General features: G+C 59.8%; 49 protein-coding genes and 1 pseudogene (2 of these 50 only partly in view). 27 read left to right on the plus strand and 23 right to left on the minus strand.

The window, feature by feature from the left end:
• The 10 genes from IE038_RS02695 to tssA form a co-directional block, all read right to left on the minus strand.
• Positions 1-762, minus strand: the 5' portion of a protein-coding gene (locus tag IE038_RS02695; RefSeq protein WP_189395078.1) for a type VI secretion system Vgr family protein. The gene continues 1,314 nt to the left of window position 1, outside the view; only the first 762 of its 2,076 coding nucleotides appear in the window; its start codon is at positions 760-762; its stop codon lies off the left edge, out of view.
• Between the two features lie 13 nt (positions 763-775).
• Positions 776-1,147 carry a DUF4280 domain-containing protein gene (locus tag IE038_RS02700; RefSeq protein ID WP_163933052.1) on the minus strand — a complete coding sequence of 124 codons (372 nt, stop codon included), beginning with the start codon at positions 1,145-1,147 and terminating at the stop codon, positions 776-778.
• 352 nt (positions 1,148-1,499) lie between these two features.
• Entirely contained in the window at positions 1,500-4,127 is a 2,628-nt protein-coding gene (gene tssH / locus IE038_RS02705) for a type VI secretion system ATPase TssH (RefSeq protein WP_189395079.1), read from the minus strand.
• Entirely contained in the window at positions 4,120-5,109 is a 990-nt protein-coding gene (gene tssG, locus IE038_RS02710; RefSeq protein ID WP_163932991.1) for a type VI secretion system baseplate subunit TssG, read from the minus strand. The genes tssH and tssG overlap by 8 nt, the downstream gene beginning before the upstream one ends.
• Positions 5,094-6,974: a type VI secretion system baseplate subunit TssF gene (tssF, locus tag IE038_RS02715; RefSeq protein WP_163933007.1), complete on the minus strand. Its 1,881-nt coding sequence runs from the start codon at positions 6,972-6,974 to the stop codon at positions 5,094-5,096. Before tssF ends, tssG begins: the two co-directional genes overlap by 16 nt.
• The gene (locus IE038_RS02720; RefSeq protein WP_229775592.1) at positions 6,967-7,455 is read right to left on the minus strand and encodes a type VI secretion system baseplate subunit TssE; all 489 of its coding nucleotides are present in this window, start codon (positions 7,453-7,455) and stop codon (positions 6,967-6,969) included. The genes tssF and IE038_RS02720 overlap by 8 nt, the downstream gene beginning before the upstream one ends.
• Before the next feature lie 79 nt (positions 7,456-7,534).
• On the minus strand, positions 7,535-8,017 hold the full coding sequence (locus tag IE038_RS02725) for an Hcp family type VI secretion system effector (protein WP_163933009.1): 483 nt from the start codon (positions 8,015-8,017) through the stop codon (positions 7,535-7,537).
• A gap of 38 nt (positions 8,018-8,055) precedes the next feature.
• Positions 8,056-9,546: a type VI secretion system contractile sheath large subunit gene (gene tssC, locus IE038_RS02730; protein WP_189395080.1), complete on the minus strand. Its 1,491-nt coding sequence runs from the start codon at positions 9,544-9,546 to the stop codon at positions 8,056-8,058.
• A gap of 12 nt (positions 9,547-9,558) precedes the next feature.
• Positions 9,559-10,071 carry a type VI secretion system contractile sheath small subunit gene (tssB, locus tag IE038_RS02735; protein WP_163933024.1) on the minus strand — a complete coding sequence of 171 codons (513 nt, stop codon included), beginning with the start codon at positions 10,069-10,071 and terminating at the stop codon, positions 9,559-9,561.
• Between the two features lie 30 nt (positions 10,072-10,101).
• The gene (gene tssA, locus IE038_RS02740; protein WP_163933027.1) at positions 10,102-11,109 is read right to left on the minus strand and encodes a type VI secretion system protein TssA; all 1,008 of its coding nucleotides are present in this window, start codon (positions 11,107-11,109) and stop codon (positions 10,102-10,104) included.
• Between the two features lie 337 nt (positions 11,110-11,446).
• Between tssA and IE038_RS02745 the strand changes: the two genes are divergently transcribed.
• The 4 genes from IE038_RS02745 to IE038_RS02760 all read left to right on the plus strand — a co-directional run bounded on the left by IE038_RS02745 (position 11,447) and on the right by IE038_RS02760 (position 17,565).
• Positions 11,447-11,827 (plus strand): RidA family protein, encoded by a 381-nt coding sequence (locus tag IE038_RS02745; RefSeq protein WP_163933030.1) that lies wholly within the window; start codon positions 11,447-11,449, stop codon positions 11,825-11,827.
• 123 nt (positions 11,828-11,950) lie between these two features.
• Complete coding sequence (locus IE038_RS02750) at positions 11,951-13,951, plus strand: peptidase U32 family protein (RefSeq protein ID WP_163933033.1); 2,001 nt, start codon at positions 11,951-11,953, stop codon at positions 13,949-13,951.
• Positions 13,952-14,170: 219 nt separating this feature from the next.
• Positions 14,171-16,303 carry a TonB-dependent siderophore receptor gene (locus tag IE038_RS02755; RefSeq protein ID WP_189395081.1) on the plus strand — a complete coding sequence of 711 codons (2,133 nt, stop codon included), beginning with the start codon at positions 14,171-14,173 and terminating at the stop codon, positions 16,301-16,303.
• Positions 16,304-16,443: 140 nt separating this feature from the next.
• Positions 16,444-17,565 carry an AI-2E family transporter gene (locus IE038_RS02760; RefSeq protein WP_163933036.1) on the plus strand — a complete coding sequence of 374 codons (1,122 nt, stop codon included), beginning with the start codon at positions 16,444-16,446 and terminating at the stop codon, positions 17,563-17,565.
• Between the two features lie 8 nt (positions 17,566-17,573).
• On the opposite strand, the gene IE038_RS02765 is transcribed toward IE038_RS02760, so the two are convergent.
• Positions 17,574-18,470: a LysR family transcriptional regulator gene (locus IE038_RS02765; RefSeq protein ID WP_163933039.1), complete on the minus strand. Its 897-nt coding sequence runs from the start codon at positions 18,468-18,470 to the stop codon at positions 17,574-17,576.
• Positions 18,471-18,595: 125 nt separating this feature from the next.
• Here IE038_RS02765 and IE038_RS02770 point away from each other — a divergent pair, with 125 nt between their 5' ends.
• Positions 18,596-19,777: an acetyl-CoA C-acetyltransferase gene (locus tag IE038_RS02770; protein ID WP_189395082.1), complete on the plus strand. Its 1,182-nt coding sequence runs from the start codon at positions 18,596-18,598 to the stop codon at positions 19,775-19,777.
• Between the two features lie 69 nt (positions 19,778-19,846).
• Here IE038_RS02770 and IE038_RS02775 read toward each other — a convergent pair whose 3' ends face one another.
• Positions 19,847-20,599 (minus strand): carbonic anhydrase, encoded by a 753-nt coding sequence (locus IE038_RS02775; protein ID WP_163933042.1) that lies wholly within the window; start codon positions 20,597-20,599, stop codon positions 19,847-19,849.
• Between the two features lie 313 nt (positions 20,600-20,912).
• Here IE038_RS02775 and IE038_RS02780 point away from each other — a divergent pair, with 313 nt between their 5' ends.
• Both IE038_RS02780 and IE038_RS02785 read left to right on the plus strand, forming a co-directional pair.
• On the plus strand, positions 20,913-21,815 hold the full coding sequence (locus tag IE038_RS02780; protein WP_189395083.1) for a universal stress protein: 903 nt from the start codon (positions 20,913-20,915) through the stop codon (positions 21,813-21,815).
• Between the two features lie 10 nt (positions 21,816-21,825).
• Positions 21,826-22,194, plus strand: a complete 369-nt coding sequence (locus IE038_RS02785; protein WP_189395084.1) for a DUF5064 family protein — start codon at positions 21,826-21,828, stop codon at positions 22,192-22,194.
• A 43-nt stretch (positions 22,195-22,237) separates the two neighbouring features.
• On the opposite strand, the gene IE038_RS02790 is transcribed toward IE038_RS02785, so the two are convergent.
• Positions 22,238-23,857 (minus strand): mechanosensitive ion channel family protein, encoded by a 1,620-nt coding sequence (locus tag IE038_RS02790; RefSeq protein WP_163933045.1) that lies wholly within the window; start codon positions 23,855-23,857, stop codon positions 22,238-22,240.
• A 245-nt stretch (positions 23,858-24,102) separates the two neighbouring features.
• Between IE038_RS02790 and IE038_RS02795 the strand changes: the two genes are divergently transcribed.
• Entirely contained in the window at positions 24,103-24,603 is a 501-nt protein-coding gene (locus IE038_RS02795) for an Hcp family type VI secretion system effector (RefSeq protein ID WP_163933048.1), read from the plus strand.
• On the plus strand, positions 24,596-25,306 hold the full coding sequence (locus tag IE038_RS02800) for a DUF4225 domain-containing protein (protein ID WP_189395085.1): 711 nt from the start codon (positions 24,596-24,598) through the stop codon (positions 25,304-25,306). The genes IE038_RS02795 and IE038_RS02800 overlap by 8 nt, the downstream gene beginning before the upstream one ends.
• Positions 25,307-25,314: 8 nt before the next feature.
• Here the strand turns inward: IE038_RS02800 and IE038_RS02805 are convergent, their stop codons facing one another.
• Positions 25,315-25,518, minus strand: coding sequence for a hypothetical protein (locus tag IE038_RS02805; protein ID WP_189395086.1), 204 nt, complete (start codon positions 25,516-25,518; stop codon positions 25,315-25,317).
• Between the two features lie 432 nt (positions 25,519-25,950).
• Between IE038_RS02805 and IE038_RS02810 the strand changes: the two genes are divergently transcribed.
• Positions 25,951-26,958, plus strand: a complete 1,008-nt coding sequence (locus IE038_RS02810) for an aldo/keto reductase (RefSeq protein WP_189395087.1) — start codon at positions 25,951-25,953, stop codon at positions 26,956-26,958.
• On the opposite strand, the gene nahK is transcribed toward IE038_RS02810, so the two are convergent.
• From nahK to IE038_RS02825, 3 genes and pseudogenes are all read right to left on the minus strand, one after another.
• Positions 26,936-29,569, minus strand: coding sequence for a hybrid sensor histidine kinase/response regulator NahK/ErcS' (gene nahK / locus IE038_RS02815; RefSeq protein WP_189395088.1), 2,634 nt, complete (start codon positions 29,567-29,569; stop codon positions 26,936-26,938). The two genes, IE038_RS02810 and nahK, sit on opposite strands and share 23 nt — an antisense overlap.
• A pseudogene (gene nosP, locus IE038_RS02820) lies at positions 29,517-30,662 on the minus strand (nitric oxide-sensing protein NosP); the annotation flags it as partial. The pseudogene nosP and the gene nahK, both read right to left, overlap by 53 nt.
• Positions 30,663-30,775: 113 nt before the next feature.
• On the minus strand, positions 30,776-31,957 hold the full coding sequence (locus IE038_RS02825; protein ID WP_163938469.1) for a porin: 1,182 nt from the start codon (positions 31,955-31,957) through the stop codon (positions 30,776-30,778).
• A 340-nt stretch (positions 31,958-32,297) separates the two neighbouring features.
• Between IE038_RS02825 and IE038_RS02830 the strand changes: the two genes are divergently transcribed.
• Both IE038_RS02830 and IE038_RS02835 read left to right on the plus strand, forming a co-directional pair.
• Positions 32,298-33,377, plus strand: a complete 1,080-nt coding sequence (locus IE038_RS02830) for an enoyl-CoA hydratase/isomerase family protein (RefSeq protein WP_163938472.1) — start codon at positions 32,298-32,300, stop codon at positions 33,375-33,377.
• Between the two features lie 16 nt (positions 33,378-33,393).
• Positions 33,394-34,545: an acyl-CoA dehydrogenase family protein gene (locus IE038_RS02835; protein ID WP_065758349.1), complete on the plus strand. Its 1,152-nt coding sequence runs from the start codon at positions 33,394-33,396 to the stop codon at positions 34,543-34,545.
• 80 nt (positions 34,546-34,625) lie between these two features.
• Here IE038_RS02835 and IE038_RS02840 read toward each other — a convergent pair whose 3' ends face one another.
• From IE038_RS02840 to pedF, 3 genes are read right to left on the minus strand one after another with little or no spacing between them, the layout of a single operon-like run.
• Complete coding sequence (locus IE038_RS02840) at positions 34,626-35,552, minus strand: quinoprotein relay system zinc metallohydrolase 1 (protein WP_189395089.1); 927 nt, start codon at positions 35,550-35,552, stop codon at positions 34,626-34,628.
• A 9-nt stretch (positions 35,553-35,561) separates the two neighbouring features.
• Positions 35,562-36,317: a quinoprotein dehydrogenase-associated SoxYZ-like carrier gene (locus tag IE038_RS02845; protein WP_163938475.1), complete on the minus strand. Its 756-nt coding sequence runs from the start codon at positions 36,315-36,317 to the stop codon at positions 35,562-35,564.
• A gap of 3 nt (positions 36,318-36,320) precedes the next feature.
• A complete protein-coding gene (gene pedF, locus IE038_RS02850; protein WP_099774919.1) occupies positions 36,321-36,758 on the minus strand; it encodes a cytochrome c-550 PedF in 438 nt (145 codons plus the stop codon).
• Between the two features lie 266 nt (positions 36,759-37,024).
• Here pedF and exaA point away from each other — a divergent pair, with 266 nt between their 5' ends.
• Together exaA and IE038_RS02860 are read left to right on the plus strand one after the other, a co-directional pair.
• Positions 37,025-38,896 carry a quinoprotein ethanol dehydrogenase gene (gene exaA / locus IE038_RS02855; protein ID WP_189395090.1) on the plus strand — a complete coding sequence of 624 codons (1,872 nt, stop codon included), beginning with the start codon at positions 37,025-37,027 and terminating at the stop codon, positions 38,894-38,896.
• A gap of 115 nt (positions 38,897-39,011) precedes the next feature.
• Positions 39,012-39,665, plus strand: coding sequence for a pentapeptide repeat-containing protein (locus IE038_RS02860; protein WP_163938478.1), 654 nt, complete (start codon positions 39,012-39,014; stop codon positions 39,663-39,665).
• Here IE038_RS02860 and IE038_RS02865 read toward each other — a convergent pair.
• Positions 39,662-40,303 (minus strand): response regulator, encoded by a 642-nt coding sequence (locus IE038_RS02865; RefSeq protein ID WP_163938481.1) that lies wholly within the window; start codon positions 40,301-40,303, stop codon positions 39,662-39,664. The two genes, IE038_RS02860 and IE038_RS02865, sit on opposite strands and share 4 nt — an antisense overlap.
• 166 nt (positions 40,304-40,469) lie before the next feature.
• Here IE038_RS02865 and IE038_RS02870 point away from each other — a divergent pair, with 166 nt between their 5' ends.
• The 13 genes from IE038_RS02870 (at position 40,470) to IE038_RS02930 (ending at position 56,605) form a co-directional block, all read left to right on the plus strand.
• On the plus strand, positions 40,470-41,015 hold the full coding sequence (locus tag IE038_RS02870) for a PQQ-dependent catabolism-associated CXXCW motif protein (protein WP_163938498.1): 546 nt from the start codon (positions 40,470-40,472) through the stop codon (positions 41,013-41,015).
• A gap of 44 nt (positions 41,016-41,059) precedes the next feature.
• The gene (locus IE038_RS02875; RefSeq protein ID WP_163938484.1) at positions 41,060-41,725 is read left to right on the plus strand and encodes a response regulator transcription factor; all 666 of its coding nucleotides are present in this window, start codon (positions 41,060-41,062) and stop codon (positions 41,723-41,725) included.
• Between the two features lie 549 nt (positions 41,726-42,274).
• On the plus strand, positions 42,275-43,381 hold the full coding sequence (locus IE038_RS02880; protein WP_163938487.1) for a 3-deoxy-7-phosphoheptulonate synthase: 1,107 nt from the start codon (positions 42,275-42,277) through the stop codon (positions 43,379-43,381).
• A 33-nt stretch (positions 43,382-43,414) separates the two neighbouring features.
• Complete coding sequence (locus IE038_RS02885) at positions 43,415-43,696, plus strand: peptidylprolyl isomerase (RefSeq protein ID WP_065758339.1); 282 nt, start codon at positions 43,415-43,417, stop codon at positions 43,694-43,696.
• A gap of 145 nt (positions 43,697-43,841) precedes the next feature.
• Positions 43,842-45,698, plus strand: coding sequence for an extracellular solute-binding protein (locus IE038_RS02890; RefSeq protein WP_189395091.1), 1,857 nt, complete (start codon positions 43,842-43,844; stop codon positions 45,696-45,698).
• Positions 45,695-46,753, plus strand: a complete 1,059-nt coding sequence (locus IE038_RS02895; RefSeq protein ID WP_189395092.1) for a microcin C ABC transporter permease YejB — start codon at positions 45,695-45,697, stop codon at positions 46,751-46,753. The genes IE038_RS02890 and IE038_RS02895 overlap by 4 nt, the downstream gene beginning before the upstream one ends.
• Positions 46,753-47,775: an ABC transporter permease gene (locus tag IE038_RS02900; protein ID WP_163938491.1), complete on the plus strand. Its 1,023-nt coding sequence runs from the start codon at positions 46,753-46,755 to the stop codon at positions 47,773-47,775. The genes IE038_RS02895 and IE038_RS02900 overlap by 1 nt, the downstream gene beginning before the upstream one ends.
• 39 nt (positions 47,776-47,814) lie before the next feature.
• A complete protein-coding gene (locus IE038_RS02905; protein ID WP_189395093.1) occupies positions 47,815-49,197 on the plus strand; it encodes a sigma-54 interaction domain-containing protein in 1,383 nt (460 codons plus the stop codon).
• A 267-nt stretch (positions 49,198-49,464) separates the two neighbouring features.
• Complete coding sequence (locus IE038_RS02910) at positions 49,465-50,856, plus strand: GntP family permease (protein ID WP_189395094.1); 1,392 nt, start codon at positions 49,465-49,467, stop codon at positions 50,854-50,856.
• Between the two features lie 10 nt (positions 50,857-50,866).
• On the plus strand, positions 50,867-51,637 hold the full coding sequence (gene hbdH / locus IE038_RS02915) for a 3-hydroxybutyrate dehydrogenase (protein ID WP_163934700.1): 771 nt from the start codon (positions 50,867-50,869) through the stop codon (positions 51,635-51,637).
• Positions 51,638-51,745: 108 nt separating this feature from the next.
• A complete protein-coding gene (locus tag IE038_RS02920; RefSeq protein ID WP_163934703.1) occupies positions 51,746-53,722 on the plus strand; it encodes an acetoacetate--CoA ligase in 1,977 nt (658 codons plus the stop codon).
• Between the two features lie 39 nt (positions 53,723-53,761).
• On the plus strand, positions 53,762-54,037 hold the full coding sequence (locus tag IE038_RS02925; protein ID WP_065758331.1) for a peptidylprolyl isomerase: 276 nt from the start codon (positions 53,762-53,764) through the stop codon (positions 54,035-54,037).
• Between the two features lie 132 nt (positions 54,038-54,169).
• Complete coding sequence (locus tag IE038_RS02930; protein ID WP_189395095.1) at positions 54,170-56,605, plus strand: autotransporter family protein; 2,436 nt, start codon at positions 54,170-54,172, stop codon at positions 56,603-56,605.
• Between the two features lie 6 nt (positions 56,606-56,611).
• Here the strand turns inward: IE038_RS02930 and IE038_RS02935 are convergent, their stop codons facing one another.
• Both IE038_RS02935 and IE038_RS02940 read right to left on the minus strand, forming a co-directional pair.
• Positions 56,612-57,238: a LysE family translocator gene (locus IE038_RS02935; RefSeq protein WP_189395096.1), complete on the minus strand. Its 627-nt coding sequence runs from the start codon at positions 57,236-57,238 to the stop codon at positions 56,612-56,614.
• Positions 57,239-57,256: 18 nt separating this feature from the next.
• A protein-coding gene (locus IE038_RS02940; protein ID WP_163934709.1) for a metallophosphoesterase crosses the window boundary here: on the minus strand, positions 57,257-57,671 show its 3' portion. Its footprint extends 281 nt past the window's final position; 415 of the gene's 696 nt are visible here — the last part of the coding sequence; its start codon lies beyond the right edge, outside the window — the gene reads right to left on this strand; it ends in the stop codon at positions 57,257-57,259.

Here is a 57,671-nt window from a genome sequence, read left to right on the forward strand (position 1 = left end):
GGCGTGATCGTGAGCCATGGCAATGGACGCCTCGGCAGCGAGTACACTCGCTTCACGGCTGTTTGCCTTGGTGAAGTCAAAATCAACGGCACTCACCCGACCGCTGCATAGCACGTGCTTCGGCACCCACTCGCAGAAACGATCGAAATCATCAGGTGTTCCCGCACCCAGTTGAAACACCTGATTGCCTTCAAGCGGCTTGTGCTCACTCATGGCGTCAGTGATCACCAGGCGGTGCCCTTCGACGGTGTGCCGGAAAAAATAGTAAAGCCCGGCCTCCTCCATCAGACGACTGACAAACGCGAAATCGGGCTCTGCGAACTGCACGCAGTACTCCAACGCCGGGTAGTTTTCAGTGGCTGCCCATTCCACTTCTCCCGGATACGCCTCCAGCACGTCCTTGAGCACTTCAAGCACTGACTTGTTTTGAAAGATCCGGCAATTGCTGGCGCAGGTCGTAAACCATAGCCAAGGACGCAGGAGAAACTCATAGCACGGCAGTTGGCCCTGGTCCGCGACACGGCGAAAGCCACAGATATGGCCATGCAGAACACGTGCAGGCGTTTCACGTTCATAGGCCAGCGTGACGGCAAGCGGCTGTCCCAACCAATCGTCCGCCTTCAGTTCCCCCCCGGGGCTCAGGGCCTTGACGGCATATTCAAACAATTGGCTCAGGCCCTCGCTGCCATCCAGGCCAGCGAACAACAGCGCACTGGAACCTGGTGGCCCGGCGAAGGAACAAGATGCTGGAGAAGCGTTCATCGCGTAGGGCCCCTCAGGCAATCATGGTCTTGCGGGTACCGGGCTGATCGATCTTGATCACGCCCCCCCAGTTGCACAGGCAGGTGCATTGACCATGCAGTGCTGGCTGCCCGGCGATGTGGGTCTTGGCCGCGCCGGGCGTCCAGGGCGAGGCTGTGGCCGGTATGCAGGGCATTGGCGTGAGTACTCCCATCGCCGCAGAGGTGGCGGCGGAGACCGTTGGATTGGCCATCGATCGGCACACGCCGAAAGGAGCGATATTGGCCATGGGTTTGTGATCCATGATGGTGGCGGCGGGCTGGCCTTCAACGCTGCAGCGGTTTACCGGTAATACGGTCAACTTCGCAGGCGCAGCCCCGAATGAACACCGTAATAGCGCCCCCATTACAACTTGCTCTGGCACAGCAAACCCTCCGCTGAATAATTGGTTACGTTGTGCGGCAACCGATGCCGATGAAAACTTGATGCGGTATTTTGACTAAAACTACGAAGCGTAAAATAGGAAATTTCCGAGAAGTGCTAGGGAAATTCGGACGACCTTATTATCGATCCACACAGTTGATGACAAACCCACTTCAGCTATTCATCGGCCGAACCCAAGGGCTGACACGCAGAACATACAAATGCCTCGCGCCCATGAAGTTTCCTGAGCGCGTTGCGTATTAATAAAGAGACAAATAGGCGCCTAAGGTTTAAACAATCAACCTTTGAACCTAGCCGCCAGATGACATACGGTCTCAGCCCTTGGCGAAGTCGTACACAACCCCGTCTTCGTTAACTGACACACGCACACGCCCCGGCACCGCCTGGTTTTTTTCACCCAGCAAGAATGCACGACTTAGTTGTGGTAAAAGCCCATTCGTCAAAATGGCGTCAACCATGCGCCCACCGCTCTGTACATCGGTGCACTGGCTGACGATGTAATCCACGAGCGCTGCGTCGTAGTGCAGCGGTACTTGATAACGCTGTTGCACGCACTGAACAACGCGTTGAAGTTGCATCTCAACAATACGGGCCAGCATGTTGCCGTTAAGCGGGAAGTAAGGAATAGCGACCAGGCGACCCAGTAGCGCAGGTGGAAACACGCGCAGCAGTTCCGGCTTGAGCAACTGTTCAAGGTCCTGGTCCGTTTCGCCGCCTTGCAAGTTGAACAGCACTTCAGAACCGACATTGGTGGTCATCAGGATCAAGGTATTGCGAAAATCAATGACCCGCCCCTCTCCGTCCTCCATCCAGCCCTTGTCAAACACCTGGAAGAACACTTCGTGGACATCAGGGTGAGCCTTTTCAATCTCGTCGAGCAGGATCACGCAGTGCGGCCGACGCCGCACGGCTTCCGTCAACACCCCCCCTTCACCGTAGCCGACATACCCCGGCGGCGCGCCTTTCAGCGAAGCAACAGTGTGGGGTTCCTGGTACTCACTCATATTGATCGTCACCAGGTTGTGTTCACCGCCATAGAGCAGTTCTGCCAGGGCCAGGGCGGTTTCAGTCTTGCCGACACCCGATGGACCGGCGAGCAGGAACACCCCGACTGGCTTGCCTGGATGGTCAAGCCCTGCACGGGAGGTCTGGATTCGACGGGCAATAGCCTCCATTGCATGGGACTGGCCAATGACCCGCTCACCCAGGTTGTCGGCGAGATCAAGAAGGGTGTCGATTTCATTGCGCTGCAGGGTACCGACCGGAATGCCGGTCCAGCCTTGCAGGACATTGGCCACCGACTGCGCGTCGACATCCGCCAACACCAGCGCGGGCGCCTCGGATTGAGCCGCCTGCAAGCGCTTTTGCAGCGCTTCGGTTCGTTCCAGAAAGGCCCTCTGGAGTTCGGCCTGCTCAGCGGTGGACTCAGGCTGCTCTGTACGCAGACGCTCACGCAATTGCTGGAGCTCGCCCACCCAGGAGGTTTCCGTATGCCACCGTTTTTCCAGCGCGGCGCTGTATTGCTGCTCGTCACGCAATTGCTGCTCAAGACGCTGCACGCGCTCGGGATCGAGCCGCCCAATGGCATTTTCCGTTTGTACCACCAGCTTTTCCGCGCGCAGATTTGCGATGCGCTCGCGGCTGTCGGCCAGCAGTGCCGGAATCGACTGCTGGCTGATGCCCACCCGCGCACAGGCCGTATCCAACAGGCTGATGGCTTTATCCGGAAGTTGACGATCCGGCAAGTAACGGTGTGAGAGGTGAACGGCAGCCCGCACTGCCTCATCAAGGATCTGCACCTGATGGTGGCGCTGCAACGTAGGCAGCACACTGCGCAACATGTTGACCGCAACGTCCGGGCTCGGCTCGTCTACCCGTAGCACCTGAAAACGTCGCTTGAGGGCAGGGTCTTTCTCGATGTGCTTTTTGTACTCGCTCCAGGTGGTGGCTCCGATCGTGCGAAGCTTACCCCGCGCCAGCATCGGCTTGAGCAGGTTGGCCGCATCGCCAGTACCGGCCTGCCCCCCCGCGCCGACCAGGGTGTGCACTTCATCGATGAACAGCAGGGTCGGTTGCGTGGCCGCCTGTACCTCATCGACCACCTGGCGCAGGCGCTGCTCGAACTCGCCCTTGACGCTGGCCCCGGCCTGCAACAAGCCAATATCCAATGCCAGCACCCGCGCCCCAATAAACGCTTCAGGCACGTCGCCCGCAACGATTCGCTGGGCAAAGCCTTCGACCACAGCGGTTTTCCCGACACCCGCTTCACCGGCCAACAACGGGTTGTTCTGGCGTCGGCGCATCAGAATATCAATGAGCTGACGAACCTCTTCATTACGCCCCAGCACAGGGTCGAGCGTGCCAAGCCGCGCCTGCTCGGTGAGGTCACTGGTGTACCGGTGCAGTGCGCTCGATGATCCACTGGACGCCTCAGGTGGTGGCCCGTCGCTGGACGCCACCGGTTGCTCGGGTGAACGCTGGACAATCTCGTTGAACTGTTCGAGCAGCATTTCACGGTTGATCTTCTCGAACTCCCGGGACATCGCGAACAACGTGTGCCGCAAGCTCCCGGTGCCCAGCACACCGAGCAACAAGTGACCGCTGCGGATTTTCCGCGCATCCAACTGCAAAGCGCCGTACAACCAGCCCCGCTCCATGGCTTCATCCAACTGAGCAGAAAGGTCGACCACCGAGGACGCCTGTGCGGGCAGGCGGTCAAGGGCACTGATCAGATCGCGGGAAAGCGTGCCCGCGTCCAGATCAAAGCGCTCATTGATTCGTTGCAAATCGGAGTCTGGCTGTTGCAGCACTTGCTGGAACCAATGCACCAGTTCAACGTATGGGTTGCCTCGAACGCGGCACAAGGTCGTGGCGGACTCCATCGCCTGGTAAGCCAAGGTGTCAAGCTTTCCAAAAAGCTTGGCGCGGCTGATGTCAGTCATTGCGCAGTTCCTGTTGTAGTCGTTGGATACGGGCCGGGGTCAAGACACAGGCACGTGGTTGAGTTGCAGGCCGGTTAGCGGATAACCAAGTGGCCAAGCCAAGGGGAAGAGGGCTTCCAAGGCATAGGTGGGTGTTGGCACAGGGTGCGAGCAGCAGTTGCACATCCCACTCGAAGCCGCACCCCAGGTAGTCGTCGACCAGCCGGGCCAGCTCGCGAAACGCGACGGTACCCGGCAGAAATCGCTTCAGGTCAGTCAGCGAAAGCGGCCCGAGTATCACGCGTACGCTGTGCTGGACATTCCACACCCGGCGCCCGAGCAAGGCTCGCTGGCCCAGACGCGCGGCCTCGGTGCCGGCCCCTAGCTGCAGTTGATCTTCAACCGCCAGCGCGCTGAGGCGCCCATACCACTGACGCAGCGTGATGGGCACTTGCAGGCGGTCGCGCAGCAACGTCAACAGGCCATCGGCGCTGCGTCGTTGGTCCAGGTACTGGCTGGCGTAATAGTGTTCGCTACGCGGAACGAACGCTTGCACATACTCGCGAAACCGGTCCTGCTCGGGGCGGTCTGCGCAGACGACCGGGCGCGTCATCGCCCAGCTGCGATACAGCAGGCTCAACAAGCGGTGATGAAAAATGTCCAGAAAGGCAGACAGTACCCCGTCGTTGTGGTTGATCTGACGGGACAACGCCTCTTCGCAAAAGGGCAGCGGCATCGGGCCATTGACCCCGGTCAGGCCAAAAAATGTCACCTGCAGCCGGGGCGGCATCCCCTCGCGCAGTTGCAGGTTGCGCAACATGGCCGGCTCGAAGGCCAGGGAAACAGCCTGCCCCAGGCGCACCGAATCCTGCCGCAGGTGCTCCGATGTGCCCAGGCGCGGGTGTTGTGGGTGAAGTGCATCCAGGCAGCGCAGCGCACTGAAGAAATCAAAACGCCAGGCCTGATGCTGCAATTGCATCCAAGGGCTCAGAGGGTCATGCATTGGCTACTCCTCACCGGCCAACGCATGATCATGCCCCGCCCCACGGTGTACAACACGGTCTGGGTAAACGCGTTGATCGCCGCGTAGCGAGCGAAAAACACGTCCAGCACGGCACCAAATGCGAAGGCACCGATGCCTTCGCAAGCGGCATCATCAAGGGTCAAATGCAATTGCAAACCCCGCCCAAAGGCCACCGGTCCCTTGCCGGGTAGCCGCTGCGTCAGAACGGTGGTGCGCAACGAGACAATGCCATCCAGTAGCCGCTGCAGAACGGCATCGTCGGCGGCGATGTAGAGCGACAACAGTTCACGCAAGCCTTGCGCGCCGGCGTGTCCGTCGTCATTGGCCAGCGGCAGGTAATTGCGTGACAAATGTTGAATCGCGCGCCAGGGCCCCTCGCCTGAAACCGGTACGGACAGCGGCGTCGACGGCCCGGCCACCCGGCGAATCGCCAGCACCGGAGCACTGGCATCAAGCACAAAATCGGTATTGCCCTTGCCAAAGCCAATGTGCATTGGCACATCGCGGTTCGAGCAGAGCACTTCGGCCGCCAATTGATGCAGGTCGGGCCGATGGGGCGGGTGCTGGGGATCCACCACAGAAATCGACAGGTCGCTGCCTACATAGGGCTGCCTGCCACCCAGCGCAGTAGCTCGCGGGCGACTGGACGCCCGGTGCACTTGAAAAAAGCCGCTGCCAGCAGCGTCAGCCAGTCGCGCTTGCGGCGAGTACAACGGAACAAAGCGCTGGCGCTCGCGGCTGCCACTAAAGTAGCCGTGCACCTCAAGTACCTGATGAACCTCATGGTTCAAGGGATTTGCCTGATCGACCAGTAGCGGAATCTCTGGTTTGTGCTGTAAGAGGTTGATGCGATCGGTACGCTTGCGGAACAGGTTCTCTACCGGCGCACAGAACAAACTGAAGTATGAACGGTCAAGCCCGAGGGGTAAGGGATTGGACAGTGGCGCCAACACAATCAGCAATTCCAGGCCGTCGTGGTCACAACGGCGCACGGCTGGCCCTAACCCGGACAGGTTGATAAAACGCTGACCTTCGGGAAAGGCCAGGAAACGCCTGAGCAACGCAAAGCCGGCGTGCCCACTGGCGCCCCGTACAGGTTCATGCGTGTCGGCTGCGCGCTCAAGATTGGCCTGAGTGATGCACCCAGGCTCGATGAATTCGCTCCAGGTCGGGGTTGCCTCCGACGGCCTCGCCAGAACGCCCACTGCCCGCGAGAGCAACGCTTCATGCACCGCCAATGCCTGCGTCCCCGCCCCGCCCAGGTACAGGCACAACTCCTCCAGGGCGAGCTGCTTGAACGTGACTTTCGTGGTGGTGCGCAACCGCAAACGCAGGGCCGAATACGCCTGGCCGGCAAACTGGCCTGGCAAGTCCGATAGCAGGCTAGCACTGGCCAGGTAGTCGGCAGACTCGATCTGCACCGGCCACAGGGTGACGGGTTGAGTACTGCGCCAATCGCAACGTACGGTACGCCCGTCGAGCTCGGCCATGGCACTCAATGCAGTGCTGGCGGGCAGGCAGAAGCCGTTAAGCAAGCTGCCCTGGTGTTTATCCGGCGTAAACTGCACCACCGCCATGGACGGCAGTGGCATCAACGATTGAGGCTGAACCTGCTCCAGCAGATTACGGGTGAACTGCGGGAACTCAGATTCCATCTGCAGTTGAATGCGAGCAGTCAGAAAGCCCAGCCCCTCAAGCAGACGCTCGACACTGGGGTCATGGCTGTGTTGTGCGTCCAGGCCAATGTGGCTTGCCACCTTTGGGTAGTCCTTGGCAAATTCGGCAGCCCCTTCTCGCAGGAACTGCAATTCGCGCTCGTACAGGCGCAGCAGTCGCTCATCCATGCAGCCCCCTGCCAGGGGCGGTGTCGATATGCACCGCTCCACTTTGGGTATTCCAGACGGAACGAAAGGTGAACGGGTGAGCGACATCGGCATCACGCAGATGCCCTTCAATGACGATCTGTATTTCAAACAGCGGGGTTTCAGTGCGGCTGACCCAGGAAACCTGCAAGCTATGGCGAATGATCCTGGGCTCGTAAGCAAGGATAGCGTGACGAATGTGCTTCACCAGAACCTCCGGAGACAGGCTGGAAAGTGTTTTCCCCGCAATGCTGCCAATCCCGTAGTTCAGTACAGAGCGAGAGACGTAGGGCGTTTTGCCGAGATCCAGCGCACTGGCAAGCCCGCAGGTGTTTAGCAATGCGCTCAGATCTTCGCGCAAACGGGACAGTTGCCCGCCCTTGCTTGCCGTGGCGTTTTGAGAGCCCGCAGCATGGAAGTTGAAACTTAAACGTTCCAGCAAGGTAGGGGTGCGGCTATTCATGGGTAGGCCTGATCGTAAACACTACACGCTCAAGGTGAACCCACAATCGGTGTTCACCTTGGGAGTGCCGAACGCGCTATTACGCGGCGGATGCAGTGTTAGTAATTAAGTTGTACTCTTTACTCACGCTGCCTTTTGAGGTGCCACCGTCAAAATTTGTATAATCGTATTTAATTTTTGAAAAATTCAGTGAGATGTGCTCCGAAGGGCGATTGCCACTTGAGCATTGCGTGGAGAAAGAACTGACAATGGGCTCGGCCACCTCAAACGTCAGCAGATTTTGTGGCTTATCATTCGCGCCTGCAGCTTGCACGACTGCAATAGTCGCTTTCTTGAACGCCTTGCCAATTTTGGCCTGAATGAAAAATTCCGGCGATGTTTTGTCTGCGCCTTTCGTCAACATCAGCTCAGAAACATAAGGATTGCTGATGTCACGATCATCGCCCTGCACCTGAATGTTTCGCGAGGAACTAATTGCGTAAGTTTCAAACTCAACCCAATCCTCATACCCCTTGACTTTAGAGCTACCTTTAATTTCCGGGTCAAATTTCATTAAGATCATAGGTTTCTCCTCGTTTATAAAATATAATCACGAACGCTTTACGCTTTGACAGACGGCAACGTCGACACCAAACGCAATGAAACAGTCAAGCCTTCCAACTGATAGTGTGGGCGCAAGAAAAACTTTGCCCGATAGAACCCTGGGTTTGCCTCATCCTCTTCGACTGTCACTTCGGCAGCCGCGAGTGGTTTACGCGCTTTATCGATGTCCGTGGCGGTTGCCGGGTTCAGGTCGACATAACGGTTGATCCAACTATTCAGCCAGACCTCTATATCCGCACGCTCTTTGAACGAGCCGATCTTGTCGCGCACGATGCACTTCAAGTAGTGGGCAAAGCGGCACGTGGCGAACAGGTAGGGCAAGCGCGCTGCCAGTTGTGCGTTCGAGGTGGCATCGGAATCGTCGTATTGCTGCGGGCTGTGCAGCGACTGCGCACCGATAAACGCCGCCACCGACGTGTGCTTGCAATGAACCAGTGGCATGAACCCGTTGTTCGCCAGTTCCAGTTCACGACGATCACTGATGGCGATTTCCGTTGGGCAGGTCATGTCGACGCCGCCGTCCTCACTCGGGTAGGTGTGCACAGGCAGGCCGCTGATAGCACCACCCGACTCGATACCGCGAATCTGCGAACACCAGCCAAACTGCTTGAACGACTGGTTGATGTTCAGGCCCATGGCATAGGCCGCATTCACCCAGAGGTAATTGCTGGAATCGCCCTGCGTCACTTCTTCAAAGTTGAAATCTTCCACGGGTGCGGTTTTCGCACCGTAAGGAATACGCCCGAGGAAACGTGGCAGTGTCAGGCCCACATAACGGGAGTCTTCTGCGTTGCGAAAGTTACGCCACGCCGCATGCTCAGGGGTCTGGAAGATCTTGCTCAGGTCCCGTGGGTTGGCCAGCTCCTGCCAGGAGTCCATCAGCAGCGCGCCAGGGTCCGCAGCACTGATCAAGGGCGCATGTGCCGCCGCTGCAATCTTGGCCATGGACGACAGCAACTCGACATCCGGCGGGCTGTTGTCAAAGTAGTAGTCGGCAATCAGCGCACCGAAGGGTTCACCACCAAACTGGCCGTACTCATGTTCATAAATCTTTTTGAACAACGGGCTTTGGTCCCAGGCGGCGCCTTTGAACTTTTTCAGCTCACGGGCCAGTTCGACCTTGGAAACGTTGAAGAAGCGTATCTTCAGTTTCTCGTCGGTCTCGGTATTGCTCACCAGGTAGTGCAAGCCACGCCAGGCCGACTCCAGTTGCTGGAAGTCCTGATGATGCAGGATGGCGTTGATCTGGCTCGACAACTTGGCGTCAATCGCGGCGATCAATGCCTCGATGGTACTCAGCGTGTCGTCGGCGATCAGGTGCGTAGCACTCAGCGCCTGCTCGGCCAGGGTCTGCACAGCCGTCTGCAGCGCTTCACTGGCCCTTTCACTGCGCGGCTTGAACTCGCGTTGCAGCAGGCTGCCGAAACTGTCGGTGGCCTCGGTGGTCAACTGGGGCTCAGCGACCTGTATTTGTTCAGTTGCAGCCATGGCTGGCTTACCTCATTCAGGGGTTTGGGCGGGAGACTTCGCTTGGGCGAGCAACGCGCTCATGAGCGCAGGGTCCTGGAGCAACTGCGCGACCAACTGCTCAGCGCCACTTTTGCCATCCATGTACGTCAACAAGTTGGAGAGCTGATTACGCGCCTCCAGCAACTTGCTCAGGGGCTCGACATTGCGCGCAATAGCGCCTGGGCTGAAATCGCCCATGTTCTTGATGTCCAGATTGACCGACAACTGGCCTTCACCGGTCAGTTCATTCTTGACATTGAACTTCAACGACGGCGCAATGGCGTTCATGCGCTCATCAAAGTTATCAATGTCAATTTCAAGAAACTTCCGGTCCGCCACGGATGGCAAACCCGCCGTGTTGGCGCCCGACAAATTCGTCAATACACCGTTAACAAACGGAAGCTCTACTGTTTTTTCTGCGCCGTAGAGTTCGACGTCGTAATCAATCTGGACACGCGGCGCACGGTTACGACCAATAAACTTTTGACCACTGTTACTCGACATGACACCACCTCAACTAAAAAACCTAGACCTTCAATCTTCCTGAGCGCCGGCGAGCGCGCGCATATCGTCGATACTTGACGGCGCAAGTTCAGCGATTATTTCCAGAAAATCTTTACCCGCCAGGCGACGAACTCTGCGAACCAGCATGGGAATCGGACTACTGGGTTCATGAAGGCTGTAATACGCTTCGATCGCTTCAAGTGCGATGACGACCTCCTCTCTGGAGGAAAACGCTTTTGAACCAGCATATTGAGCCACACCAACGTGGTGTACCGGCCGCTCTTCTATCCGCTCAATGACGTTCGCCGATAGCGTGTTACGCAACCGACTGTCAACGACCTGAATCCATTGCTGCAAAAGCTGAACCAGTGTCTGCAACGGCGAAACAGCAGCCAGACCCGTGTGCTCATCCAGGCACTGGCCGATATCAACCAACAACCGCTTGATGCGCTTCAGTACACCCAGGCCGCGCATTAAATCAGCAGAGCATATTGGCTCTATCAAGCCCGTTAAGCGCACCAGGCATTCGTCACGCTCACAGGACTCGTTAGTACTTGCAATCAACGCCAGGTCAGAACAACAGAGGCTGTCCCCATCTACCGTACGCGCAAGCACTTCGCGTCGCAGCCTGGCAACCACGGTCGACGGCACCGCAAGCTCCGCCAATGCATTGATCCTTACCAGCGGGTCAAATTGATCGTCGGCGCTCAGCCGGGGATACACGCCCTCCCAACGCGCTTGAAGTAAAAAAGCCACCAATTGCAAGCCATTGGCAAAGCCAACCAGCCCTTCCCGCTCAAGCCACGCCCGGGCCAGACAAACAGCCACGCGAAGATCGTGTGTACGCTTGAATAAACTGATGCACCGCGCCTCGATGGAAATCCAGTCAATCGGCTCCGGCACATGGACATAGTCGCCATATTGCGACTCTTCCCGTGCCGTAACTTGATTGATCAGCTCCAGAAATTCAGGGTCATATTCAAGATGTTCACCACACCCTTCACGGGCAAGCGCAGCAATGTAATCATCCACATTCATCTAATAGCCTCTCGCACCACACTTCAGCCTCGCAACCTGTCAACCCGGCATACAACGTCACTACCGTGTGTTTAAAGTTGCTTCGTGCATATTCAAACTGTTGGTGTTTGCTGGCGGGGGCTATTGTGCTGATCTGCTGAAGCCATGAAAGTAGGATGGATCCCCGGAAGAATGTAGGACCATTCTTACAGCACACGGAAATCGTTACCCTGTTGACCTCAGGCCGAAAACGCTTATCGATGAATACAAGCCCCTTCACCTGGGCTTAAACTGCATGCTCATGGCGTCGTGCCTCGTCACGACCGCCACCCCCTTACGCCCTCACACAAGAGATCTCATGGCAAACCACGACCTCACCTTCCTTCCCGACCCCGATCCGGAATCCATCTCATCTGACGTCGCCAGTTTCGCTGGCGTGCTGGTCTCCACGCAGATCCCTACCCGCGCTGACGGCAGCCTGGAACTGGGTGGCATCATCGAGCAGAGCGAATGCACCCTGCAGGCACTCAAGGTCGCGCTGGAGCGCGCAGGCAGTTCCATGGACCGTGTCATGCACCTGACCATCTACCTTACCGACATGGCCGACCGTGCCGCATTCAATGAGGTCTACCAGCGCTTTTTCGCCAAGCCCTGGCCGGTGCGCGCGGCTATCGGCGTGGCCGCCCTTGCCGTTGAAGGCATGCGTGTGGAAGTCACTGCGATGGCGGCCAAGGGCTAAGATCGCACCCTCCATCCGGCGGCCGCACTCGACGAGCGGTCGCCACCGGGCAGCAGATGGGTGCCGGTCAAGCGTTGAACGGCTACAATGCGCGCCTTGACCGTGACAAACGACCAGAAAAACATGTCCTTGCCCAAGCATCACCTAGAATTGCTCAGCCCCGCCCGCGATGTCGCCATTGCCCGCGAGGCTATCCTGCATGGCGCCGACGCCGTGTACATTGGCGGCCCGAGCTTCGGCGCCCGCCACAATGCCTGCAACGAGGTCGGTGAAATCGCCCAGTTGGTGGAATTCGCCCGCCGCTACCACGCCCGGGTATTCACCACCCTCAACACGATCCTGCACGACAATGAGCTGGAGCCGGCACGCAAGCTGATCCACCAACTGTACGATGCCGGTGTCGACGCGCTGATTGTCCAGGACCTGGGCGTGATGGAACTGGACATCCCGCCGATTGAACTGCACGCCAGCACCCAGACCGATATCCGCACCCTGGAACGAGCAAAGTTCCTCGACCAGGCTGGGTTCTCACAACTGGTACTGGCCCGCGAGCTGAACCTCAGCGAAATCCGCGCCATCGCCGACGAGACCGACGCCGCGATTGAGTTCTTTATTCACGGCGCGCTGTGTGTGGCGTTTTCTGGCCAATGCAACATTTCCCATGCACAAACCGGCCGCAGCGCCAACCGGGGCGACTGCTCCCAGGCCTGTCGCCTGCCCTACACCCTGAAGGACGATCAGGGGCGTGTGGTCGCCTATGAGAAGCACCTGTTGTCGATGAAGGACAATAACCAGAGCGCCAACATTCGTGCACTGGTGGAGGCCGGCGTACGCTCGTTCAAGATCGAAGGGCGCTACAAGGACATGGGCTACGTGAAGAACATCACCGCCTATTACCGTCAGCGCCTGGACGATGTCCTTGAAGACCGCCCGGACCTGGCCCGCGCCTCCAGCGGCCGTACTGCGCACTTCTTCGTGCCTGATCCAGACAAGACCTTCCACCGCGGCAGTACCGACTACTTCGTCAGCGATCGCAAGATCGATATCGGCGCGTTTGACTCACCCACCTTCACCGGCTTGCCGGTGGGCGTCGTGGAGAAGGTCGGCAAGCGTGACCTGCAGGTGGTTACCCATGAGCCGTTGTCCAACGGCGACGGCCTGAATGTGCTGGTCAAACGCGAGGTGGTGGGCTTTCGCGCCAACATCGCCGAAGCCAAGGGCGAGTTTGAAGACGACGGCGAAAAGCGCTACCGCTACCGCGTCGAACCCAACGAAATGCCCGAGGGGCTGCACCTGTTGCGGCCAGGCCACCCACTCAGCCGCAACCTGGACCACAACTGGCAACAGGCACTGCTCAAGACCTCTGCCGAGCGAAGGGTCGGCCTTGCCTGGCTCGCGCGCCTGCGCGAGGATCGCCTGGAGCTGACCGCCACCAGTGAAGAAGGTATCACTGCCAGCGTCGCGCTGGACGGCCCATTCGGCCTGGCCAACAAGCCGGAACAGGCCCTGGAGCAATTGCACGACCTGCTTGGCCAGTTGGGTACCACCCAGTACCACGCCACGGCGATCAAGCTGGATGCACCCCAGGCGTATTTCATCCCCAACTCGCAGCTCAAGGCGTTACGCCGCGAAGTCATCGATGCGCTGACCGAGGCCCGTATCAACGCCCACCCACGTGGCGGCCGCAAAGCCGAGACCAACCCGCCACCGGTGTACCCGGAGGCGCACCTGTCGTTCCTGGCCAACGTCTACAACCAGAAGGCTCGCGATTTCTATCACCGTCATGGCGTGAAGCTGATCGACGCAGCCTTTGAGGCCCACGAGGAAACCGGCGAGGTGCCGGTGATGATCACCAAGCACTGCCTGCGGTTCTCCTTCAACCTCTGCCCCAAGCAGGCCAAGGGCGTCACCGGTGTGCGCACCAAGGTCGCGCCAATGCAACTGGTGCACGGTGATGAGGTGCTGACGCTGAAGTTCGACTGCAAGCCTTGCGAAATGCACGTCATCGGCAAGATCAAGGGCCACATTCTTGGCCTGCCGCAACCGGGCAGCGTGGTTGAGCAGGTCGTAGGCCATATCAGCCCTGAAGACCTGCTGAAGACCATTCCTCGCGCGCCTCATTGAGTCATGGCCGAGCGCTCTTCATACAGCGCTCAAGGCAAATCGCCAAACGCTTGCACCCCACAACAGGGCCCTTGGTTTTCCAAGGGCCCTGTTGTCATTCATGGACCTTGCCGACGAGAACGCGTGTATCAGGAAAATACACTTTGAATGTTAACGATAATTACTATTATTATCGCGCCTTCAAATTGCTGCCACTCGCCTCCAAGGATCGCGCCTTCCATGCGTCGCACGTTCGTTTCGCTATGCCTGCTCCATGCTGTCACCCCTACCGCCTGGGCTGATCCTGTCAATGAAACCGAGCCGCCGTTGGTCGAGCTGCAAGCCCTGAGTATCAATGCCGACGCCACGGATACCGAACGCGCTGACGGCCCGGTGCAAGGCTATCGTGCAACCCGCTCGGCCAGTGCGACGCGCACCGATACGGCCCTGCATGAAACCCCGCAATCCGTCAGCGTAGTGCCACGCGATGTGCTTGAAGACACCGGCTCGACCCGATTGCAGGATGCCCTGGACTACGCGGGCGGCGTTGGCCGAGCCAACAACTTCGGCGGCCAGGGCTTGACCACCTTTACTGTCCGGGGCTTTACCACCGGCGAGTTCTACCGCAACGGTTTTCCTATCAACCGCGGCTACCCGAACGCCCCCGATGCCAACACTGTCGAGCGGCTGGAGGTGTTACGCGGCCCGGCTACCAGCGTGTATGGTCGTGGCGATCCCGGCGGCACCTTCAACGTGGTCAGCAAACAGCCGCAGGCTGAGCAGAAGGTGACTGTCGGCAGCCAGATCGACGACCAAGGCATGCACCGCGCCACCCTCGATGCTACGGGTGCGCTCAACCAGGAAGGCTCTCTGGCGTACCGTTTGAACGTGCTGGGCGAAGGTGGCGAAAGCTTCCGTGACGATGTCGAGAGTGAGCGTTACAACGTCGCCCCGGTGCTGAGCTGGCAGGTCAACGAGACCACACGGATCGTTTTCGAGGGTGACTTCATGCGCAACAACCATCCGCTCGACCGTGGCCTGACGCGCTACGCCACGCAAAAAGGCAGTGCCTCGCGCGATACCAACATCTGGGAAAAAGGCAGCGACAACCTGCTGCACAATGACAACAACATGGCCCAACTGCGTTTCGACCATGCACTGAATGATGACTGGACTCTGGCCGGTGGCATACAGATGCTTGACGGCAGCCTCGAAGGCAACGCGGTGGAAGCCAACAGCCTGCAGGCGGACGGCCGTACCCTGGGCCGTAACTTCAACTATCGCAAGCTGGAGTGGAGCGACCGGGACGTGCAACTGAACCTGACGGGGCACTTCGATACCGCCGGTTTCGCCCATACCCTGCTGACCGGCGTCGAGTACGAGGATTACGACTACTCGTCGATCATCCGGCGCTCCAAGGGCGGCGAAGGGGACTACCCCATCGATATCTACAACCCCGTGCTCGGCCAACCCCGCCCTGCCCTGACCCGAACCACGACCCATGACAAGGAAAACCTGAAGACCTGGGCGTTCTTTGTCCAGGACCAGGTAGCCCTGACCGAGCGCCTCAAGGCATTGGCCGGGGTGCGCGTCGAGCGTTTCGAGCACGACTACAACAATTACCTGCCCAACAGCAAAGGTTGGGAAGCGGCCGACAACGCCGTCACCCCACGCGTTGGCCTGATGTATGACCTGACCGATACCCTCGCGGTGTATGCAAACACGGCGCGCTCGTTCAAACCCAACAGTGGTGCCAGCCGCCAGGGTGAGGGGTTTGATCCGGAAAAGGGCAAATCCGTCGAACTGGGCATGAAGTGGGAGGCACTTGAACGCCAGCTGAGCGTCGATGCCGCGGTGTATCAAATCGTCAAGGAAAACGTCCTGACCATCGACCCTGTCAATGATGCCTACAAGGTTGCAGCGGGTGAGGTGCGCAGCCGTGGTCTGGACCTCAACATTGCAGGCAACCTCACGCCCGAGTGGCGGGTTATCGGGGGCTATGCCTACGTGGATGCCGAGGTGACCAAGGACAACTCACTGGAGCCTGGAACACGACTGGCCAACATTCCGCGCAACACCTTCAGCCTGCTCAACGTCTATGAATTCCAGGATGGCTTGGCCCAGGGGCTTGGGCTCGGCATGGGGGTCAAATACGTCGATGACCGGGCCGGCCAGACCAGCACACAGACCTACACCATGGACCGCTACAGTGTGGTCGACCTGTTGAGCTTCTACAGGCTCAACGAACATGTACGTCTGAACCTCGACGTGAAGAACGTATTCAATAAAGGCTATGACGAAGGCGCGTTCAACACCTACGTCTATCCCGGTGCGCCGCGCACGGTTCAGGCAGGCATTGCCTACACCTTCTGACGCGTCAACAGCGCACTATTGCCGTTTGCTCAATTGCCACACACTTCTATAGTGAGCTAATGGGTTTGCGGCACCGACCGCATGCTGCCAGGTGGCCGAGAGATCGGTACGTTCCGATCCCGCTCAGGAGGGACATGCGTATGCCTGCAAATCGTTTACCTGGTATCAGCAGCGCTCGGGAATTGCTGGATGTCCTGATCCGTGCCGGGATGATCGTTGTACTGGTGATGTGGTGCTTTCAGATCTTCCAGCCGTTCTTGAACCTGGTGCTATGGGCGGTGATCCTGGCGATTACGCTCTATCCGCTGAATCAGAAACTCGCGGGTCTGTTCGGCAGTCGTCCTGGATGGGCGAGCGTATTGTTGGTGCTGCTGGGGCTCGCGTGCCTGATTGGCCCGCTGAGCCTGCTGGGGAGTTCAGTCGCCAACTCGGTACAAACCGGTATGCAGACGCTGCACAACCAGGCCATTGAAATTCCTCCACCGCCAGAAACGGTGCGCGACTGGCCGCTGATCGGCCAGACGCTGTTTGATGTCTGGAGTCGCGCGTCCAATGACCTGGCCTGGGCCTACTCGCAGCTTGCCCCGCACATCAAGGGCGTCAGCAAAACCCTGCTCGTGCAACTGGCCGGCATTGGCACGGGTGTCCTGGTGTTTGTCGCAGCCCTGATCATCGCCGGCCTGATGATGGCAAAAGGTGAGAGTTTGAAACACAGTGCGATCGCCATCGCCTCGCGTATCTCAGGCCCCGAACGTGGCGCAGAATTGGCAGCACTGTGCACGTCCACCATTCGTGCAGTGGCCCAAGGCGTAGTGGGTATCGCGTTTATCCAGATGCTGCTGGTTGGCATCGGGCTGGTCGCCATGGGAGTACCCGCTGCCGGGTTGCTGTCTCTGGTGGTACTGCTGTTGGGTATTACCCAATTGCCTACGGTGTTGATCCTCCTGCCAATTGTGATCTATGTGTTCGCCCATGATGGCGTGAGCGTCGCAACCATCGTCTTCACCGCCTGGACACTGTTTGCCGGGCTTTCGGACAACATACTCAAGCCCCTGCTGTTGGGGCGTGGCGTGGCCGTGCCAATGCCGGTCGTACTGATCGGGGCCTTGGGTGGCATGTTGAGCAACGGCATCATCGGGCTGTTTATCGGGCCGGTGATTCTGGCTGTGGGGTATCAGCTGTTCATGAACTGGGTGTATCAGACACTACCCGAAGACGGCCTCGCAGCAAGCGACGCGCAGAAAAAGCCACCGGCCGACTGAGCCCAGGACTACCCGGGCATCAGTGCATCGGACTGCTCACTCAGCAGAATATCGAACAGCGCCTGCGCTGCGGCCGAAAGCTCATGGCCAGGCTTGGTCAACACGCCAATAGCCCGCTCCACCGGATCGCGCAAGGTGATGCACCGCGCACCCAACTCCTGCATTTGCCTGGCGCACAATGCGGGCACTGTACTGACACCAAGCCCGCTGGCAACCATCCGGCCAACGGTTGCGAGCTGATGGCTTTCAAACTCCACCGCCAACTTCAACTGCCGCGCTTGAAGGTGATCTTCAAGCATGACCCGCACACTCGAGGGGCGCTGCAAGGTGATAAAGGGCTGCTCAAGCAAGGTTTGCCAGTCGACCTCCTGAAGGTCAGCGAGCGGAGACTCAAGCGGTACCACGGCAACGAATCGATCACGGTAGAGCGTTGTAAACGCCAGTGACGAACTCTGCAGCGGCTCAAAAGCCACGCCCAGTTCCACCTGGCGATCACGCACCATTTCCACAACCTGCTCGTTGATCACATCGTTTACCGTGACACCCACCTTTGGGTAGCGGGTGCGGAAGGTTTTCAGTATCGGCGGCAGCAGGTTGCAGGCAAACGATGGCATCGCCGCCAGGGTGACGCGGCCACGCTGGAGGGTAAACCGCTGCCGGATTTCATCCTCTGCGTTGTCCCAGTCCGCGATCAGGCGACGGGCCAAGGGCAACAAGGACTCGCCTTCCGGGGTTAGGGTGACCGTGCGCGTGGTACGGCTGAACAACCGCCCGCCCAGCCCCTCCTCCAACGACTTGATGGTCAGGCTCAACGCGGATTGCGAGAGGTGTAGCCGCTCGCAGGCCACCGCAAAACTCAGGCTCTGCGCCACCGCCCAAAAGGCCCGTATCTGCTTGACCGTCATGACCACCCCTGCTTCGCCGTTCTTTATTGAGATTTATCGATCAATTCATCTTAAAAATCAATTTAACAAATATATGTATTGGCGCAACACTTCAGCGTAAATGGCCCCGTACACGGAGATAGTCAATGCAAGAAGTCGTCATTGTCGCCGCTACCCGCACCGCGATCGGCAGTTTTCAAGGCTCACTGGCCGCGATCCCTGCGACCGAACTGGGTGCTTCGGTGATACGCAACCTGCTGCAACAGACCGGTCTTGCTGGCAGTGAAGTGGACGAAGTCATCCTCGGCCAGGTACTCACCGCTGGCAGTGGCCAGAACCCGGCACGTCAAGCGGCGATCCTCGCCGGACTGCCCCATGCGGTGCCAGCACTGACCCTGAACAAAGTCTGCGGCTCAGGCCTCAAGGCGCTGCACCTGGGCGCCCAGGCCATTCGTTGTGGCGACGCCGAGGTGATCATCGCTGGCGGCATGGAAAACATGAGCCTGGCACCTTATGTGCTGCCAGCCGCACGCACGGGGTTGCGCATGGGCCATGCCAGCATGATCGACAGTATGATCAGTGACGGCCTGTGGGATGCCTTTAACAACTATCACATGGGCATTACTGCCGAGAACCTCGTAGAGCAGTACGCGATCAGCCGTGAAGCGCAGGATGCATTTGCCGCTGCCTCCCAGCAGAAAGCCTGTGCCGCCATCGAAGCCGGCCGCTTCATTGATGAAATCACCCCGATCCTGATCCCGCAGCGCAAGGGCGAGCCCATTGCCTTCGCCACTGACGAACAGCCACGCGGTGCTACCACCGTCGAATCCCTGGGCAAGCTCAAGCCTGCGTTCAAGAAAGATGGCAGTGTCACCGCTGGCAACGCGTCCAGCCTCAACGATGGTGCGGCAGCCGTCCTGTTGATGAGTGCCGAAAAAGCCAAGGCACTGGGCTTGCCCGTATTGGCACGTATTGCGGCCTACGCCAATGCCGGGGTTGACCCAGCAATCATGGGGATTGGCCCGGTCGACGCAACCCGTCGCTGCCTGGATAAAGCCGGCTGGACCTTGGATCAGCTGGATTTGATCGAAGCCAATGAGGCCTTTGCCGCGCAGGCCCTTTCAGTAGGGAAAGCGCTGGGTTGGGATGCAGACAAGGTCAACGTCAATGGCGGAGCCATCGCGCTGGGACACCCTATCGGTGCATCCGGTTGCCGAGTGCTGGTGACCCTGCTGCATGAAATGATCAAACGGGATGCCCGCAAAGGTTTGGCCACGCTGTGCATTGGTGGCGGTCAGGGTGTGGCCCTGGCACTTGAGCGAGACTGACGCACCAAGGTGCATTCAAGCAACGCCGATCAGCACGACGCGGTGCTGAGCGGCGTTACCCCTGGACCATCAGCCCAGCAACTGAACCTTGCCGCTGGCGAGTTCATACACCCCGCCAACGATTTTCAGGCGTTTGGCTGCCAGCGCCTCCGTCAGAACCGCGGAGGCGCCCTTCAGGCGCTCGACGTTGTCCAGCACGTTCTGGCGAATTGCGTTGTCGAGCACATTGCCCGATTTGCCCATTACGCTCTTGACCGAAGGCTCCACGGCCTTGGCCAGCGCGTCGATATGCCCAGGGAAAGTGGTGCCATCCGTTGCCCGCTGTACCCCTGCCTTCACCGCGCCACAGGCTTCGTGGCCCAACACCATGATCACCGGAGTACCTAGCACCGCTACGGCGTACTCAAGGCTGGCCAGACCATCGGTGGTGACGAAATTACCGGCTACGCGCACGGCAAAGATGTCGCCGCGAGCACTGTCAAAGGCGTACTCCGGGGCAATACGTGAATCCGCGCAACTGAGGATGGCCGCAAAAGGGTTTTGCCCGGACGCCAAGGCTTCACGCTCGGAGAGAAAGTCATGCCGCCGGGTGACACCCTCGACATACCGCTGATTGCCGGCCATCAACCGGGACAGCGCCAGGTCGGGCGTCAGGTCATTCTGCGGTTTAGGTAACGGGCCGCCCTTGGGCGCGGCTGTCGCCGACATGGCCGGTAGCATCATCGCCCCGGCAGTCAACAAGGCGGCACCGCCACCCAAGCGTAGAAACTGTCGGCGGCTGGCTTGGCTGGCGGAATTGCGTTGCTCGTTACATTCACACATGAACACACCTTTCGGAAGCACGTAAAAGAGGCATTTTCCGGCTATCCGCCTCCCGTGAACGCCGGATGCGTCTGGTGGTGATGTAGGCGAAATCCTGAAATGGCACGTAAAGCGCGAACCCAGCTGGCACCAGAACCTCCAGAGCCTCCCCCGATATGACTGCTTATCGTAAAGCAGCCATTATTCTGCGTACGCGCTGAATGTCGGCCTATATTGAAGGTGTCGATGCCGGTGGAGTCTGCGTGCCTGACACCCTCATTGACCCACATTTTTTGGGGAGCCAACGGACAATCCAAAGTATTGGAGGTGTCACATGAGCCAGTATCAGCGCATTTTTCTCATCGCCAGCCCGAGCATGCGCCATTCACCTGCAATGCAGCGTGCACTGGCCATTGCCGAGGCTACCGGTGCAGCGCTGCATATCACGTTGTTTATCGAGGATGTCGATGTCCTGGGCCTGATGAGTGGCGGAGAAGCCGCCCGCAGACAACTCCAGGACGAACACCGCAAGTGGCTGGCCGATGAAGCCGACGTGATGCGGCGCAATGGCACTGACGTGACCAGCGAAGTCGTACTCACCCGTACTGTGTTCGAGGACATCCTTGAGCATGTGAAGCAACTGAAACCGGACTTGGTGATCAAGGACGTTCACCACGAATCACTGCTCAAACGTGTGTTCATCACGCCACTGGACTGGCACCTGCTCAGAGAGTGTCCGGCCGCCGTACATTTCGTCAGCCAGCTTCAGTGTCCATTGCCACGTGTCGTCGTGGCGGCCGTGGACCTCACCCCTCAACACCCTCAGGCCTCGAATGCCAACGACTGCATCATGGCGACAGCCACCAGGCTCGCAGAACAGTGCGATGCAGAGCTTCACGTGCTGCACGCCTACGATACGGCACATACCCATATCACCGATGCAGGCGCTGGTACGGTAACGATGCCGGGCTTCAACCGCGAGGTACGCAAATCCATTGAGCATGCCTTCGCCCAGCTTGCCGAACGCTTTGAAATACCCCCCGAACGGCAACACCTGCTTGCCGGTTTCCCCATCAAGGCGATTGCCGAGTTTGCCGAGCAGCACCGCGCAGACGTGATCGTCATGGGCAACACGCACCATACTGGGCTGGATAAACGCGTGGGCAGTACTACCGAGCATGTGCTCTATCAAGTGCCGTGCAACGTGCTGGCCACCCAAGAAAAACTTGAACCCTGAGGAGCCGTCCATGTTTACACCTGGCCATTTGCGTCGCAGCAACAACCCGAACATGCCGAACGTTCCACCGTTCGACATTGATGTGTTCTATGAGGTCCGTCAGGTTCCCCAAGAGGGCCTGCTGATGCACTTCAAGATGAGCGGAGCGGTAAACGGCCGGGCATTTACTGAAGAGTTCGACATGCACCGTGATACCGCCCACAACTTTGCCAGCCTGATTGCCAAGCATGCGGTCAAGAATGGCGTACCGCCCAATGCCAGCCCGATCATGCGCAATCACAGCGAATACGACGCGATGTTCAAGGATATTCGCGACAAACTGGGTATCAAACCGGGGGATCCGATCAACCTCGACAACCTGGATAAAGACGGCCTCTGAGCAGCACAAAGGCCAGCGTACAGCATGCGGCGGTTCATCGCGGCTATGGCGCCCGGTGATCGCCGCCAGGGTTGGCGGGCGGGCTGTACCACTTCTCTCTCGGCACCCACTTCGCTTCTTGCGGGTCTCCCAGATAGTGCGGCGACATGATCTGTACACCGTACTCATTGAAGACGTCCTGGATATTGGCGTGCAGCAAGGTCAACAACTCGGCACGCGGGCGCGGCTGGCTGGGGATGGCTTGGGCCACCAGGCGGTACTCGGGGTAGAAATCCGACAGCGCGGTCTGGAACACCTGCGCAGGCGGCTGTTCCAGTATCCCGGTGGTACGCCGGGCCGCCTCCAGCAGCATCGCCTCCACTTGCCGCCAAGGGGTGTCATAGCCGATGGTGACCGTGGTGTCGACAACATAACCCGCCCCTTGCACCGTGCGCGAGTAGTTCTTGGTCACCGCATTGGTGATCATCGAGTTGGGCAAGGTCAGCACCTCCCCAAGCCCGGTACGTATACGCGTGGTGAACATCCCAAGCTCGGTCACGGTACCTTCATGCTCCCCTATGCGCACAAACTCGCCTGGGCGCAATGTTCGGGTGTAGGTCAGGATCAAGCCGGCAGCCGCCTGCCCAACCACACTGCTGGCACCCAGAGAGATCATCAAGCCGATCAGTACTGACAAACCCTTGAAGGCGTCCGTCTGGGCACCGGGCAAGTAGGGGTAGGCCATTGCCAGGGCAAACAACCAGATGGCCAGCGAGGTCAACCGCGTGGTGGGCTGCAGGGTTTCTTCATTGAGCCAGGTGAAAACACCCGCAACGGCGATCCGCCGCAGCACGCTCTTGCTGAAACTGCTGAACCCCCGGGCAATGAGGAAAATGGCCAGCACAACCCCCAACCGGGGTACTGCGCCGATCATGCTCTCGAACAACGACTGTGCAACGCTCAGCAAGTAGTTGTTCAGGCTCTCCCCCCAAGGGCGCGTATAGGGGAAGCGTGAAAGCACGAAACCGAGCCATTCATAGATGAGCAATAACACCAGCACCCAGCGCAGGAACCACAAGACCCGGCTCACCAGCGGGTACAGGTAACTCGCCTCGATGAGAGGCATCTGACCAATTTTCAACGACAGGGCATGTCGTTTCATTAACGCGGGGAGCACCGCCAGCAGCCTGCGACGAATAAAATAGATACCCCACAGCAGGCCAAACAACATCATTGAAGCCACCAAGCAGGCCATCGCGGCCCTGAGCATCTGATGCAGGCTCCGCGCTTCTCGGGTTTCCGCAACGACCAGACGCAAATTCTCCGCAGCGCCCTGTGCTGCTTGCATGACTGATTCGTACTGCAGTTCATCGACGTCCTTGGGCGACACGATGAAAGCCCGCCTGGGCCCTATCAACACCAGATAGCTGTTCAAGATCGGGTCGATGCTGACCTCAAGCGAGTCTGTACTGTCGAGGGCCTCATTGATAACGACGGTAGCGTGCTTTACCCGCAACTCCGGAACTTCGCCAAGCAGCGGCACCCGAAAGACCGTGATGCTGCGGTTGGCAATCCTCAACTCGGCGCTGGTGGGCGGCTCCACTTGCGCATCGGCTGCAACACCCAGTGCTGGCATCAGCCAGTAGCACCACAGAAGTATCCCTACCAGCAGCCGGCTACGCATAGGCTCTCAGCCCCCTCGACACAAGCGACCATCGCAGATGACGTGTTGGCCAGTGTAGTCGGTGTTACCGAGGGCGGCGGGAGCTATTCCCGAGAGCGAAGTGTAGGTCGACCTTTCCGAGTCTTTCACTGAGCCGTCAGCGACCCCATACGAGACACATTTAGTATATTTTTTCGGAAACCTCCTACATTAGGTTTCCCCTCCTTGCAATAAACTGCACGCACTAGCCACAAGGAGCGGAACATATGGCCAATCACAGCTACATGACTATTACTGGAAAAAAACAAGGTTTAATTTCAGCTGGCTGCTCCAGCCAGGACTCTATCGGAAACAAGTGCCAAGCTGGCCACGAAGACGAAATCATGGTGCTCGCCTACTCTCACAACATGGTCGCCGGAAATAATGGAACAACGTCAGGCGGCAGAGGCAAACACATGCCCGTTACTCTTACAAAGAATATTGACAAATCCACTCCATTATTAGCCAATGCTCTTCATGAGGGTGAAGAAATCGAGTGCAAAATCAATTTTTACCGAACCTCATCCTCTGGTCACCAAGAGAAATACTTTACCGCGATATTAGGTGGCGGTCGAATTGTCAACTTAAGTGTTCAGGTACCACATACCATTCACATGGGCGACGCGCAACCACAGGAGCTTATTGCCATTAGATATCGAGAAATCAGCTGGGTGCACCACCAAGCAAGTACCAGCGCCTATAGCTCTTGGGGTGACGACAATGGATGAACAATCATGTGACATTAATGATGTAACCAAAGCAGCCGCCGACCTAGTTGCATTGGGGTGCACCGTCGGCTCTACGCACCTCCATGATGGCGTTACTCAGCTTCAGTTCAGCTCAATCGTTTCAAGTTACACAAACGAAATAATAAAGGACGTTAACGACGGTCTGATAAGTGCTTGGGAGGGCGTGAAAGAAATAAAGGAGGAATATGCCGATCTCTCCTCCAGGGCCTTTTTTTACGCTCAGAACGGTATCGTGGTCGTAGCAGGCGCTGTACAAATTGAGGTAGGCGTCACGATCACGGGGGCTTCATACGGATTGGGAGCCCCGATTGGGACGGCTTTTATCGCACATGGCGCCAACAACATATATGAAGGCGGGATGAATATTTACAACGGCCCCGATAGTCCTCCGACGCAGGGACCCACTAGACGTACCTATCAATATCTTTTAAGGGATGATTACAATGGGAATATGGCATATGGATCTGTCGATTTAATTTTGTCTGCTGGCGGCATGATTCGCCCCTTGCGCAAGACGAACTCAATACAACTTTTCAGGCGAGACCCCTTGAATTACGAGCCTGCATACCAACACACCGGAAAACTGGCTTTGCTTTTAGAAGCCCTAGCAGACTCGATTACAATCAACTCAATAACTTCAGAGGAAAACTCTGAAACAGAAAATGAACGCCATCACAAGTAGCAGTTCGGCTACCATAAATCACGCAATTTTGGAACATAAAAACGCAAACCACAAGCAGCAATAAATAAAAACACAACACCGGCGACAACCCAGTAAGCCCCTCCTTCCAACTCAATCACCTCCGTCACCCCCCACATGACAAACAACGTATAAAACATGGAAGACCCAATAATAGCCAAATACAAACCAACCATTGATAGATTCACTCGCATCACATCACCTTTAACACTCAATCGCCCCAGATAGCATAAGATAATACACCCCCAACCCACACACACGTGCAACACTTGAAAAAGAAACTAAAAATCTACCACCAATGAAACCAGCCTCTCATCTTAGAGCATTGATCAAACCAAGGCGCTTGCACACCTAAATCCTGCCATCTGGATTACACAATGGATGCGAGCCATCTCGGACAGTATTTCCAATACTGAGAAAGAGTACCTCACCAACATACTGATGTGCTCGTAGATCAGGGGACCGGTGGAGGAAGCGCAGATGCTTCAGGCACTCCATGTTACAGGCTGCACGACAGTCATCTTCCCACACGATGGCGGTTTTCAGGGCGCCGCAACCAGTGCTTTTAATCCATCACATATCTGTGTAAAACAGATGGGATCCAAAATTCACAGGGGGTTTCAATCATGATCTACCGTCCATTGGGCCAAAGCGGCCTGCAAGTGTCCGCGCTGACCCTGGGCAGCATGATGTTCGGCGAACAGACCAGCGCCGAAGACTCGCTGCGTATCATCGACAAAGCCTGGGACCAGGGCATCAACTTCATCGACACCGCCGACGTCTACAACGGCGGACGCTCCGAGGAAATTGTCGGGGAAGCCATCGCCCGCCATCGTCAGGACTGGGTACTGGCCTCCAAGGTTGGCTTCGGCCCCGCAGACGGCGTTCCCAACCGCAGCGGGCTGAGCCGCAAGCATATTTTCAACGCCATCGAAGCCAGCCTGACACGCCTGGGCACCGACTATCTGGACATCTACTACCTGCACCGCGAAGACCATGGCACCCCGCTGGAGGTCACCGTGTCAGCCATTGGCGACCTGTTGCGCCAGGGCAAGATCCGCCATTGGGGCGTGTCGAATTTTCGCGGTTGGCGCATTGCCGAGATCGTCAACCTGGCCGAGCGCATGGGCATCGCCAAACCGGTGGTCAGCCAGCCGTTGTACAACATCGTCAACCGCCAGGCCGAGCCTGAACAGTTCACCGCCGCCGCCCATCATGGCCTGGGTATCGTTCCGTTCAGCCCGCTGGCCCGTGGTGTCCTGAGTGGCAAGTACGCGCCCAATGCCACCCCCGATGCCAACAGCCGGGCCGGTCGCCAGGACAAACGTATCCTGGAAACGGAATGGCGGGCCGAGTCGCTGGAAATCGCCCAGAAAATCCACGCCTACACCGAAACCAAAGGCGTTGGCATGGTCGAGTTCGCCATTGCCTGGGTGCTCAACAATCGCCTGATCAGCTCCGCCATCGTCGGCCCGCGTACCGAAGCCCAATGGGACACCTACAGCGGTGCCCTGTCGGTCGAGATCACCGCCGAAGACGAAGCCTTCATCGACGCGCTGGTGACCCCGGGGCACGCTTCAACCCATGGTTACAACGATGTCAGCCACTTTGTCAGCGGACGTCTGCCGCGCTGAGTACCGGGCCCAGCAGGTGGCTGATGGCAGCCTTGAGCTTCATCGGCCGCACCGGTTTGTTCAGCAGGCTGTGGCCCAGGGCACGCACCTGCTGCTTGAGTTCGTTGCTGTAGTTGGCGGTGATCATCAAGGCCGGCAAGGGTGTCGCCCGACGGGCGTTGATCGCGGCCACCGCATCAACGCCATTGCGGCCGTTGTCCAGGTGGTAATCGGCAATCAACAGGTCGGCACTGGCGCGGTCCGTGGCCACTTGGCGAGCCAGGTCGGCTTCACTCAGCGCTGTCACCACCTCACACCCCCATTGTTCAAGCAGGGTACGCATCCCCGCACAGATCGCCGCATCGTTGTCCAAGACCCAGATGCGCGCCCCCTGCAGGCGCTCCATGAACGGCTCCAGCGGTGGCACGGCGATGCGGCTGCGAGGCCCGCGTTTGCTGCGCGGCACTTCAATGGAGAACACCGAGCCCCTACCCGGCGTCGAACGTACGGTGATCTGGTGCCCAAGGATGCCGGCGATTTTTTCCACGATTGCCAACCCCAACCCCAAGCCGCGATCCTGATCCGGGCGCTGAACATCCCCGCGCTTGAACTCCTGGAAGATCTCCCCGCGCTTGTCCGCGGCAATACCGATACCGGTATCCCACACCTCAATCAACAACCGCTGACCGCGCCGACGACAGCCCAGCAACACGCGGCCCTGGGGCGTATAGCGGATGGCGTTGCTGAGCAGGTTGCGCAGGATGCGCGCCAGCAGTTGGATGTCACTGCGCACTTTCAGGCTGCACGGCACGTAATCCAGGCGTAAACCTTCAGTGTCGGCAATGTGGGCATACTCGGCCGCGAGGTTGTCGAGCAGATCACTCAACACGAAAGGCGCAACATCGGCCTTGATTACCCCTGCATCGAGCTTGGAAATATCAACCAGGGTGCCGAGCAGGTTCTCCACGTCATCCAGCGAGTTGCTGACATTGCGCACCAGCGACGGGCTGCTGTGCTGCTCCTGCAAAGCGCTGGTAAACAATCGCGCGGCGTTGAGCGGTTGCAGCAAGTCATGGCTGACGGCGGCGAGAAACTTGGTCTTGGACAGGTTGGCCCGATCCGCATCCTGCTTGGCCTCGCGCAACCGCGCCTCGGCCATGCGTCGCTCCTCAATCTCGCGCAACAACTGCTGGTTGAGGCTGGTCAGCTCCGCTGTGCGCTCGCGTACGCGCACTTCGAGGTGTTGATAGGCCTGGTGCAAGGCCTCTGCGGTACGCCGACGTTCGGTGATGTCGCGAATCAGCACGAAGATGCCGACCACTTCACCGCTGGCCAACTGATTGGGGACATAGGAGCGCAGCATGTAGCGCTCCTGACCATTAACGTTGGTTTCGGCCATCTCGAACGTCACGCTCTCCCCCGCCAGCGCTCGCTCGACGTAACTGTCCAGGCGCTGGCAGTGCTCGGGGCTGTGCGCCTCGCGCAGGCTCTGGCCGAGCATCAGACCGCGCGGCCAGCAGTACCACTGCTCGTACACCTTGTTGGTGAACTCGTAGACCAGATCGGCATTGAGGTAGGCGATGAGCGCCGGCACATGGTCGGTAATCAGGCGTATCCAGCGCTCGCTCTCGCTCAGCGCCTCCGCATGCTGGTAGCGCTCGGTAATGTCGGTGAAGGTGTTGACGAAGCCACCGGCGGGCAATGGATGAGTGCGTATCTCCAACATCCGCCCGTCATACAGGCGTTGCTCCAGTTCACGGACAGCACGGCCATTGGCATCGCGACTGGCAGGCGTGAGCAAGGCCAGTTCACTGTCGCCGATCACTTCGGCGAATTCACGGTGGGCGGCAATCGGTGCCAGGCCGCTGAGTTCAAGGAAGCGCCGGTTCCACAGTTCCAGAACACCGTCGGCACTGACCATCGCCACCCCTTGGGAGAGGTTGTCCACGGCCCGTTGCAACAGCCGCGACTTCTGCGCCACCGCCTGCTCACGACGCTGGGTTTCGCTGAGTTTGACTTCGGTGATGTCGGTGAACAGCATCACTCGCCCACCGTCACGGGTCGGCCGTTCGCTGACCTGTAGCCAACGTCCGTCTTGTAGACGATAGACCCCGTGCTCCTCGGCCGGGCTGCACAAGGCCTCGGCGAACAGACCGGTCGTCTGCATCAGGCGCTTGACCTCGGCCAGGCGCATGCCACTGATAATGCGGATCCGGCTACCGGCCCAAAAGGCCTTGAACCGGCTATTGAACAAGACGATGCGCAAGTCCTGATCGAACAGCACAAACGCATCGGAGATGCTCTCAATGGCGTCAACCAGGTGCTGGTGTGCGGTCTCGGCGCGCAGCCGGGCGTCGCTGAGCAAATGATTGCTGGCCTTGAGCTCGGCCATCGCCTGGTTCAATGCGTCGGTACGTTCCCGAACCTGCTCGGCCAGGACCACCGAATGCTGGAAGGCTGCATAGGCATCGTCGGGACGCCCAGCCCCCGATTCCAGGCGCTCAATCAGGGCGGCATTGATCCTGGTCAGCTTGTGGTTGGCCCGTTGAAGCTGGGCAATCTGCTCCTGCGCGCAAATGTCGGGGCCGTCCAATGGCAACGCCGGTGAAGGTCTGGTTGATGTGCATGCCATTGAACTGTTCTCCATAGGAGTTGAAGCCAAGCACTCGGCGTTCGCGCAGGAATGTACTGACAGCGGTAAAGTCATCACTGCCTTCCAGCTCCAGGCGACGCAGGAAGCAGTCACAGCCGATGGTCAACAACAGCGGCCCCAGGCGCTGCTGCAGACCTTCGAACAACTGCTCCAGATTGGGTATCAGCGGCCCGGGGTACATGGCGCTGAGCACGATGCCGTTCTCCACCGCACAGTAGAAACTCAGGCTCAGGTCATCGTGGACCTGTTGAATTGCCCGCACGTAGTAGCGCTCGTTGAGCCGAACGGCCAACGGGTGAGCCGCGAAGGTCCGGTGATCGATCGCCTCGACCGGTACGCCGATCAACTGGGCATATTCCAATGCCGCAGGTTCGGCATTCAGCTCATACACACGGCGCAGGTTGCGGTCGGCTCGGGTGACGACCAGTTTCTCTGTACGTGGCTGGATGTGATGGGTGGTGAAGACCTCGAAATCCAGCCAGGTATTGACCAACAGCACCACCGCCGCGCCGGTGTGGAAGGCGCCCTCGAAATAGACATGGGTGTGGTGCAGGTAGTTGTCGTCGCCGGCCGAACCACCGAAATGCGGAATATCCCCCAGTGCCGCACTGAGGGCTGCCAGGAACATTTCTTCACGACTGGACAAGCCGTCGAGCAAGGTCAGGGCGAAACTGTGGCCCTTGATGGGTGCCAGGGTGTTGCCCCGGCAACCACCGACCAGACGCTCAACCATGTGCTGGGCATCGATCAGGCTGAAGTGCTGCATGTGATCGACCAGTTCGGCGGCAATGGAGAACTGCCGATGGTCGAAACCCAGCGCCGTGACACAACCGCGACCGTAGCCCTCGGGGGTGATCTCTCCGGCGCTGGTACAACCGGCCAGACGGATTCCGCCAAAGCTTTGCCCCAAGGCCTGGGCCAGGGCTGGCAGGTCATACTCGGCCGAGCAGAAAAACAGCACGAAGCCCAGATGGGGATGCAACAGTTGCCGCGCCAGGTCCTGCGCCACCTCGTCGGCGGCGGCTGCCCGAGACATGGCACTGACGACACCTTCGGCCTGAAACTGCTGCATAACGGCCTCCTGGGTGGGGCGATAGCGATTGGCGGCAGTGTACGAGCGGCGCAGCGCAGGCCGAATGCTACTTGGGTACTGGGTCGGCGTGTCGTTGGTTGTAGTGCCACGGGTTACCAGGTCAGTACCGCGCCCACCGCGAAGGTATCCGTGTCTTCGTTCTGGGCATCGCCCTCGTGCCCGGTGATCTCGAACTGGTTGTACTCGGCCACCAGCTTGAGGTTGTCATTGATGTCATGAAACAAGGCGACACCTCGGGTCTCGTAATCCGCCCCGGTATTGACCGCGCCGTTACCATCATCGTTGGTCTTGCCATAAGACAATGCCACGCGGTTCTTGCCGAACCGGTACGAGCCCTGCATCAGGTAGCCCTTGCTGTCCACTTCACGCAACGTCGCTTCCCCGGCATTGTTGGTGAAAAACGGGTTGATGCCTTTGGCGGTGAAACCGGAGCCGGTCAGCGAAAAGCGGCCCATTTTTGCCTGCACACCGTAGCCGAGCCCTTTGGACGTCACCGTATCGACCGTACGGTCGGTATTCTCCGACGTCTGGTAGGAGCCGTTGAGCCAACTGTAGATCTGCGCGCCACCAAGATCGAACTGGTAGGTAATCTCGCTCTCGGTACGCGGCGCTTCCTGGTACGCCTTGCCCACGGCACTGTCGTCGTTGGTATCGACCGGGTCCATGATGCCCACCGCCACCCGCAGCCCGTCCATCAGCGGCGTACGGTAGGTAATCTGCGACGTAGGGAACGGGTACGGATAGCCGCTGCCGATGTTGCCAAACGAGACCCCGCCACCGTCCACCAGCCCCAGGGTATCGCTGACCTGGCCGTAGCCGGCGAGTAACTCGTCAAGCAGGATGTTGGAGCGGGCAAACAGCCCAAAGTCCTTGCCGATCAACACTTCGCCCCACTCGGGGTTGGCCACCGTACCGTAGAACTGCCGGACGTCGATGGCGGTGTCGGTGCCATTGGTCTCGCTGTCGTTGATGGTCACCCAGAACGAGGCACGCCCGCCCAGTTTCAGGTCATCGACCTGACGGGTCATGTTAAAGCCCAGGTAGTTGGGCAAAAAGCCCATCTTCACCCGTGATTGTCGCCGATCGTATTGTTCACCCGCACGATCGACATCACTGTTGACGTAGAAGGCGTTGATGTAGCCGTCAGTCGCGAAGGTGGTCTGGTCCTTGTCGTACAACATGATTTCGGCTTCAGCCAGAGGGCTCAGGCCCAGTGCTGCTACGCTGGCCAGTAACGGCAGGAAACGGGCATTGGCGTTCTTATTGTTGTGCATGTCGCTCTCCGCAAACGTTGGGGACAGGTGTCGGAGGCGATTATCGGAAGCGCGCACTGGCCACCCTACGCTGCCTTGGCGTTAGAGCGCTGCTGCTTTGGCCGGGCGTTAAAGGCCGTGTGTAATGGGAAGTAAGACCCTGTACGGCGGTGCCACAACGCTAAAGTGCCAGTACCGGGTGCGCAAGGCGCGGCGCAGCATGCAAAAATGCAGACAAGGACTGCAGTTTTGCGGATTGTATTAGGCAAATTTGCACTGCTACGATCCGACAATCCTTGAGTAGCTCATCCACACCGTGACAAATCATGTGGAAAATCAATAACAAAGCAGGGAGATAGCGATGACCGCGCAAGCCCACCCTTCGGTCTCTGTCGACACTACCCAAGTACTGGCTGAGGTCCGCAACCAGATCGGTTACCTGACCCTTAACCGCCCCGCCGGTCTCAATGCCATTACGCTGGAGATGGTGCGTAGCTTGCACCAGCACCTCAATGCCTGGAGCTGCGACCCTCAGGTGCAGGCCGTCGTGCTGCGTGGCGAAGGCCCCAAAGGCTTCTGTGCAGGCGGTGATATCCGCTCGCTCTACGACAGTTACAAAGCGGGTGACAACCTGCACAAGGACTTCTTCGTCGAGGAATATGCCCTTGACCTGGCGATCCACCACTACCGCAAACCGGTCCTCGCGTTGATGGACGGCTTCACATTGGGCGGCGGCATGGGCCTGGTCCAAGGCGCGGACTTGCGTATCGTGACCGAACGCAGCCGCCTGGCCATGCCGGAAACCGCCATTGGCTACTTTCCGGATGTCGGCGGTAGCTACTTCCTCTCACGCATCCCCGGAGAGCTCGGCATCTACCTGGGTGTCAGCGGCGTGCAGGTTCAGGCCGCCGATGCACTCTATTGCGGGTTGGCCGACTGGTACGTCGAGAGCAGCCAATTGACCGTGCTGGACGAGCGCCTGAACAACCTGAACTGGAGTGCCAACCCGCTCAAGGACCTGCAAGGCGTACTGGCCAAACTCGGCACCCAGACGCTGGAAAACCCGCCGCTGGCGCGCCTGCGTCCCGCCATCGACCACTTCTTCGCCCAGCCCGACCTGCCCAGCATCATCGAGCAACTGCGCAGTGTGAACGTGGCCGATAGCCGCGAGTGGGCCTTGAAAACCGTAGAAATCCTGGAAAGTCGCTCACCACTGGCCATGGCGGTCACCTTGCAGATGCTTCGTCGGGGCCGTGCGCTAAGCCTTGAAGACTGCTTCAAAATGGAGCTGCACCTGGACCGGCAATGGTTCGAGCACGGTGACCTGATGGAAGGTGTACGTGCGCTGATCATCGACAAAGACAAGCAACCGCGCTGGAACCCGCCGACGTTGGCGATGCTGGAATCCAAGCGCGTCGAACAATTCTTCGAAGGCCTCTGAGGGCTGGAGTACGCACATGCAAGACCTGGAACTGACTGAAGAACAGATCATGATCCGCGACATGGCGCGCGACTTCGCCCGAGGCGAAATCGCCCCCCACGCCCAAGCCTGGGAAAAAGCCGGCTGGATCGACGATGGCGTGGTCGCGAAGATGGGCGAGCTCGGCCTGCTCGGCATGGTCGTGCCGGAACAATGGGGCGGCAGCTACACCGACTACGTCGCCTACGCCCTGGCAGTTGAAGAGATCTCCGTGGGTGACGGTGCCACTGGCGCGTTGATGAGTATTCACAACTCGGTCGGCTGCGGCCCGTTGCTGGCCTATGGCAGCGCTGAGCAACAACAGACCTGGCTTGAGCCGCTGGCCACAGGCAAGGTCATCGGCTGCTTCTGCCTGACCGAACCGCAAGCTGGCTCGGAAGCCCACAACCTGCGCACCCGTGCCGAGCTGCAAGGCGATCACTGGGTCATCAACGGTGCCAAGCAGTTCGTCAGCAACGCCCGCCGTGCCGGTTTGGCCATTGTCTTTGCCGTGACCGATCCCGAACTAGGCAAGAAAGGCCTCTCGGCCTTCCTGGTACCTACCGACAACGAAGGCTTTGTCGTTGATCGCAGCGAACACAAGATGGGCATCCGCGCCTCCGATACCTGCGCTGTGACGTTGAACAACTGCCGCATCCCGGCCGCCAACCTGCTGGGCGAGCGCGGCAAAGGCCTGGCCATTGCCCTGTCCAACCTTGAAGGTGGACGCATCGGCATTGCCGCCCAGGCATTGGGCATCGCCCGCGCCGCGTTTGAAGCGGCCCTGACCTACTCCCGCGACCGTATTCAATTCGGCAAGCCGATCAACGAACACCAGAGCATCGCCAACTTGCTGGCCGACATGCAACTGCAGATCAATGCTGCACGCTTGCTGATTCTGCACGCCGCACGCCTGCGCAGCGCTGGCCTGCCGTGCCTGTCGGAAGCCTCCCAGGCCAAGCTGTTCGCTTCGGAAATGGCCGAGCGGGTATGTTCCAAGGCGATTCAGGTGCATGGCGGCTATGGCTACCTGGAAGACTACCCGGTTGAGCGTTACTACCGCGATGCGCGAATCACCCAGATCTATGAGGGGTCCAGCGAAATCCAGCGGATGCTGATCGCACGGGAACTGAAGCACTACCCGCTTTAACAGCGCGCTGCCGCAAGCCGGCCTCTACCGTGGAGGCCGGCTTGTCAACGCTGCAAGCGCCGCGTATTCACGGATAAACCTCAGCGATCCACCCGGCGCAACACGTCACGCTCGTACTGTGGGTACAGATGGCTGACGGTTCGCGTCAGTTCATACTGGGTCAGGCTGATCCCGGCAAAGCGCGTCGGGATTGGCGTTGCCAATACCTCATTCATCTCAAGCCCTTGCAGAGCACTGTCGTGCAGCAAGCCATCGAGCCATCCCAGGTAATCCACCATCTGCTCGAACGGTGCCGCGTCATTGGCCGTTGGTCCGTGGCCGGGTACCAGCAGTTTCCAGGGCAAGCCTTTCAACTGCTGCAGGTCCTGCAGCCACACCTCCAGCCCCGGGCTGTGAGGTGTTGTCAGGGCTCGCTGATAGAACAACAGATCTCCGGCGAACAGAACGCCCGTCTTCTCATCGAACACCGCCAGGTCCGCGCCGCTGTGGCCACTGAACGCCAGCAGGCGCAACGGGTGGCTGCCAAACACCTGCGTGCCGGGTTCAATTACCTGGTTCGGCAGGAGCACTTGCGTACCGCGCATCCAGTCGCCCACCAGCCGGTACAGGTTCTCGGCCAGGGCATCGCCCTGCTCCTTCAAGCGCACGCCGGTGCCGGCCAGGGCGCCGATCGGGACATCGGAAAACGCCTGGTTACCCAACGCATGATCAGGATGATGGTGGGTCAACAGCACCTGCACGACCGGCTTGTCGGTCACACGGGCAATGGCCTGGCGCAAGGCCTGGCCGTAACGCAGCGACGGGCCACTGTCGATCACCACGACGCCGCTTTCAGTGACGATAAACGCGCTGTTGACGATGTTGGCGCCATTGCTGCGAGAGAAGTTTTCGGTGCTGCCTTCCAGCATCCAGGTGTCGGCCGCAATCTGGCGTGGCACCAGGTGGTAGTCCAGATCGGCAAGGCTCGGCAGGCTGATCGCAGCCAGCAATAGCACTATCCAGCGCATGGGTTCGCCTCACTCCAGAGCAGCATCGAATTGATTGCCGTTGTTGTCACGCAAGCGCAGCCGTACCGGGCCGGTATCGCGCAGGTCGAAAGAAAGGCTGGGGTTCTCACTGACCGCCGGGTACAACACCAGGGTAGCCAATGAATGGCCCGCCACATCGAACAATTCAGCCTGCTCAATGAAGAACTCTGGCGTGCCGCCTACCAGACCATTGTCCATCGGGTGGGCTACGTGCACGCGTACCCGACTGAAGCCGTCTCGCGGGTAGCGGCCACCCAGCACCTGGCCCAGGCGCTGCTCCCAATCAGGCTGGCTGCGCACCACGCTGGGTGCGGTACAGCCGCCACCGGCGGCATCGATCAGGGCCGAACCAACATGCCAGACGCCATCGTCGGTCTGCACCGCTGCGCGCAAGGCGGTAGCCTGCTCAATACGGATACGAATCGCCAACCAGGGCAACACCTGCGGCCCCGGCTCAAAGTCAACGATTGTCGGCAAGGGATTGAGCTCTGCCCAGGCGATGATGCGCCGGACCTTGCCCGGCACATCACGCGCATCGATTTGCAGCGGCACCTGGCGGGCGTCCTCGGCAAATGGCGGAGCAATGACACGCACCCGCGCGTCAAAAAGATAGGGGTCGTCCTTGATCCACTGTTTGCGGTAGAACTCCCACATCACTGACGGCACCGGGTCGGGCCCTGATTCAATGGCCTGCACGGGCATACCAAGCATCAGCAGCGCCAACAGCAACGGCCCGCGGCTCATGGCTCACTCCTCGACGTGCACGCTGTCCAGGTAGCTGCGTACAGCCCAAAGCGCTTCCTGGCTCAGGTAATCCGCCATCTTCGGCATGTACACGCGACCGTCGCGCACCGCGCCGTTGCGCACGCGTTCGACAAACCACTCATCACCGTTTACGCCGGCATCGAGCATGCGCAGGTCCGGTGCAATACCACCGGATTTGGCCTCGAGACCATGGCAAGCGGCGCAGTTCTGGTTATAGGCAGACGCACCGATCGAGACCGCCTTTTCCTGTTGTTCGGTGTTGCGATAAGGGTTTTCCGTGCGCCATTCGCTGCCCAGTTGCTCCAGACCGTCGGTCTTGACCGCCTGGGGTACGACGTTGCCATGGGCGAACACGGCGCCCGCACTCAACAGGCTGCCAGTCACAATCAGGCTCAACCAGGCTTTCTTTACTGTTTTCATTGTTCTGCCCTCGACTTCTCTGCACGATGCACGCGAAAACCTCTCGACTGAAAGGTTCTGCCGGGCATCTTAGGAAGGCTGCAGGGGTGGCCCCATGCTGCTTTGGTGGCCGCGCCTTACTCCCTTGGTAGTAGGGCTTGTGGGGCAGTGCCAAATCATATCCGGACTGGGAAGTTTTCCCGGGGCAGGCGGGAGTTTTTCCGTATCACGCAACGCAGCGGCGTTCCAATCTATGCAGGCCAAAACCTCCATTGGGAACACTCACCATGACAATAAGATCGTTACCCGCCGCGCTTTCGCCACTGTCCATCGCCGTGCAAACCGTCCTGCTGGTGGGCAGCCTTGCCCTGGCCCCGGCCGCACATGCCAAGCCCGTGAGCTGGGAAGACATCGCCAACGACCACAAGACCACCGAAAACGTATTGCAGTACGGCATGGGCACCAACGCTCAGCGCTGGAGCCCGCTGGCTCAGGTCAACGACAAGAACGTGTTCAAGCTGACCCCTGCCTGGTCCTATTCGTTTGGCGATGAAAAACAGCGGGGCCAGGAATCCCAGGCCATCGTCAATGACGGTGTGATCTATGTCACCGGCTCATACTCGCGGGTATTCGCCCTCGACGCCAAGACCGGCAAGCGTCTGTGGACCTACAACCACCGCCTGCCCGACAACATCCGTCCGTGCTGTGACGTGGTCAACCGTGGCGCCGCCATCTACGGCGACAAGATCTACTTCGGCACCCTCGATGCCCGGGTCATCGCACTGAACAAGGACACCGGCAAGGTCGTCTGGAACAAGAAATTCGGTGACCACAGCGCCGGTTACACCATGACCGGTGCGCCGACCTTCATCAAGGACCAGAAAAGCGGCAAGGTCCTGATGATTCACGGCAGCTCCGGCGATGAGTTTGGCGTGGTCGGCCAATTGTTCGCCCGCGACCCGGACACCGGTGAGGAAGTCTGGATGCGTCCGTTCGTTGAAGGCCACATGGGCCGCATGAACGGCAAGGACAGCACCCCGACGGGTGACGTCAAGGCGCCGTCCTGGCCGAACGACCCCACCACCGAAACCGGCAAGGTCGAAGCCTGGAGCCATGGCGGCGGCGCCCCGTGGCAGAGCGCCAGCTTCGATGCCGAAACCAACACCATCATCGTCGGTGCCGGCAACCCTGGCCCATGGAACACCTGGGCACGTACCGCCAAAGACGGCAACCCGCACGACTATGACAGCCTCTACACCTCTGGCCAGGTAGGCGTCGACGCCACCACAGGCGAAGTGAAATGGTTCTACCAGCACACCCCGAACGATGCCTGGGACTTCTCCGGCAACAACGAACTGGTGCTGTTCGACTACAAGGACAAGGATGGCAAACAGTACAAGGCCACCGCCCACGCCGACCGTAACGGTTTCTTCTACGTGGTTGACCGCACTAACGGCAAATTGAAGAACGCCTTCCCGTTCGCCGACAACATCACCTGGGCCAGCCATATCGACCTCAAGACCGGTCGCCCGGTCGAAAACCCGGGGCAGCGTCCGGCCAAGCCTGAACCTGGCGAGACCAAAGGCAAGCCGGTCGAAGTCTCGCCGCCGTTCCTGGGTGGCAAGAACTGGAACCCAATGGCCTACAGCCAGGACACCGGGTTGTTCTACGTGCCGTCAAACCAGTGGAAAGAGGAATACTGGACCGAAGAAGTCAACTACAAGAAGGGCTCGGCGTATCTTGGCATGGGCTTCCGTATCAAGCGCATGTACGAAGACCACGTCGGCTCGTTGCGGGCCATGGACCCCACCACCGGCAAGATGGTCTGGGAACACAAAGAGCGTCTGCCGCTCTGGGCCGGCGTGCTGGCGACCAAGGGCAACCTGGTGTTTACCGGCACCGGTGACGGTTTCTTCAAGGCCTTCAACGCCAAGACCGGTGAAGAACTGTGGAAATTCCAGACGGGCAGCGGCATCGTTTCGCCACCCATTACCTGGGAGCAAGACGGCGAGCAATACATCGGCGTGACCGTCGGCTATGGCGGCGCGGTACCGCTGTGGGGTGGTGATATGGCCGAGCTGACCAAGCCGGTGGCACAGGGTGGCTCGTTCTGGGTGTTCAAGATCCCGGCCTGGGACACCAAGACCGCTCAGCGTTGATGTGAACCTCAGGGGCGCCTCTGGCGCCCATCGCCAGCAATGTCGGCAGCTACAGCAAAGCACTGTGGCTGTCGGCTTGCCAGCGATCGCCCTCTTACTGCCCCAGGAGACTCCCATGAAGTACCTTCCACTGCTGCTCGCCGTCGCCATGAGCCCCGCCTTCGCCGCCAGCAGCGACAACGGCGACGACACGCCGCTGACGATCAACGGCTGCACTATCCAGCCCGAAAGCCAGTGCCCCGATGCTGACCTGCGCAATGCCGACCTGAGCAATCAGGACCTGCGCAAGATGAACCTGGCGGGCGCGGATCTGCGCGGGGCCAACCTGCGCCACGCTCGCCTCGATCTGGCCAACCTGGAAAAAGCCAAGCTGCAAGGCGCCAACCTGACCCGCGCCAGCCTGCAACAAAGCAACCTGCGCCTGGCTGACCTCAGCGGCGCCAACCTGATGGCTGCACAAGCCTGGGGCGTCTTTGCTCAGGGTGCCAATTTCAACGATGCCAACCTCAGCGCGGCCTACCTTGAGTTTGGCCGCCTCTCCGGTGCCAAGCTGCACAAGGCCAACCTGCAGGCGGCAGACCTGGAAATGACCTGGCTGAGCAAAGCCGATCTCAGGGGCGCACGCCTGGTCGATGCCAACCTGCAGGAAGCCAAACTGGGTGAGAGCAACCTGGAACAGGCCGACCTGCGCGGCAGCCGTCAGCATTATGCAAACTTTCAGGACAGCAACATGGAGGCCTGCCAGGGCTGTCCGGCTTCGTGGGACTAAGCGGCAATCCGCAGCAGGCCGGCGTCGATTGCCAGATGCACCAGCTCGGCCTGCGAGCTGACCTGCAGTTTGCTCTTGAGCAACGTCAGGTAGTTGGAAACGGTCTTGGCACTGATGCACAACTGCTCGGCAATGAGCCGGCTCGGCGTACCTTTGGCCAGCATCAGGAAGATCTCCGTCTCACGCTGGGTCAGGCCACTGAGGCGCACGTCGCCGGCCTGCATAGGGTGAGACTGGCAGGCCAGTTGGGTCGCCAACGGCTGCTCGATGTAGGCATGCCCGGACAGTACCCGACGAACCGCCTCAACCAGCACTGGTGGTTGCGCCGCTTTGGACAAGAAGCCGCAGGCGCCGGCATCAAGTGCTTGTCGCACCAGGCTCAATTCGGTGTGCTCGCTGAAAAACAGGATTCGCAACTGAGGTACGCGCTGGCGCAAGCGCCGGGTGGTTTCCAGGCCGCTGATACCTGGCAGGTCGAAATCCATGATCAGTAACCCCGGCAAATGTTCCTGCACCCGCTGCAGGGCCTCCTCGCCACTGGCCGCCTCAGCAATCGGCAACTCAGGCAATGCCGTGCTCAGGGTGTGAGCCAGGCCAAGGCGGATCATCGGGTGGTCGTCGACCAGCAAGATCTCCATAGCGCCTCCGGCAGTGAGTGGATTGGACGTTGCGGACCTTCATGCTAGAGGCGTCCCAGCGCGCAAAACCTACTACTTTGGTACTGCTTTTACTGTCGATGGTCGCATTCACAAAGCGTCACGACTGGCCTGTAATGAAGGCATAACAAAAATGAGACTGCCGACCATGTTGCGTGCCATGTCCGCCCTCGTCTGCCTGACGCTTTCTGCCATCGTGACGCCGCCGGTACTTGCCGATACACCGCTGTTTTCCGGCGATGGCTACCGCATTGCCCTGTATCGAAGCCCCACCCCTGCACACGTCGAACCCGCGCAAACCCTCGATACCGCGCAGCTGCAACAACTGCTGCAGAACACACCGGCACCCGTGTTGATCGATGTCTACCGCCGCACCTGGTTGCATGGCCGGTTCATCGATACCGAAGCGCATGCCAACCTGCCCGGTAGCCATTGGCTGGCCAATACCGGTGATGGCGAATTGAGTGCTGACTGGGCAGCCTATTTCCAGAAACACCTGCAACGCCTGAGCGCTGATGACCGGCAACGCCCACTGGTGTTCTATTGCCGCTCTGATTGCTGGCTAAGCTGGAACGCGGTCAAACGTGCCGCCAGGCTGGGCTACACCCGGTTGTACTGGTACCGTGACGGCATCGACGCCTGGGAAGCCGCCGGGCTGCCGTTGAGCGCTGCTACGCCCGAAGTCTTCCCCTGAGTCTCCTGCCTGCGAGCATGACTACAACAATAAGGTGCAAAGCCATGTACAAGATTCTGATCGCCGACGACCACCCGCTGTTTCGCGAGGCCATCCACAATGTGATCAGCGACGGCTTCCCTGGCAGTGAAGTCCTGGAAACCGCCGACCTGGATAGCGCCCTGGAACTCACCCAGAGTGCGGATGATCTCGACCTGATCCTGCTCGATCTGAACATGCCGGGCATGCACGGCCTGGGTGGGCTGATCAACCTGCGTAACGAGGCGCCCACGGTGCCCGTGGTGATCGTGTCGGCTGAACAGGACAAACAGGTGGTACTGCAGGCCATTACCTACGGCGCAGTGGGCTTCATCACCAAGTCCTCACCACGCTCGCAAATGACCGAAGCCATCGAGCAGATCCTCAATGGTAATGTCTACCTGCCGCCAGACATCATCCGTACCCAGAAGAACACCAGTCGACGCAACCAGAACGAGCCTCAGGGGTTTGCCCCGGAGTTGCTCCAGGCGCTGACCCGCAAGCAGTTGCTGGTGCTTGAACGCATGACCAAGGGCGAATCGAACAAGCAGATCGCCTACAACCTCGACATCGCCGAGACCACGGTCAAGGCCCACGTCTCGGCCATTCTGCGCAAGCTCAACGTACATAACCGGGTTCAGGCGATCCTCAGTGCCGGCGACATCGACTTTACCGCCTACCTGCGACGCTGAGCTGCCGGGTTTATCGTACGCATGCAAAAAGACTATTGAATCGGCAGGCCGCCCTACAGTAAGCTCGGACCTATCAACTGGAGCCAGACATGTCACCTACCACCCTCACTCAAGCACGTCACACCGGTCGCCTCGCGCAGCCGCTGCTGGCTATTGCCGAGTGCGGTACCTGCGCTCCAGCCGGCTTTTATTTTGGGTATTGGTTTAGCCAACGGCGCCGCTGATACCTACACCGGCGCCCACTTCCAAGGGGACGCCAGGCACAGAGAATACTCAACCCCCGGTCGGCTCCCCGACCGGGGGTTTTGTTTTTGGGCGTCGTACACCACACACATTGAGGAATAACACATGAACTACAGCACTTATTACCGTTACCCAGCGTGCATCGCCTGGCGATTTAGCCAGTTCCGTTCGGGCCTGACTGCCGCCGCCGATCGGTCACTCACAGGTGGCACCGACACAGATGATCTTAATCCGGCCCACTGTCGAACACCTCGATAGGGCCGGCTGCGCGGGCCAGAACCCGCTCTTCGCCAAGGATTCCCGAACATGCAATCGTCCAGCCTCGCTCTGCCCCTGACTCAACCGCAACCTCAGGTTGCCGCCAACACCGCTGTCAGCCAACGCCTGCCCAGCAGCTTCATGCTCAAGCAGCACCTGCCGCTTTCCAATGCGCTCGGCGCACAGGTCGAGCAGCACCGCCAAGCCGTCAAGGCCATCCTTGAAGGCCGCGATCCACGCCTGTTGGTCATCGTCGGCCCCTGCTCCATCCACGACCCTCACTCCGCACTGGAATACGCCGAACGTCTGGCCCGCCTGGCCGAACGCGTCAATGACCAGATGCTGCTGGTGATGCGCGCCTACATCGAAAAGCCACGCACCACGGTCGGCTGGAAAGGCCTGGTCTACGATCCGCACCTGGATGGCAGCGATGACATGCACGGTGGCCTGAACCTGTCACGGCGCCTGATGCTGGACATGCTCGCCCTCGGCTTGCCGATTGCCACCGAATTGTTGCAGCCAATGGCCGCAGGCTACTTCGACGACCTGCTGAGCTGGGCCGCCATCGGTGCCCGCACTACCGAGTCACAGGTACACCGCGAGATGGTCAGTGGCCTGGGTCTGCCAGTAGGTTTCAAGAATGGCACCGACGGCAGTATCGGTATTGCCTGCGACGCCATTCGCAGCGCCGCTCACGGCCATCGTCATTTCGGCGTCGATGCCCAAGGACACCCGGCGATCATCGAAACGCTGGGCAATCAGGATACCCACCTGGTATTGCGCGGTGGTCACAAGGGCCCCAACTACGATCGCCAGAGCATTGAGCAGGCCCGCAAAGGGCTGGAAAGCGTCGGCTTGGCGCCGCGTATCATGGTCGACTGCAGCCACGCCAACAGCGGCAAGGACCCAGCCCGTCAGCCCCATGTGTTCAATGAGGTACTGGAGCAACGGCTGCAGGGTGACCGTGCGTTGGTTGCCGTCATGCTGGAAAGCCATTTGTTCGACGGCTGCCAGGCGCTGGGCAAGCAACCACTGCGCTACGGGGTATCGATCACCGACGGCTGCCTGGGCTGGAACAGCACCGAGACGTTGCTCACGAATGCCGCCGACGCACTGCGCAAGAATGCGCAGGAAAAACCCGGCGCAATCCTGTAGGCTCGCCATTTTAACGCCAAGGAGCCCCTCATCATGGCCAAAGCCACTGCCCGTCACATCCTGGTTGCCAGCGAAGCCAAATGCAACGAACTCAAAGCTGAAATCGAAGCCGGTGCCGACTTCGCTGAAATCGCGAAGAAGCACTCCACCTGCCCGTCCAGCCGTCAAGGCGGTGACTTGGGCAGCTTCGGCCCTGGCCAGATGGTCAAGGAGTTCGACACCGTGGTCTTCAGCGCACCGGTCAATACCGTACAGGGTCCGGTGAAGACCCAGTTCGGTTACCACCTGCTGGAAGTCACCAGCCGCCAGGACTAAACGTCGTCGGCGCCCAGCGCACGGCCCCCGAAGGCCGTGCGCTTGCACTGGACCTGGAAGGATCACAGTGCCGATTTCCCTCCGTCGTTGCGTACACTGTCAGAACGAACAGACACACACCGCCAAACGATGAGGCCAACCTTCCATGCGGTCAGTATTCTGCTACGTCCTCGCCCTGCTGTTCGTGCCAATCGCCGCAGTGGCAGCACCATCACATGCCCTGACCGTCTACGGTGAAGCCCCCCGCTACGCTGCGGGTTTCCAGCATTTCGCCTACACCAATCCCGATGCACCGAAAGGCGGGTCGATGCGCCGCTCCGCACTGGAAATCGGCCAGTTCGACCATGTGCTGCCCTATATCGACAAGGGTATCGGCATCAGCCAGGTGGACGGTTGGTTGTACGCACCCTTGGCGGTGCGCAGTGAAGATGAGCCCTATACCGTCTACGGTTTGGTCGCGGAGCGCATGGAACGAGGCCCCGACGGCTTATGGTTGCGTTTCTACCTCGACCCGCGCGCACGCTTTGCCGACGGCGAGCCGATTCGCGCTGAGGATGTGAAGTACACCTTCGAGCTGCTGATGCGTGAAGGGAACCTGAAGTACCGCACGCAGTTTGCCGATGTTGCCGCCGTCGAAGTGGAGCAGTCACGCCAGGTACGCTTCATCTTCAAGAACAATCAGAACCGTACCCTGCCGCTTGACCTGGCAACCCTGCCAGTGCTGCCCGAACACTGGTGGAAAACCCGTGACTTTGCGGCGGGCGGTGGCTTTGAAGCCCCCTTGGGCAGCGGCCCCTACCGCATTGCCCGAATCGACAATGGCCGCAGCGTCACCTTCGAGCGCAATCGCGACTGGTGGGGCAAGGACCTGCCGGTCAATCGCGGGCGCTACAATTTCGACCAGATCCGCATCGAGTACTTCGGCGATACCGATGTTGCACGCCAGGTACTGCGCGGCGGCGGTTACGATTACAACCGCGAGTTTTCCGCCACCGGCTACACCTTGGGTTACAACGGCCCGGCCTTGGACGACGGGCGCCTGCAACGTGCGCACCTGGCTCGCGAAGCACCACAAAGCGCCCAGGGGTTTGTCTTCAACTTGCAACGACCCGTATTCCAGGACCGGCGCGTACGCCAGGCGCTGGCCCTGCTCTGGGACTTCGAGTGGAGCAACCGGCAGATGATGCGAAACCTGTATATCCGCCAGAACAGCTACTTTGCCAACACGGCACTGGCGGCAACCCAACTACCGGATACCGCAGAGTTGGCCCTGCTCGAACCGTTGCGCGGTCAAATTCCCGATGAAGCCTTCAACCGCGTGTTCGAGGCACCGAAAACCGACGGTTCAGGCATGATCCGCGCCCAACAGCTCGAAGCCCTGGCACTGCTCAACGCCGCGGGCTGGCGACCGCAAGGCGACCACCTGGTCAATGCTCAGGGCGAACCCTTGAGTTTTACCTTCCTCAATGCCCAGAACGGTTTTGAACGCCTGTTGCTGCCGTGGAAGAGAAACCTGGCGCAAATCGGCATTACCCTGGACATCCGCCGTATCGACGCCTCGCAGTACATCAACCGTTTGATGGAACGCGATTACGACATGATCGTCACCGGCTACCCTGTATCGCCCTCACCGGGCCTCGAGCTCTACAACTACTTTGGCTCGGCAGCCGCCGACGACCCTGGCTCAAACAACTACATGGTGCTGCGCGACCCGGCCGTTGACCGTCTGATCGATGGCCTGGTGAAGGCTGCAACCCAGGCCGACATGCTGCGCCACGCCCATGCACTGGACCGGGTGTTGCAATGGAATGACTACTGGATTCCCAACTACTATCCACCGGGCTCCTCTACCGTCTGGTGGAACCGTTTTGGCCAGCCGAAGGTACAGGCCAGTAACGACGAAGCGCTGGACACCTGGTGGGAAATCAGCCCCACAGCACTGACCAACGCACAGATGGCCGAACGGCTTGGCAAGGGCACCGTGGCCGGGAGTACCCCATGACCGGCTATATCCTGCGACGCCTGCTGCTGATCGTACCGACCCTGTTGATCATCCTGCTGGTGAACTTTGTCATCATCCAGGCTGCACCTGGTGGCCCGGTGGAGCAAGCCGTCGCTCGTCTGCAGGGCATCGGTGCGGGCGCTCCGGGCTCCAGCAGCGAAACCCTGCACAACGGCTCGCGGGCCAGTCGCGGCCTGGACCCCAAGCTACTGGCAGACATCAAGCACCAGTACGGCTTCGACAAATCGGCGCCCGAGCGGCTGTGGCTGATGCTCAGCAACTATGCCCGCCTGGACTTCGGCAAGAGCTTCTTTCGCGGTGCCACGGTCACCGACCTGATCCTCGAAAAAATGCCGGTCACACTGTCTTTGGGCTTCTGGGCGACCTTGATCACCTACCTGGTCTCTATCCCCTTGGGCATTCGCAAGGCCGTCCATCATGGCAGTGCCTTCGATGCCTGGAGCAGCACGCTGATCGTGATTGGCTATGCCTTGCCGGCCTTCCTCTTCGCCCTGCTGTTGATCGTGCTGTTCGCCGGCGGCACCTCACTGAACTGGTTCCCGGTGCGCGGCCTGGTCTCGGAGAACTTTGCCGAACTGAGCCTGTTGGGCAAAGTGGCCGACTACTTCTGGCACCTGGTATTGCCGGTCGGTGCCTTGGTGATCGGCGGCTTCGCCACCTTGACCCTGCTGACCAAGAACGCCTTTCTCAACGAAATCACGCGTCAATATGTACTCACCGCCCGGGCCAAGGGCCTGAGCCAGCGGCGGGTGCTGTATGGCCATGTGTTCCGTAACGCGATGCTGCTGGTCGTGGCGGGCATTCCGCAGGCACTGATCACCGTGTTCTTCGCAGGCTCGCTGTTGATCGAGGTGATTTTTTCTCTCGACGGCCTGGGCCGCATGAGCTACGAAGCCGCCGTATCACGGGATTACCCGGTGGTGTTCGGCTCCCTGTTCATCTTCACCTTGTTCGGCCTGCTGATCCGTCTGCTGGGTGACCTCTGCTACACCCTGGTCGACCCCCGCATCGACTTCGCGACGAGGAGCGCGTGATGTTCAAACTGTCGCCCCTGGCCCTTCGGCGCTTTCAACGGTTCCGACGCAACCGCCGTGGCTGGTGGTCATTGTGGGTGTTCCTCGGCCTGTTCACCCTGTGTCTGGGGGCTGAGTTGATTGCCAACGACAAGCCCTTGTTGCTGGGCTACAAGGGACACCTGTATGTACCGGCCCTCAAGCGCTACACCGAACAGGATTTTGGCGGTCAGTTACCCTTCCAGCCCGACTACCGCAGCCAGTACGTGCGTCAGTTGATCGAGCAACAGGGTGGCTGGATGCTCTTTGCACCGATCCCCTTCAGTGCCGATACCCCCAACTACGACCTGCTGCAGCCGGCCCCCAGCCCGCCGTCAACCGACAACTGGCTAGGCACCGACGATCAGGCTCGCGATGTAGTGGCGCGAGTCCTCTACGGCACACGGGTATCGATTCTCTTTGCCCTGGCCCTGACCGCCATCAGTACGCTGATCGGCATTGCCGCCGGCGCGCTGCAGGGCTATCACGGTGGCTGGGTCGACTTGATCGGGCAACGCCTGCTGGAAGTCTGGTCGGGCTTGCCGGTGCTGTATCTGCTGATCATTCTCTCCGGTTTCGTCGAGCCGGACTTCTGGTGGTTGCTGGGGATCATGGCCCTGTTCTCCTGGCTGGCCCTGGTGGATGTCGTGCGCGCCGAGTTCCTCCGTGGCCGCAACCTGGAGTACGTATTGGCCGCACGGGCCATGGGCCTGCCAGATCGGCTGGTGATCCTCCGGCATATCCTGCCCAATGCCATGAGTGCCACCCTCACCTACCTGCCATTCATTCTCACCGGCGCCATTTCGACCCTGACCGCCCTGGATTTCCTTGGCTTTGGCATGCCCGCCGGCAGCGCCTCGCTGGGCGAACTGGTGAACCAAGGCAAACAGAACCTGCAAGCACCCTGGCTGGGCTTCACCGCTTTCTTCGCCTTGGCCCTGATCCTGTCGCTGCTGGTGTTCATTGGCGATGCGTTGCGCGAAGCCTTCGATCCTCGGGCCTGAGCGGTGCATAATTCCTGACCCGGCCCCAAGGAGCGGTTCATGCACGACAGCGACAACCTCAAGGACTATCAGCGGGTACGTTTACTGGCGATTCGCTCGCTGTTCGAGATCATCGAGCAGTCCAGTGAAGGCACGGTGATCGTTGACCGCGATGCACGCATCGTCTGGATGAACGAGCGCTATGCCCGTCGCTTTGGCCTGGAGGATGCGAGCAGCGCCATCGGCCAACCGTGCGAAGCGGTGATCCCCGGCACCCTGATGCGTGAGGTGGTCAGCAACGGTCGTCCCATACTGCTCGACATGCTCGACACCCCCAAAGAGCCACTGGTGGTGATGCGTCTACCCATTCAGGATGCGAAAGGTGGCGTGATCGGGGCCATTGGCTTCGCCCTGTTTGATGAGCTGCGCAGCCTCTCGCCCTTACTCAAGCGCTATTCGAGCATGCAGCAGGAACTGGCCTCGACCCGCTCGCTGCTGCAGGCGCGCCAGGCCAAGTACAGCTTTGCTCAATTCATTGGCACCAGTGCGGCAACCCTTGAGATCAAGCGCCGTGCACGTCGCGGTGCAGGCAGTGACTCGCCGGTGCTGCTGCTCGGCGAAACCGGCACTGGCAAAGAGCTGCTGGCACATGCCATTCACGCAGCTTCACCGCGTGCGCACAAGGCGTTTGTCAGCATCAACAGCGCGGCCATCCCCGAGGCCTTGCTGGAGGCCGAGTTCTTCGGCACCGCGCCGGGCGCCTTTACCGGTGCAGACCGCAAGGGCCGCCCCGGCAAACTGCAGATTGCCCAAGGCGGCACCTTGTTCCTCGACGAAATTGGCGACATGCCATTGCCGCTGCAGAGCAAGCTGCTGCGTGTGCTGCAAGAGAAGGAGTACGAACCCGTCGGCTCCAACCAGGTGATGCGCAGTGACGTACGAATCATCGCTGCCACGTCGACAGACCTGGAAGCAGCCATGGCCAATGGCACCTTCCGTGCCGACCTGTACTACCGGCTCAATGTCTTGCCGATCAACGTGCCACCGCTACGCGCACGCCTGGAAGACCTGCCGGCCCTGAGCGAAGCGATTCTGGAAGACCTGGGTAGCCAGCATGAGCTGGAGGCCGAAGCCCAGGCGCTGCTGCTCCGTCATGCCTGGCCTGGCAACATACGTGAGCTGCGCAACGTACTGGAGCGAGCGACCTTGCTGGCCGATCATCCACGACTCGGCGCAAGCGACATCCAGGCCGCGCTGGGTACCTTGGCGCCACTGGTGCAAAAAGCATCGCTGAAAACCTACAAGCAGGCCTGCGAAGAGTTCGAGCGGCAGTTACTGAGCGATACGTTGGCCCGCTGCGCGGGCAACGTGCCAGAAGCCGCACGGCAATTGGGCCTCGGCCGTTCGACCCTCTACAAGAAAATGGTCGCACTAGGGCTGTGATCGTCGCAGACCTTCCGCACAGCATCTGTCTCTATAAAGAGAAATACAGTCTCTTTATAGAGACAGACGCCATACAGCACTCATCCGGCTGATTTCCGGCGCCACAGCGCACTCAGGCCAATCACCCGTCTCTATTCAGAGAAAATAGCGCCTAGGATTGCGCTTAAAAACAATAAAAGCCTTATATTTCAATACGTTGAAAAACTGGCACGAATCCCGCTATCTCCGACGCATCAACAAAAACAAGATGCCTCAAGGAGACACTCGATGAGTGTGATCATCGCCCTGGCAGCACTCGCGCTGCTGATGCTGGCTGCCTACCGTGGATACAGCGTTATCCTGTTCGCCCCCATCGCCGCCCTTGGCGCGGTGTTACTGACGGACCCCTCTGCCGTTGCACCGGCTTTTACCGGGGTGTTCATGGAAAAAATGGTGGGGTTCATCAAGCTCTACTTCCCGGTGTTTCTGCTCGGCGCCGTGTTCGGCAAACTGATTGAGCTGTCAGGCTTTTCCCGCTCGATTGTCGCTGCTGCCATACGCGTACTCGGCACCCGCCAGGCGATGCTGGTGATCGTACTGGTCTGCGCCCTGCTGACCTATGGCGGTGTTTCACTGTTCGTGGTGGTTTTCGCCGTCTACCCCTTTGCGGCCGAAATGTTTCGCCAAAGCAACATCCCCAAGCGGCTGATCCCGGCCACCATTGCCCTGGGCGCGTTCTCTTTCACCATGGACGCTCTGCCCGGCACCCCACAGATCCAGAACATCATTCCCAGTACCTTCTTCAACACCACCGCCTGGGCTGCGCCGTGGCTGGGGCTGATCGGTACGGTGTTTGTCTTCTGTACCGGCATGCTTTACCTGCAACGCCAACGCAACAAGGCCCAGCGGGCCGGCGAAGGTTATGGCACGGATTTGCGCAACGAGCCAGAAACAGCCACCGACCTGAGACTGCCCAACCCGCTGTTGGCCCTGTCGCCACTGGTGTTGGTGGGTGTGATGAACCTGCTGTTTACCCACTGGATCCCCGCCTGGTACGGCAAAACCCATAGTTTGAGCCTGCCCGGCATGAGCGCACCGGTGCAAAGCGATATCGCCAAGCTCACCGCGATCTGGGCGGTAGAAGCCGCGTTGCTGATTGGCATCTTGATGGTGCTGGTGTGCGGCTACAGGGCTATTCGCACGCGCCTCGCCGAAGGCACCAGGAGCGCTGTCAACGGCGCCTTGCTGGCCGCGATGAATACCGCGTCGGAGTATGGCTTCGGTGCAGTCATTGCGTCGCTGCCAGGCTTTCTGGTGCTGGCCGATGCGCTCAAGCGTATTCCCAACCCGCTGGTCAACGAGGCCATCACCGTCACCCTGCTGGCCGGTATAACCGGTTCTGCCTCCGGCGGCATGAGCATCGCCCTGGCGGCCATGTCGGAGACGTTCATCACCGCCGCCAACGCCGCGAACATTCCGCTGGAAGTACTGCACCGCGTGGCCTCGATGGCCAGCGGCGGCATGGACACCCTGCCTCACAACGGCGCCGTCATCACCTTGCTGGCAGTCACCGGGCTGACCCACCGCGAAGCCTACAAGGACATTTTCGGCATTACCCTGATCAAGACACTGGCGGTGTTCGTGGTTATCGCCACCTTCTACGCCACAGGCATCGTCTAAGGAGCACAACATGAACTTCAACGGCAAAACCGCACTGGTGACCGGCTCTACCAGTGGTATTGGCCTGGGTATCGCGCAGGTATTGGCCCAAGCCGGTGCCAACCTCATACTCAATGGCTTCGGTGACGCCAGTATGGCCATCGCCGACGTGGCCCGTCACGGCACCCGCGTGGGGCACCACCCCGCCGACCTGAGCGACGTCCAGCAGATCGAAGACCTCTTCGGCTATGCCGAGCGCGAGTTCGGGGGTGTCGATATTCTGGTCAACAATGCCGGCATCCAGCACGTTGCGCCGGTCGAGGCATTCCCCACCGAGCGCTGGGACGCGATTATCGCGCTCAACCTGTCAGCCGTGTTCCACAGCACGCGCCTGGCGCTGCCGGGCATGCGCCAGCGCAACTGGGGACGGATCATCAACATCGCCTCGGTGCATGGCCAGGTCGGCTCGGTGGGTAAAGCAGCCTATGTTGCGGCCAAGCACGGGGTGATCGGGCTGACCAAGGTGGTTGGGCTGGAAACCGCCACGACCCCCATCACCTGCAATGCCATCTGCCCGGGCTGGGTGCTGACACCGCTCGTGCAAAAGCAGATCGACGACCGTGCCGCAGGTGGCCTTGACCCACAACAGGCACAACATGATCTGTTGGCCGAAAAGCAACCTTCTCTGGCCTTCGTCACCCCCGAACACCTGGGCGAGCTGGTCGTGTTTCTCTGTAGTGATGCGGGCAGCCAGGTTCGCGGCGCCGCCTGGAACATCGACGGCGGCTGGCTGGCCCAGTAAGGCACGCGCCCTGCCGGGCGCACCTCGGGGCTGACACCGCAATTCCGGCTGTCAGCCCCGAGGTTCGCGAATACACTGTTCTCAGGACAATGACAAAGAGGACATGGCATGAACGAGGTGCTCTGGCGCCCAACTGAGGCGCAGATCCAGGCCAGCCCGATGGATGCCTTTCGCCGGCAGATCAACCGTCATCACGGATTGCACCTTGACGACTATCATGCCCTGCACCGCTGGAGCATTGAGCAGCGCGAGGCCTTCTGGCAGGCCCTGGCCGACACCTTCGAGGTGTGCTGGCATCAACCGCCACGGCACGTGCTCGACGAAGGCCCGCTGATGCCCGATGCCCGCTGGTTCAGCGGCGCAACCCTGAACTTCGCAGAACACTTGTTGCGCTACCGTGACGACCGCCACCGTAAAGACCATTGTGCGGTGGTGTCACTGCGCGAGGACGGCAGCCGCTTTACCCTCAGCCACGCGGAGCTGGCCGCTCAGGTTGCAGGGCTGCAACGCCGTTTCAAGGCGATCGGCATCGGCGTCGGCGACCGGGTGGCCGCCTGCCTGCCCAACACCTGGCAAACCCTGGTGGCGATGCTCGCCTGTACCAGCCTGGGCGCCGTCTGGTCCTGCTCTTCACCGGAGTTCGGCACCCATGGCATTGTCGACCGCTTCGGCCAGATCGAACCCAAACTGCTCATCGTCTGCGCCGGTTATCACTACGCCGGCAAGGACATCGACCAGACTGACAAGATCAACGAGGTATTGGCCCAGTTACCACACCTTGAGCAGGTGCTGGTGCTACCGTACACCCGCCCGCAGACGCAGACCGCTGACTTCCACTGCACGGCCAACGTCAGCCTGTGGGACGACTTTTATCGGCCAGGCGGTACACCGGCATTTACCCCATTGCCGTTCGACCACCCGCTCTACATCCTGTATTCCAGCGGTACTACGGGTGTACCCAAGTGCATCGTTCATTCGGCCGGCGGTGTGCTGCTGCAACACCTGAAGGAGCATGGCCTGCACAACAGCCTTGGTCCAGAAGACACCTTGTTCTACTACACCACCTGTGGCTGGATGATGTGGAACTGGCTGGTCAGCGGCCTGGCCTTGGGCGCGACGCTGGTGCTGTACGATGGCTCACCGTTGTACCCTGACGCGGGACGCCTGCTCGACGTGATCGACAGCGAGTCCATCAGTGTGTTCGGCACCAGCGCAAAGTACCTGGCGGCACTGGAGCATGAAGGCCTGCAGCCGCGACTCAGCCACCGCCTGGAACGCTTGCGGCTGCTGCTGTCCACCGGCTCGCCGCTATCGCCGCAGAGCTATGACTACGTTTACCGCGAATTCAAGCACGACCTGCATCTGGTTTCGATGTCTGGTGGCACCGACATCGTCTCCTGTTTCGTGATCGGCAACCCCACCCTGCCGGTAAGGCGTGGCGAGATCCAGTGCAAGGGCCTGGGCATGGCGGTAGAGGTCTGGGACGATGAGGGCCACCCGGTGATTGGCGAAAAAGGCGAGCTGGTCTGCACCCGACACTTCCCGGCGATGCCCCTGGGGTTCTGGAACGATCCACAAGGCAAGCGCTTCAAGGCGGCTTACTTCAGCCAGTTTCCCGGCGTCTGGGCGCAGGGCGACTATGCCGAGGAAACCGCGAGCGGCGGGATTATCATCCACGGCCGCTCCGACGCCGTACTCAACCCCGGCGGCGTGCGCATCGGCACGGCAGAAATCTACCGTCAGATTGAAACGATCGACGAGGTGCTGGAAAGCGTCGCCATCGGTCAACAATGGCGGGGCGATGTCCGGGTGGTGTTGTTCGTCCGGCTGCGCGATGGCCTCGTCCTGGATGAAGCACTGCAAACACGCATCCGCCGGACTATCCGCGCGAACACGACACCACGCCATGTACCGGCAGTCATTGTGGCGGTCAGCGATATTCCACGTACCATCAGCGGCAAGATCGTCGAACTGGCGGTACGCAACGTGGTTCACGGTCAACCGGTGAAAAATACCGATGCGCTGGCCAACCCCGAAGCACTCGAGCATTTCCGAGACCGCACAGAACTGCGCGATGAGGCATAATCGGCGCTTTTTTCAGGCGTCACAGAGGTACTTACAGCCATGAAAGCACAGGCCCGCCATATCCTGGTCAAAACTGCCGAAGAGGCCGAGCAACTCAAGCAACGCATTGCCAAGGGCGAAGCCTTTGACGTGCTGGCCAAGAAATTCTCTACTTGTCCCTCCGGCAAGCGCGGCGGCGATCTGGGCGAAGTGCGCCCTGGGCAGATGGTCGGCGCAATAGACCAGGTCATTTTCAAGAAGCCCCTGCGCACGGTACACGGGCCGATCAAAAGCAAATTCGGTTACCACCTGGTGCAAGTGTTCTTCCGCGACTGAACCAGGCCCGGGCCTTTCCAGCGGCGAGGAACGGCCTCCCCTCAGCACCTGTCATTTCTGCCAGTTGTCGATTTCGGCTAGTGCGTTATACCCCTTGGAGCACGTGATCGTGCGCCATTGAGGTACTCAAGCATGCGACAACTTCGCTGGCTCATGACCCTTGGGGTCTTGCCCTGGATGGGTGACGCCGCTTTTGCAGCCTGCAGTTTCACCCCAAGTAGCGGTGACGATGCCTACGTGTGTGACAGTGGTATCGCTGCATCGCTGTCCGACACCATCGGCAACAACAGCCTGCTGATGCCTGCAGGTGGTACCGGCAGTATTACTGGCGACGTCACCTTTGGCCCAGGACGTGATCAGGTGCACATCGATTCCGGCACTATTACCGGTAACGTCGGCCAAGGGGACGGTATCGACACCTTCGTCATGAACGGTGGGCAGATTCAATCACTCACCCAGGGCGATGGCCTCGACAGGTTTTTCATGAGCGGTGGGCGCATCGTCGGCGCGTTCGAGGATGGCGACTACGCCATCATGACAGGTGGCCGAATTGGCCGCGTGAACATGAAACTGGACGACAACCTGTTCGACATGTCCGGGGGCAGCATCGACGGCAACCTGGTGGCTGGCTTCGGCAACGATACGATCCTCCTCAGTAATGGCCGCATTGGTGGCAACATCAGTGTCAGCGGGGGCGCCGACAGCGTCACCCTCAGCGGCGGCGAGGTCGCTGGCGACGTACTGCTGAGTTTCGGCAACGACCGTTTTACCTGGAAAGATGGCGGTGTAATCCGCGGCAGTGTGCAAACCGGCCCTGATGATGATCAGGCATTCCTGATCAACCTTGATGAAACGCACCTGGCCACTGCCCGCCGAATGGATGGCGGCGATGGCAATGACCGCCTGATCTTCGACAACAGCAGCCCAGAGGGCGGCGCACGTTATGTGGGATGGGAAATCGTGTCGTTGAACAATGGCTCGGTGCTCACCCTGAACGATACCCTCTTGCTGGGCGATGCAAACAGTGCCACTGGCGTACTGAACATCGATCCAAGCAGCCAACTGCTGTCACGCAGTGGCGCCATAGCCCCAGTGACTGCCGGGCAGCCTGCCACGCTGAACAACGCTGGCTTGATCGACCTGAGTAATGGCGGCGATGCCCTAGGGCGGCTGACCTTGACCGGTGATTATGTCGGGCACGATGGTCTACTCAGACTCAATAGTGTACTGGCCAGCGATGCGGCCAGTTCCGACCGCCTGATCGTCAGGCAGGGCCGCCTTTCCGGCACCACAACCTTGCAGGTCAACAACCTGAACGGCATTGGCGCACACACCAGGCAGAACGGGATTCACGTGATCGAGGCTGCAGATGGCGCTACCAGCAGCGCCAGCGCCTTCCGCCTGGGCTCTTCACTGTCCGCCGGCGCTTATGAGTATTACCTGTTCAAAGGCGGGGTCACGGCGGGCAGCGAGAACAGTTGGTACCTGCGCTCAAGCGTGATCGCTCCCGCCACAACAGCGGTGCCTGGTGAGACTCCGCCCGCGCTGGCTGTGCCGGTCGCAGCCCCTGGAACCCCGGCGTTACCGACAGCGATCGCCGGTGAGAGCATTCCGCTGTATCGCGCAGAGGTGCCGCTCTATGCCGCAGCAAGCCGCTCGGCTGCGCTATTGCCGCGCCTGACCTTGAGTACTTTCCATGAGCGCCAGGGCGCGCAAAACCTGTTCAACGAAACCGGACCGATTGCCGCTGGTTGGGCACGAGGCTTCGGCGATCAACTGCGGCAACAGTGGTCAGGTACGGTTTCCCCCAGCCTGAACGGAGATCTGCGCGGCTATCAGGTGGGGCATGATCTATTTGCCGCGCTCGACAGCGACGGCTACCGTCAGCACCTGGGCCTGTACCTCGGCCATGCCCGACTCAAGGGCAGCATCAGCGGTTTTGCCTTGGGTTTCGACGACAATCAGGTCGGTGATGTGCGCCTGGACGGTGACAGCATCGGTGCCTACTGGACACTGATCGGCCCACAGCAGTGGTACCTGGACACCGTGCTGCAATACACGGAGCTGGACGGTCGCACCCGCTCTGATCGAGGTGTCGCACTGGACCTGAGCGGCCACACGATCACAGGCTCGCTGGAAAGTGGCTTTCCATTGGCCCTGAACAGCCGCTGGGTGCTGGAGCCGCAGGCACAACTTATTGTCCAGTCAGTCAGCCTGCGCAGTGCCACTGACGGGATCTCGCGAATCAGCTACGACAATCAGAGCGACCTCACCGCACGCGTGGGCGCACGCCTCAAAGGGCAGTACCTGGCCGGTCATGTGCCCGTGCAACCTTACCTGCGCAGTAACGTCTGGCAGACGTTAGGCGGTCGCGACAGTGTAAGCTTCGACGCTGACGAAGCCATCAAGACCGAGCACAACAGCACCTGGATGGATATCGGTGCTGGCCTTACCGCCCAGCCAAACCCGGCACTCAGCGTGTATGCCAACCTGGAGTACGGCTACAACCTGGACAGCCGCCAACAGGAGCAGGTTGGCGCCAGCCTGGGCCTGCGTGTGAGTTGGTAGCTGGCGTCAAGCGCGGCGAGCAGCCAGCAGCCCAACGCCTGCACAGGCAAGCAACGACGCACTGACCCGGTTAAACAATCGGCGCGGGCCCGGCTGATTGAACCAGCGCTGCAAGTACGCACCCAGCCAGGCATAAATGGCAATGGCCAACCACTCAAGCAGCAGAAACAAGCCACCCAATACCGCAAATTGCTCCGTCACCGGAGTCGCACTGGATACACTGACGAACTGCGGCAGAAACGCAGTGAAGATCAGAATGGCTTTTGGATTGCCCGCCGCGACCCAAAACTCCTGGCGCGCCAGGCGCAGGGTACCGGCGTCACGCTCGACGGCGACACCGCCCTGCCCGACCGGTGCTCGCCAAAGCTGCCAGGCGATGTAAAACAGGTAAGCCGCACCCAGCACCTTGATCATCAGAAACAGGTACTCACTGGTGTGCAAGACCACGGCCAGCCCGGTCGCTGCCAAGGCGATCATTCCGGCAAAGGCCAGCAAGCGACCGGCGCCGGCCACGCATGCGGTGCGCAGACCATAGCGACTGGCGTTGTTAAGCGACAGCAGATTATTGGGCCCCGGGGCCATATTCAAGGCAAAACAGGCGGGTACAAACAGCAAGAGGCTCGAGAGGTCCATGGCGTGCTCCCAAAAGCCTCAAGATTCTAGCCTGGCAGACCTCACGTCAAGCTCAGCCAGGTCCAGAAAAGAGAAATGCCCATTCAGCCAGCCACCGGTATCGATGTGCCAGACATTACCGAGCACTCGGACTGATTGCCCAGGGGTGTGCCCGACAATCAGCGCACGCAAACCGGCAACAGGCGTCAGGTCATTTTGCAGCAGGCGGCGACGGGACCACTGGCTAACATCCAACGCTGTTTTCACTGGACCGACAACCAGTTGATCGCACCACTCCTGCCAACTGGAACACGGGCAATCGGCATGCAACAGACCGACCGGGCCAGCAAGCGTATCGACCTCCAACGCCAGCGGCAGGCTGGAAAATTGCTCGACATACCGGGCCTGATCTTCAGCTGAACTGTCCAGAAACCAGGCACCGCCATTGGCCCGG

The sequence above is a fragment of the Pseudomonas laurentiana genome (genome assembly GCF_014648275.1).
Taxonomy (GTDB): domain Bacteria; phylum Pseudomonadota; class Gammaproteobacteria; order Pseudomonadales; family Pseudomonadaceae; genus Aquipseudomonas; species Aquipseudomonas laurentiana.

What these genes read in the sequence shown, in the direction of transcription:
- IE038_RS02700 (WP_163933052.1), bottom strand. Translation starts at nt 1,147, where the DNA reads ATGGGGGCGCTATTACGGTGTTCATTCGGGGCTGCGCCTGCGAAGTTG.
- tssH (WP_189395079.1), bottom strand. Translation starts at nt 4,127, where the DNA reads ATGACTGACATCAGCCGCGCCAAGCTTTTTGGAAAGCTTGACACCTTG.
- tssG (WP_163932991.1), bottom strand. Translation starts at nt 5,109, where the DNA reads ATGCATGACCCTCTGAGCCCTTGGATGCAATTGCAGCATCAGGCCTGG.
- tssF (WP_163933007.1), bottom strand. Translation starts at nt 6,974, where the DNA reads ATGGATGAGCGACTGCTGCGCCTGTACGAGCGCGAATTGCAGTTCCTG.
- IE038_RS02720 (WP_229775592.1), bottom strand. Translation starts at nt 7,455, where the DNA reads ATGAATAGCCGCACCCCTACCTTGCTGGAACGTTTAAGTTTCAACTTC.
- IE038_RS02725 (WP_163933009.1), bottom strand. Translation starts at nt 8,017, where the DNA reads ATGATCTTAATGAAATTTGACCCGGAAATTAAAGGTAGCTCTAAAGTC.
- tssC (WP_189395080.1), bottom strand. Translation starts at nt 9,546, where the DNA reads ATGGCTGCAACTGAACAAATACAGGTCGCTGAGCCCCAGTTGACCACC.
- tssB (WP_163933024.1), bottom strand. Translation starts at nt 10,071, where the DNA reads ATGTCGAGTAACAGTGGTCAAAAGTTTATTGGTCGTAACCGTGCGCCG.
- tssA (WP_163933027.1), bottom strand. Translation starts at nt 11,109, where the DNA reads ATGAATGTGGATGATTACATTGCTGCGCTTGCCCGTGAAGGGTGTGGT.
- IE038_RS02745 (WP_163933030.1), top strand. Translation starts at nt 11,447, where the DNA reads ATGGCAAACCACGACCTCACCTTCCTTCCCGACCCCGATCCGGAATCC.
- IE038_RS02750 (WP_163933033.1), top strand. Translation starts at nt 11,951, where the DNA reads ATGTCCTTGCCCAAGCATCACCTAGAATTGCTCAGCCCCGCCCGCGAT.
- IE038_RS02755 (WP_189395081.1), top strand. Translation starts at nt 14,171, where the DNA reads ATGCGTCGCACGTTCGTTTCGCTATGCCTGCTCCATGCTGTCACCCCT.
- IE038_RS02760 (WP_163933036.1), top strand. Translation starts at nt 16,444, where the DNA reads ATGCCTGCAAATCGTTTACCTGGTATCAGCAGCGCTCGGGAATTGCTG.
- IE038_RS02765 (WP_163933039.1), bottom strand. Translation starts at nt 18,470, where the DNA reads ATGACGGTCAAGCAGATACGGGCCTTTTGGGCGGTGGCGCAGAGCCTG.
- IE038_RS02770 (WP_189395082.1), top strand. Translation starts at nt 18,596, where the DNA reads ATGCAAGAAGTCGTCATTGTCGCCGCTACCCGCACCGCGATCGGCAGT.
- IE038_RS02775 (WP_163933042.1), bottom strand. Translation starts at nt 20,599, where the DNA reads ATGTGTGAATGTAACGAGCAACGCAATTCCGCCAGCCAAGCCAGCCGC.
- IE038_RS02780 (WP_189395083.1), top strand. Translation starts at nt 20,913, where the DNA reads ATGAGCCAGTATCAGCGCATTTTTCTCATCGCCAGCCCGAGCATGCGC.
- IE038_RS02785 (WP_189395084.1), top strand. Translation starts at nt 21,826, where the DNA reads ATGTTTACACCTGGCCATTTGCGTCGCAGCAACAACCCGAACATGCCG.
- IE038_RS02790 (WP_163933045.1), bottom strand. Translation starts at nt 23,857, where the DNA reads ATGCGTAGCCGGCTGCTGGTAGGGATACTTCTGTGGTGCTACTGGCTG.
- IE038_RS02795 (WP_163933048.1), top strand. Translation starts at nt 24,103, where the DNA reads ATGGCCAATCACAGCTACATGACTATTACTGGAAAAAAACAAGGTTTA.
- IE038_RS02800 (WP_189395085.1), top strand. Translation starts at nt 24,596, where the DNA reads ATGGATGAACAATCATGTGACATTAATGATGTAACCAAAGCAGCCGCC.
- IE038_RS02805 (WP_189395086.1), bottom strand. Translation starts at nt 25,518, where the DNA reads ATGCGAGTGAATCTATCAATGGTTGGTTTGTATTTGGCTATTATTGGG.
- IE038_RS02810 (WP_189395087.1), top strand. Translation starts at nt 25,951, where the DNA reads ATGATCTACCGTCCATTGGGCCAAAGCGGCCTGCAAGTGTCCGCGCTG.
- nahK (WP_189395088.1), bottom strand. Translation starts at nt 29,569, where the DNA reads ATGGCATGCACATCAACCAGACCTTCACCGGCGTTGCCATTGGACGGC.
- IE038_RS02825 (WP_163938469.1), bottom strand. Translation starts at nt 31,957, where the DNA reads ATGCACAACAATAAGAACGCCAATGCCCGTTTCCTGCCGTTACTGGCC.
- IE038_RS02830 (WP_163938472.1), top strand. Translation starts at nt 32,298, where the DNA reads ATGACCGCGCAAGCCCACCCTTCGGTCTCTGTCGACACTACCCAAGTA.
- IE038_RS02835 (WP_065758349.1), top strand. Translation starts at nt 33,394, where the DNA reads ATGCAAGACCTGGAACTGACTGAAGAACAGATCATGATCCGCGACATG.
- IE038_RS02840 (WP_189395089.1), bottom strand. Translation starts at nt 35,552, where the DNA reads ATGCGCTGGATAGTGCTATTGCTGGCTGCGATCAGCCTGCCGAGCCTT.
- IE038_RS02845 (WP_163938475.1), bottom strand. Translation starts at nt 36,317, where the DNA reads ATGAGCCGCGGGCCGTTGCTGTTGGCGCTGCTGATGCTTGGTATGCCC.
- pedF (WP_099774919.1), bottom strand. Translation starts at nt 36,758, where the DNA reads ATGAAAACAGTAAAGAAAGCCTGGTTGAGCCTGATTGTGACTGGCAGC.
- exaA (WP_189395090.1), top strand. Translation starts at nt 37,025, where the DNA reads ATGACAATAAGATCGTTACCCGCCGCGCTTTCGCCACTGTCCATCGCC.
- IE038_RS02860 (WP_163938478.1), top strand. Translation starts at nt 39,012, where the DNA reads ATGAAGTACCTTCCACTGCTGCTCGCCGTCGCCATGAGCCCCGCCTTC.
- IE038_RS02865 (WP_163938481.1), bottom strand. Translation starts at nt 40,303, where the DNA reads ATGGAGATCTTGCTGGTCGACGACCACCCGATGATCCGCCTTGGCCTG.
- IE038_RS02870 (WP_163938498.1), top strand. Translation starts at nt 40,470, where the DNA reads ATGTTGCGTGCCATGTCCGCCCTCGTCTGCCTGACGCTTTCTGCCATC.
- IE038_RS02875 (WP_163938484.1), top strand. Translation starts at nt 41,060, where the DNA reads ATGTACAAGATTCTGATCGCCGACGACCACCCGCTGTTTCGCGAGGCC.
- IE038_RS02880 (WP_163938487.1), top strand. Translation starts at nt 42,275, where the DNA reads ATGCAATCGTCCAGCCTCGCTCTGCCCCTGACTCAACCGCAACCTCAG.
- IE038_RS02885 (WP_065758339.1), top strand. Translation starts at nt 43,415, where the DNA reads ATGGCCAAAGCCACTGCCCGTCACATCCTGGTTGCCAGCGAAGCCAAA.
- IE038_RS02890 (WP_189395091.1), top strand. Translation starts at nt 43,842, where the DNA reads ATGCGGTCAGTATTCTGCTACGTCCTCGCCCTGCTGTTCGTGCCAATC.
- IE038_RS02895 (WP_189395092.1), top strand. Translation starts at nt 45,695, where the DNA reads ATGACCGGCTATATCCTGCGACGCCTGCTGCTGATCGTACCGACCCTG.
- IE038_RS02900 (WP_163938491.1), top strand. Translation starts at nt 46,753, where the DNA reads ATGTTCAAACTGTCGCCCCTGGCCCTTCGGCGCTTTCAACGGTTCCGA.
- IE038_RS02905 (WP_189395093.1), top strand. Translation starts at nt 47,815, where the DNA reads ATGCACGACAGCGACAACCTCAAGGACTATCAGCGGGTACGTTTACTG.
- IE038_RS02910 (WP_189395094.1), top strand. Translation starts at nt 49,465, where the DNA reads ATGAGTGTGATCATCGCCCTGGCAGCACTCGCGCTGCTGATGCTGGCT.
- hbdH (WP_163934700.1), top strand. Translation starts at nt 50,867, where the DNA reads ATGAACTTCAACGGCAAAACCGCACTGGTGACCGGCTCTACCAGTGGT.
- IE038_RS02920 (WP_163934703.1), top strand. Translation starts at nt 51,746, where the DNA reads ATGAACGAGGTGCTCTGGCGCCCAACTGAGGCGCAGATCCAGGCCAGC.
- IE038_RS02925 (WP_065758331.1), top strand. Translation starts at nt 53,762, where the DNA reads ATGAAAGCACAGGCCCGCCATATCCTGGTCAAAACTGCCGAAGAGGCC.
- IE038_RS02930 (WP_189395095.1), top strand. Translation starts at nt 54,170, where the DNA reads ATGCGACAACTTCGCTGGCTCATGACCCTTGGGGTCTTGCCCTGGATG.
- IE038_RS02935 (WP_189395096.1), bottom strand. Translation starts at nt 57,238, where the DNA reads ATGGACCTCTCGAGCCTCTTGCTGTTTGTACCCGCCTGTTTTGCCTTG.